Source organism: Streptomyces sp. NPDC056738 (assembly GCF_042790435.1).
Classification (GTDB): domain Bacteria; phylum Actinomycetota; class Actinomycetes; order Streptomycetales; family Streptomycetaceae; genus Streptomyces.
On the sequence record NZ_JBHTZF010000022.1, the window covers coordinates 56,571 to 112,212 of the forward strand.

The 55,642-nt window shown below is 72.1% G+C and carries 54 protein-coding genes (2 of these 54 only partly in view); 29 read left to right on the forward strand and 25 right to left on the reverse strand.

Annotated features, from left to right (window positions below; translation table 11 throughout):
• The 11 genes from ACFRIC_RS38025 to ACFRIC_RS38075 form a co-directional block, all read left to right on the forward strand.
• Positions 1–969, forward strand: the 3' portion of a protein-coding gene (locus ACFRIC_RS38025) for an NAD(P)/FAD-dependent oxidoreductase (RefSeq protein ID WP_382796101.1). 183 nt of this gene lie to the left of the window's left edge; 969 of the gene's 1,152 nt are visible here — the last part of the coding sequence; its start codon lies off the left edge, out of view; its stop codon occupies positions 967–969.
• Positions 966–1,265 (forward strand): (2Fe-2S)-binding protein, encoded by a 300-nt coding sequence (locus ACFRIC_RS38030; RefSeq protein ID WP_382796103.1) that lies wholly within the window; start codon positions 966–968, stop codon positions 1,263–1,265. The genes ACFRIC_RS38025 and ACFRIC_RS38030 overlap by 4 nt, the downstream gene beginning before the upstream one ends.
• On the forward strand, positions 1,258–2,700 hold the full coding sequence (locus ACFRIC_RS38035) for an FAD-dependent oxidoreductase (RefSeq protein WP_382796105.1): 1,443 nt from the start codon (positions 1,258–1,260) through the stop codon (positions 2,698–2,700). Before ACFRIC_RS38030 ends, ACFRIC_RS38035 begins: the two co-directional genes overlap by 8 nt.
• 44 nt (positions 2,701–2,744) lie before the next feature.
• Complete coding sequence (locus ACFRIC_RS38040) at positions 2,745–3,647, forward strand: dihydrodipicolinate synthase family protein (protein WP_382796106.1); 903 nt, start codon at positions 2,745–2,747, stop codon at positions 3,645–3,647.
• A 44-nt stretch (positions 3,648–3,691) separates the two neighbouring features.
• Positions 3,692–4,693, forward strand: a complete 1,002-nt coding sequence (locus ACFRIC_RS38045; protein ID WP_382796108.1) for a proline racemase family protein — start codon at positions 3,692–3,694, stop codon at positions 4,691–4,693.
• A gap of 104 nt (positions 4,694–4,797) precedes the next feature.
• Positions 4,798–5,487, forward strand: coding sequence for a GntR family transcriptional regulator (locus tag ACFRIC_RS38050; protein WP_382796110.1), 690 nt, complete (start codon positions 4,798–4,800; stop codon positions 5,485–5,487).
• Between the two features lie 259 nt (positions 5,488–5,746).
• Complete coding sequence (locus tag ACFRIC_RS38055; RefSeq protein WP_382796111.1) at positions 5,747–6,745, forward strand: LacI family DNA-binding transcriptional regulator; 999 nt, start codon at positions 5,747–5,749, stop codon at positions 6,743–6,745.
• A 274-nt stretch (positions 6,746–7,019) separates the two neighbouring features.
• Positions 7,020–8,372 (forward strand): ABC transporter substrate-binding protein, encoded by a 1,353-nt coding sequence (locus tag ACFRIC_RS38060; RefSeq protein ID WP_382796113.1) that lies wholly within the window; start codon positions 7,020–7,022, stop codon positions 8,370–8,372.
• 8 nt (positions 8,373–8,380) lie between these two features.
• Positions 8,381–9,352 (forward strand): carbohydrate ABC transporter permease, encoded by a 972-nt coding sequence (locus ACFRIC_RS38065; RefSeq protein ID WP_382796115.1) that lies wholly within the window; start codon positions 8,381–8,383, stop codon positions 9,350–9,352.
• Positions 9,349–10,224, forward strand: a complete 876-nt coding sequence (locus ACFRIC_RS38070; protein ID WP_382796116.1) for a carbohydrate ABC transporter permease — start codon at positions 9,349–9,351, stop codon at positions 10,222–10,224. The genes ACFRIC_RS38065 and ACFRIC_RS38070 overlap by 4 nt, the downstream gene beginning before the upstream one ends.
• A 39-nt stretch (positions 10,225–10,263) precedes the next feature.
• A complete protein-coding gene (locus ACFRIC_RS38075) occupies positions 10,264–11,865 on the forward strand; it encodes a glycoside hydrolase family 13 protein (RefSeq protein WP_382796117.1) in 1,602 nt (533 codons plus the stop codon).
• Positions 11,866–11,902: 37 nt separating this feature from the next.
• Here the strand turns inward: ACFRIC_RS38075 and ACFRIC_RS38080 are convergent, their stop codons facing one another.
• Genes ACFRIC_RS38080 through ACFRIC_RS38095 form a run of 4 tightly spaced genes read right to left on the reverse strand, consistent with a single transcriptional unit; the run spans position 11,903 to position 15,331 of the window.
• On the reverse strand, positions 11,903–12,715 hold the full coding sequence (locus tag ACFRIC_RS38080; RefSeq protein WP_382796119.1) for an ABC transporter ATP-binding protein: 813 nt from the start codon (positions 12,713–12,715) through the stop codon (positions 11,903–11,905).
• A gap of 23 nt (positions 12,716–12,738) precedes the next feature.
• Positions 12,739–13,557, reverse strand: coding sequence for an ABC transporter permease (locus ACFRIC_RS38085; protein ID WP_382796120.1), 819 nt, complete (start codon positions 13,555–13,557; stop codon positions 12,739–12,741).
• Positions 13,554–14,363: an ABC transporter permease gene (locus ACFRIC_RS38090; RefSeq protein ID WP_382796122.1), complete on the reverse strand. Its 810-nt coding sequence runs from the start codon at positions 14,361–14,363 to the stop codon at positions 13,554–13,556. Before ACFRIC_RS38090 ends, ACFRIC_RS38085 begins: the two co-directional genes overlap by 4 nt.
• Positions 14,360–15,331, reverse strand: a complete 972-nt coding sequence (locus ACFRIC_RS38095; protein ID WP_382796123.1) for an ABC transporter substrate-binding protein — start codon at positions 15,329–15,331, stop codon at positions 14,360–14,362. The genes ACFRIC_RS38090 and ACFRIC_RS38095 overlap by 4 nt, the downstream gene beginning before the upstream one ends.
• Positions 15,332–15,516: 185 nt before the next feature.
• Between ACFRIC_RS38095 and ACFRIC_RS38100 the strand changes: the two genes are divergently transcribed.
• The gene (locus ACFRIC_RS38100) at positions 15,517–16,332 is read left to right on the forward strand and encodes an IclR family transcriptional regulator C-terminal domain-containing protein (protein ID WP_382796124.1); all 816 of its coding nucleotides are present in this window, start codon (positions 15,517–15,519) and stop codon (positions 16,330–16,332) included.
• Here ACFRIC_RS38100 and ACFRIC_RS38105 read toward each other — a convergent pair.
• Both ACFRIC_RS38105 and ACFRIC_RS38110 read right to left on the reverse strand, forming a co-directional pair.
• A complete protein-coding gene (locus ACFRIC_RS38105) occupies positions 16,283–17,236 on the reverse strand; it encodes a PDR/VanB family oxidoreductase (protein WP_382796126.1) in 954 nt (317 codons plus the stop codon). The genes ACFRIC_RS38100 and ACFRIC_RS38105 overlap by 50 nt on opposite strands.
• Positions 17,233–18,297 (reverse strand): Rieske 2Fe-2S domain-containing protein, encoded by a 1,065-nt coding sequence (locus ACFRIC_RS38110; protein ID WP_382796127.1) that lies wholly within the window; start codon positions 18,295–18,297, stop codon positions 17,233–17,235. The genes ACFRIC_RS38105 and ACFRIC_RS38110 overlap by 4 nt, the downstream gene beginning before the upstream one ends.
• A 369-nt stretch (positions 18,298–18,666) precedes the next feature.
• Between ACFRIC_RS38110 and ACFRIC_RS38115 the strand changes: the two genes are divergently transcribed.
• Both ACFRIC_RS38115 and ACFRIC_RS38120 read left to right on the forward strand, forming a co-directional pair.
• On the forward strand, positions 18,667–20,718 hold the full coding sequence (locus tag ACFRIC_RS38115) for a phosphocholine-specific phospholipase C (RefSeq protein WP_382796129.1): 2,052 nt from the start codon (positions 18,667–18,669) through the stop codon (positions 20,716–20,718).
• Between the two features lie 52 nt (positions 20,719–20,770).
• The gene (locus tag ACFRIC_RS38120) at positions 20,771–21,610 is read left to right on the forward strand and encodes a phospholipid scramblase-related protein (protein WP_382796131.1); all 840 of its coding nucleotides are present in this window, start codon (positions 20,771–20,773) and stop codon (positions 21,608–21,610) included.
• A gap of 72 nt (positions 21,611–21,682) precedes the next feature.
• On the opposite strand, the gene ACFRIC_RS38125 is transcribed toward ACFRIC_RS38120, so the two are convergent.
• On the reverse strand, positions 21,683–22,660 hold the full coding sequence (locus ACFRIC_RS38125; RefSeq protein ID WP_382796133.1) for a DMT family transporter: 978 nt from the start codon (positions 22,658–22,660) through the stop codon (positions 21,683–21,685).
• Positions 22,657–23,613 carry a phosphatase PAP2 family protein gene (locus ACFRIC_RS38130; protein WP_382796135.1) on the reverse strand — a complete coding sequence of 319 codons (957 nt, stop codon included), beginning with the start codon at positions 23,611–23,613 and terminating at the stop codon, positions 22,657–22,659. Before ACFRIC_RS38130 ends, ACFRIC_RS38125 begins: the two co-directional genes overlap by 4 nt.
• Positions 23,614–23,863: 250 nt before the next feature.
• Between ACFRIC_RS38130 and ACFRIC_RS38135 the strand changes: the two genes are divergently transcribed.
• A complete protein-coding gene (locus ACFRIC_RS38135; RefSeq protein ID WP_382796137.1) occupies positions 23,864–24,481 on the forward strand; it encodes a TetR/AcrR family transcriptional regulator in 618 nt (205 codons plus the stop codon).
• Positions 24,482–24,773: 292 nt separating this feature from the next.
• Here ACFRIC_RS38135 and ACFRIC_RS38140 read toward each other — a convergent pair whose 3' ends face one another.
• The gene (locus tag ACFRIC_RS38140; protein WP_382796139.1) at positions 24,774–25,805 is read right to left on the reverse strand and encodes a DUF2510 domain-containing protein; all 1,032 of its coding nucleotides are present in this window, start codon (positions 25,803–25,805) and stop codon (positions 24,774–24,776) included.
• Between the two features lie 560 nt (positions 25,806–26,365).
• Here ACFRIC_RS38140 and ACFRIC_RS38145 point away from each other — a divergent pair.
• Entirely contained in the window at positions 26,366–29,032 is a 2,667-nt protein-coding gene (locus ACFRIC_RS38145; RefSeq protein WP_382796140.1) for an ATP-binding protein, read from the forward strand.
• 270 nt (positions 29,033–29,302) lie between these two features.
• Here the strand turns inward: ACFRIC_RS38145 and pcaD are convergent, their stop codons facing one another.
• Genes pcaD through ACFRIC_RS38180 form a run of 7 tightly spaced genes read right to left on the reverse strand, consistent with a single transcriptional unit; the run spans position 29,303 to position 35,772 of the window.
• Positions 29,303–30,457 carry a 3-oxoadipate enol-lactonase gene (pcaD, locus tag ACFRIC_RS38150; protein WP_382796142.1) on the reverse strand — a complete coding sequence of 385 codons (1,155 nt, stop codon included), beginning with the start codon at positions 30,455–30,457 and terminating at the stop codon, positions 29,303–29,305.
• Positions 30,454–31,803, reverse strand: a complete 1,350-nt coding sequence (gene pcaB / locus ACFRIC_RS38155; RefSeq protein ID WP_382796143.1) for a 3-carboxy-cis,cis-muconate cycloisomerase — start codon at positions 31,801–31,803, stop codon at positions 30,454–30,456. Before pcaB ends, pcaD begins: the two co-directional genes overlap by 4 nt.
• Positions 31,800–32,363 carry a protocatechuate 3,4-dioxygenase subunit alpha gene (pcaG, locus tag ACFRIC_RS38160; RefSeq protein ID WP_382796145.1) on the reverse strand — a complete coding sequence of 188 codons (564 nt, stop codon included), beginning with the start codon at positions 32,361–32,363 and terminating at the stop codon, positions 31,800–31,802. Before pcaG ends, pcaB begins: the two co-directional genes overlap by 4 nt.
• A gap of 2 nt (positions 32,364–32,365) precedes the next feature.
• Positions 32,366–33,133, reverse strand: a complete 768-nt coding sequence (pcaH, locus tag ACFRIC_RS38165) for a protocatechuate 3,4-dioxygenase subunit beta (protein WP_382796146.1) — start codon at positions 33,131–33,133, stop codon at positions 32,366–32,368.
• Between the two features lie 10 nt (positions 33,134–33,143).
• Complete coding sequence (locus ACFRIC_RS38170) at positions 33,144–34,346, reverse strand: thiolase family protein (protein ID WP_382796148.1); 1,203 nt, start codon at positions 34,344–34,346, stop codon at positions 33,144–33,146.
• Complete coding sequence (locus ACFRIC_RS38175) at positions 34,343–34,990, reverse strand: 3-oxoacid CoA-transferase subunit B (RefSeq protein WP_382796149.1); 648 nt, start codon at positions 34,988–34,990, stop codon at positions 34,343–34,345. Before ACFRIC_RS38175 ends, ACFRIC_RS38170 begins: the two co-directional genes overlap by 4 nt.
• Positions 34,990–35,772 carry a CoA transferase subunit A gene (locus tag ACFRIC_RS38180; protein ID WP_382796151.1) on the reverse strand — a complete coding sequence of 261 codons (783 nt, stop codon included), beginning with the start codon at positions 35,770–35,772 and terminating at the stop codon, positions 34,990–34,992. Before ACFRIC_RS38180 ends, ACFRIC_RS38175 begins: the two co-directional genes overlap by 1 nt.
• A gap of 232 nt (positions 35,773–36,004) precedes the next feature.
• On the opposite strand from ACFRIC_RS38180, the gene ACFRIC_RS38185 reads away from it, so the two are divergent.
• Positions 36,005–36,469, forward strand: a complete 465-nt coding sequence (locus ACFRIC_RS38185) for a MarR family winged helix-turn-helix transcriptional regulator (protein ID WP_382796153.1) — start codon at positions 36,005–36,007, stop codon at positions 36,467–36,469.
• 8 nt (positions 36,470–36,477) lie between these two features.
• On the opposite strand, the gene ACFRIC_RS38190 is transcribed toward ACFRIC_RS38185, so the two are convergent.
• Positions 36,478–37,461 carry a DUF3048 domain-containing protein gene (locus tag ACFRIC_RS38190; RefSeq protein WP_382796196.1) on the reverse strand — a complete coding sequence of 328 codons (984 nt, stop codon included), beginning with the start codon at positions 37,459–37,461 and terminating at the stop codon, positions 36,478–36,480.
• Between the two features lie 210 nt (positions 37,462–37,671).
• Entirely contained in the window at positions 37,672–38,742 is a 1,071-nt protein-coding gene (locus ACFRIC_RS38195; RefSeq protein WP_382796154.1) for an ATP-dependent DNA ligase, read from the reverse strand.
• Between the two features lie 271 nt (positions 38,743–39,013).
• Here ACFRIC_RS38195 and ACFRIC_RS38200 point away from each other — a divergent pair, with 271 nt between their 5' ends.
• The 4 genes from ACFRIC_RS38200 (at position 39,014) to ACFRIC_RS38215 (ending at position 42,242) form a co-directional block, all read left to right on the forward strand.
• The gene (locus tag ACFRIC_RS38200) at positions 39,014–39,295 is read left to right on the forward strand and encodes a hypothetical protein (RefSeq protein ID WP_382796156.1); all 282 of its coding nucleotides are present in this window, start codon (positions 39,014–39,016) and stop codon (positions 39,293–39,295) included.
• Between the two features lie 170 nt (positions 39,296–39,465).
• The gene (locus ACFRIC_RS38205) at positions 39,466–39,897 is read left to right on the forward strand and encodes a hypothetical protein (protein ID WP_382796158.1); all 432 of its coding nucleotides are present in this window, start codon (positions 39,466–39,468) and stop codon (positions 39,895–39,897) included.
• Positions 39,898–40,050: 153 nt separating this feature from the next.
• Positions 40,051–41,067, forward strand: a complete 1,017-nt coding sequence (gene ligD / locus ACFRIC_RS38210; protein WP_382796160.1) for a non-homologous end-joining DNA ligase — start codon at positions 40,051–40,053, stop codon at positions 41,065–41,067.
• Between the two features lie 137 nt (positions 41,068–41,204).
• Entirely contained in the window at positions 41,205–42,242 is a 1,038-nt protein-coding gene (locus ACFRIC_RS38215; RefSeq protein WP_382796161.1) for a LacI family DNA-binding transcriptional regulator, read from the forward strand.
• A 135-nt stretch (positions 42,243–42,377) separates the two neighbouring features.
• Here the strand turns inward: ACFRIC_RS38215 and ACFRIC_RS38220 are convergent, their stop codons facing one another.
• A complete protein-coding gene (locus tag ACFRIC_RS38220) occupies positions 42,378–43,169 on the reverse strand; it encodes a VOC family protein (protein WP_382796163.1) in 792 nt (263 codons plus the stop codon).
• Between the two features lie 280 nt (positions 43,170–43,449).
• Here ACFRIC_RS38220 and ACFRIC_RS38225 point away from each other — a divergent pair, with 280 nt between their 5' ends.
• Both ACFRIC_RS38225 and ACFRIC_RS38230 read left to right on the forward strand, forming a co-directional pair.
• The gene (locus ACFRIC_RS38225; RefSeq protein WP_355768218.1) at positions 43,450–43,695 is read left to right on the forward strand and encodes a WhiB family transcriptional regulator; all 246 of its coding nucleotides are present in this window, start codon (positions 43,450–43,452) and stop codon (positions 43,693–43,695) included.
• Positions 43,696–43,828: 133 nt separating this feature from the next.
• Entirely contained in the window at positions 43,829–45,046 is a 1,218-nt protein-coding gene (locus ACFRIC_RS38230) for an esterase/lipase family protein (RefSeq protein WP_382796165.1), read from the forward strand.
• Between the two features lie 180 nt (positions 45,047–45,226).
• Here ACFRIC_RS38230 and ACFRIC_RS38235 read toward each other — a convergent pair whose 3' ends face one another.
• The 3 genes from ACFRIC_RS38235 to ACFRIC_RS38245 form a co-directional block, all read right to left on the reverse strand.
• Positions 45,227–46,204 carry an acyl-ACP desaturase gene (locus ACFRIC_RS38235; protein ID WP_382796167.1) on the reverse strand — a complete coding sequence of 326 codons (978 nt, stop codon included), beginning with the start codon at positions 46,202–46,204 and terminating at the stop codon, positions 45,227–45,229.
• Between the two features lie 212 nt (positions 46,205–46,416).
• Complete coding sequence (ddaH, locus tag ACFRIC_RS38240) at positions 46,417–47,193, reverse strand: dimethylargininase (RefSeq protein ID WP_382796169.1); 777 nt, start codon at positions 47,191–47,193, stop codon at positions 46,417–46,419.
• A 129-nt stretch (positions 47,194–47,322) separates the two neighbouring features.
• Positions 47,323–48,957: an ABC-F family ATP-binding cassette domain-containing protein gene (locus ACFRIC_RS38245; RefSeq protein ID WP_382796170.1), complete on the reverse strand. Its 1,635-nt coding sequence runs from the start codon at positions 48,955–48,957 to the stop codon at positions 47,323–47,325.
• Positions 48,958–49,260: 303 nt separating this feature from the next.
• On the opposite strand from ACFRIC_RS38245, the gene ACFRIC_RS38250 reads away from it, so the two are divergent.
• On the forward strand, positions 49,261–49,947 hold the full coding sequence (locus ACFRIC_RS38250) for a GPP34 family phosphoprotein (protein WP_382796172.1): 687 nt from the start codon (positions 49,261–49,263) through the stop codon (positions 49,945–49,947).
• 67 nt (positions 49,948–50,014) lie between these two features.
• Entirely contained in the window at positions 50,015–50,851 is an 837-nt protein-coding gene (locus ACFRIC_RS38255; protein WP_382796174.1) for an isocitrate lyase/phosphoenolpyruvate mutase family protein, read from the forward strand.
• A 16-nt stretch (positions 50,852–50,867) separates the two neighbouring features.
• On the opposite strand, the gene ACFRIC_RS38260 is transcribed toward ACFRIC_RS38255, so the two are convergent.
• Positions 50,868–51,284, reverse strand: a complete 417-nt coding sequence (locus ACFRIC_RS38260) for an SsgA family sporulation/cell division regulator (protein ID WP_382796176.1) — start codon at positions 51,282–51,284, stop codon at positions 50,868–50,870.
• A gap of 291 nt (positions 51,285–51,575) precedes the next feature.
• On the opposite strand from ACFRIC_RS38260, the gene ACFRIC_RS38265 reads away from it, so the two are divergent.
• Positions 51,576–52,682, forward strand: coding sequence for a WD40/YVTN/BNR-like repeat-containing protein (locus ACFRIC_RS38265; protein ID WP_382796177.1), 1,107 nt, complete (start codon positions 51,576–51,578; stop codon positions 52,680–52,682).
• A gap of 28 nt (positions 52,683–52,710) precedes the next feature.
• Here the strand turns inward: ACFRIC_RS38265 and ACFRIC_RS38270 are convergent, their stop codons facing one another.
• Positions 52,711–53,007, reverse strand: a complete 297-nt coding sequence (locus ACFRIC_RS38270) for a YciI family protein (RefSeq protein ID WP_382796179.1) — start codon at positions 53,005–53,007, stop codon at positions 52,711–52,713.
• A 76-nt stretch (positions 53,008–53,083) separates the two neighbouring features.
• On the opposite strand from ACFRIC_RS38270, the gene ACFRIC_RS38275 reads away from it, so the two are divergent.
• Positions 53,084–53,773: an endonuclease V gene (locus ACFRIC_RS38275; protein WP_382796181.1), complete on the forward strand. Its 690-nt coding sequence runs from the start codon at positions 53,084–53,086 to the stop codon at positions 53,771–53,773.
• A 95-nt stretch (positions 53,774–53,868) separates the two neighbouring features.
• The gene (gene mmpA, locus ACFRIC_RS38280; RefSeq protein WP_382796182.1) at positions 53,869–54,015 is read left to right on the forward strand and encodes a morphogenic membrane protein MmpA; all 147 of its coding nucleotides are present in this window, start codon (positions 53,869–53,871) and stop codon (positions 54,013–54,015) included.
• 129 nt (positions 54,016–54,144) lie between these two features.
• Here the strand turns inward: mmpA and ACFRIC_RS38285 are convergent, their stop codons facing one another.
• Positions 54,145–55,317 carry a saccharopine dehydrogenase family protein gene (locus ACFRIC_RS38285; protein ID WP_382796184.1) on the reverse strand — a complete coding sequence of 391 codons (1,173 nt, stop codon included), beginning with the start codon at positions 55,315–55,317 and terminating at the stop codon, positions 54,145–54,147.
• Between the two features lie 143 nt (positions 55,318–55,460).
• Here ACFRIC_RS38285 and ACFRIC_RS38290 point away from each other — a divergent pair, with 143 nt between their 5' ends.
• Positions 55,461–55,642: the 5' end (the start) of an MmcQ/YjbR family DNA-binding protein gene (locus ACFRIC_RS38290; RefSeq protein WP_382796185.1), read on the forward strand. Its footprint extends 199 nt past the window's final position; 182 of the gene's 381 nt are visible here — the first part of the coding sequence; the start codon lies at positions 55,461–55,463; its stop codon lies beyond the right edge, outside the window.

The following is a 55,642-nucleotide window of genomic DNA, read 5'->3' on the forward strand; positions in this document are numbered from 1 at the left end:
GAACTCGACCTCGCCCTGCTCTCCGGACGCCTGTGGGCCGACCTCGCCGAGGAGCACGGGAAGGCGATCGAGTACGAGGCCAAGGGCGGCGTCGTCGTGGCGTCCACCCCCGAGGGCCTGGCCGCGCTGGAGACGTTCGCGGCGGGCCAGCGGACCGCCGGTGTGCTGGCCGAACAGGTCGACGCCGACCAACTGCACGATCTGGAGCCGTACTTGGCCCCGGGGCTCGCGGGCGGCGTCCGCTACCCCCAGGACACCCAGGTGATGCCCGCCCTCGCGGCCGCCCGTCTTCTCCGGGCCTCGGGGGCGCGGCTGCTGACCGGGCACACCGTGACCGGGATACTGCGCGCGAGGGACGGCTCGGTCCGCGGAGTGCGCACCGACCGGGGCGACCTGCACGCGCCCGCCGTCGTCAACGCGGCCGGCACCTGGGGCGCCGACGTGGCCTCGCTCGCGGGCGTCAGGCTCCCCGTCCTGCCCCGCCGGGGATTCGTCCTCGTCACCGAGCCCCTGCCGCGCCGGGTCCGCCACAAGGTGTACGCGGCGGACTACGTCGCCGACGTCGCCAGCGACTCGGCCGCCCTCCAGACGTCACCGGTGGTGGAGGGGACCGCGGCCGGTCCGATCCTGATCGGCGCGAGCCGGGAACGGGTCGGCTTCGACCGCTCGTTCTCGCTGCCCGTCGTACGGGAACTGGCCGCGGGCGCCACACGGCTCTTCCCGTTCCTCGCGCAGGTGCGCGCCCTGCGGACGTACCTCGGATTCCGCCCCTACCTGCCCGATCATCTCCCCGCCATCGGCCCCGACCCCCGGGCGCCCGGTCTGCTGCACGCCTGCGGGCACGAGGGAGCCGGCATCGGACTGTCCACCGGCACCGGACAGGTGATCGCGCAGGTCCTCGCCGGCCGGGCACCCGGCCTCGACCTCGCGCCGTTCCGGCCCGACCGCTTCCCCGAGGAGGCCGCGTGAACCCCCTGGACCTCGTACGGGCCGCACCCGGCCCCGCCTTCACCGTCACCCTCGACGGCCGGCCCGTCGAGGTGCTGCCCGGCCGGACCGTGGCCGCCGCGCTGTGGGCCGAGGGCATCACCTCGTGGCGCAGCACCCGTGACGGGGGCCGGCCCCGCGGGGTCTTCTGCGGCATCGGCGTCTGCTTCGACTGCCTCGTCACCGTCAACGACCGCCCCAACCAACGGGCTTGTCTGGTCACGCCGGCACCCGGCGACAGGATCCGCACACAGGAGGGCACCGGCCACGATGACTGACGGACCCCACCGCCTCGCGGTGATCGGCGCCGGCCCGGCCGGTCTCGCCGCCACCCTGGCCGCGGCGGCACGCGGCATCCACGTGACGCTGATCGACTCGGCCGCGGCGGCGGGCGGACAGATCCACCGCCGTCCCGCGAGCGGACTCGGCGCCCGCCGGCCCGGCGCGCTGCACCACGGCCGGCGCACCTGGGAGCGGCTGGAGCGGGGGCTCGCCGGGCACCTGGAGGCGGGCACGGTACGACATTTGACGGATCATCATGTCTGGCTGGCCGAACGGACCGGGGCGACGGGCGCACGGAACGGATTCACCGTCCACGCCCTCCTCGGCCCACTCCAGGAGGAGTCCGTCGCCGTGCGCGCCGACGCCGTGCTCCTCGCCACCGGCGGATACGAGAAGGTGCTGCCCTTCCCCGGCTGGACCCTTCCCGGAGTCGTGACCGCGGGCGGGGCCCAGGCCCTGCTGAAGGGTGGCCTCGTCGTGCCCGGCCGCAGAGCCGTCGTCGCGGGGAGCGGGCCGCTGCTGCTGCCCGTGGCCACCGCGCTGGCCGCCGCCGGGGTCGACGTCGCCGCCCTCGTGGAGTCCCTCGACCCGAGGCGCCTGCCACGCGCCGGCGGGGCGCTGGCGGCCGAACCGGGCAAGATCGCCGAGGGGGCCTCGTACGCGGCCCGGCTCCTGCGCCACCGCGTCCCGTTCGTCCCGCGGCACACCGTCGTGGAAGCCCACGGCGAGGGCCGGGTGGAAGCCGTCACCGTCGCCGCGCTCGGCCCCGACGGGCGGGTCCGGCCCGGGACCGGGCGCCGTATCGCGTGCGACGCGCTCGCCGTCGGGCACGGGATGGTCCCGCACACCGATCTCGCCGAGGCGCTCGGCTGCCACGTCGTCGAGGGGGCGGGGGTCGACGTGGACGACGAGCAGCGCACCGGCGTGCCCGGCGTCTGGGCCGCCGGTGAGGTCACGGGGATCGGTGGCGCAGCGCTCTCCCTGGCCGAAGGGCATCTCGCAGGCCGGTCGGTGGCGGCCCGGCTGCGCGGCACCGAACCCGATCCGCGGTCGGCCGCCCGAGCCGTCAGGGCCCGCGCGCGAGCGCGCGCGTTCGCCTCCGCGCTGGAAGCCGTGTACCGGCCGCCCGCCCACTGGACGGACCAGGTCACCGACGACACCGTCGTGTGCCGCTGCGAGGAGGTCACGGCCGGCCGCGTCCGCGAGGCCGTCACCGACCTCGGCGCGGGCGACGTCAGGACGGTCAAGCTGCTCACGCGCGCCGGAATGGGATGGTGCCAGGGCCGGATCTGCGAACCCGCCGTCGCCGGACTCGCCGGTTGCGAACAGACGGCCGTACGAAGGCTGTTGGCGCGCCCCGTACCGCTCGGCGTCCTCGCCCGCGCCGGTTCGGACGAGGACCGGGCCCCGGGGGCGGACACGACGTCTTGACCGACAGTGCAATGTCACACTCCATGGAGAGGGAGGAACGCCCGATGACCGTCACCCCCGAGAGCCGGCGCCCCTGGCGCGGAGTCCTCGTCGCCACCGCGCTCCCGCTGAACCGCAACCTGTCCGTCGACCACGGCCGGTACGCCGAACACTGCTCCTGGCTCGTCGAGAACGGCTGCGACGGCGTCGTGCCCAACGGCTCGCTCGGCGAGTACCAGGTGCTCACGCCCGAGGAGCGCGCGAAGGTCGTGGAGACCGCCGTCGCCGCGGTCGGCGGGTCCCGCGTGATGCCGGGCGTCGCCGCGTACGGCTCCGCCGAGGCCCGCCGCTGGGCCGAGCAGGCCAAGGACGCGGGCTGCGGCTCCGTGATGCTGCTCCCGCCCAACGCCTATCGCGCGGACGAGCGTTCGGTCCTCGCCCACTACGAGGAGGTCTCCAGGGCAGGAGTCCCGGTCGTCGCGTACAACAACCCGATCGACACCAAGGTCGACCTGGTGCCCGAACTCCTGGCGAAGCTGCACGCCGCCGGTCTCGTCCAGGCGGTCAAGGAGTTCTCCGGTGATGTGCGCCGCGCCTACCGCATCGCCGAACTCGCCCCGGAGCTCGACCTGCTGATCGGCGCCGACGACGTCCTCCTCGAACTCGCCGTGGCCGGTGCCAAGGGCTGGGTCGCCGGATACCCGAACGCGCTGCCCCGGGCGGGCGTCGAGCTCTACCGCGCGGCCGTCGCCGGCGACCTCGACACGGCGGGCAAGCTCTACCGGCTGCTGCACCCGCTGCTGCGCTGGGACTCCCAGGTCGAGTTCGTCCAGGCCATCAAGCTGTCCATGGACATCGTCGGCCGCCACGGCGGTCCGGTCCGCCCGCCGCGCGTCCCGCTGCTGCCCGGACAGGAGGCGGCCGTGCGCCTGGCCACGGAACGGGCCGTGGCCGCCGGCCTCGCCTGAGCCCCGACGGCCCCCGCCGTCCGCCGACACCACCGAGGAGTCCCATGCGCAGCAAACTCGTCCTGCACGCCGTCGACTCGCACACGGAGGGCATGCCGACCCGGGTGATCACCGGCGGGATCGGCACCGTCCCGGGCGCGACCATGAACGAGCGGCGGCTCCACTTCCGCGAGCACCGCGACGACATCAAGCAGCTCCTGATGAACGAGCCGCGCGGACACGCGGCGATGAGCGGGGCCGTCCTCCAGCCGCCCACCCGCCCCGACTGCGACTACGGCGTGATCTACATCGAGGTGTCCGGCTATCTGCCGATGTGCGGACACGGCACGATCGGGGTCGCGACCGTGCTGGTGGAGACCGGCATGGTCGAGGTCGTCGAGCCGGTCACGACGATCCGGCTCGACACCCCCGCGGGTCTCGTCGTCGCCGAGGTCGCCGTGCGGGACGGCGCGGCCGAGGAGGTCACGCTCAGGAACGTGCCGTCGTTCGCCGTCGGCCTCGACCGCAAGGCCACGCTCGCCGACGGGCGCACGGTGACGTACGACCTGGCCTACGGCGGCAACTTCTACGCGATCCTGCCGCTGGAGCAGTTCGGCCTGCCCTTCGACCGCTCCCGCAAGGACGACATCCTCGCGGCGGGACTCGCGCTCATGGACGCGATCGACGCCGAGGGCGAGCCCGTGCACCCCGAGGACCCCTCGATCCGCGGCTGCCACCACGTCCACCTGTACGCGCCCGGGTCGAGCGCCCGTTCCTCGCGGCACGCGATGGTGATCCACCCCGGCTGGTTCGACCGTTCGCCCTGCGGTACGGGCACCAGCGCGCGCATGGCCCAGCTCCACGCCCGGGGTGAACTCCCGCTGGACACCGAGTTCGTGAACGAGTCCTTCATCGGGACGCGGTTCACCGGACGGCTGCTCGGCACGACCGAGGTCGCCGGGATGCCCGCCGTGCTGCCCAGCTTCACGGGCCGCGCCTGGATCACCGGGACCGCCCAGTACCTGCTCGACCCCTCGGACCCGTTCCCGGCCGGGTTCGTCCTGTGAGCGGCTCCGCGCAGGGGCGTGGATACTGGTGGGCCAGTACGACGTGACATGGCACAGGGCCGTACCGCGCGACGACGCGCACCGGCCCGTACGAGGAGACCTTGATGGCCGCCCGGCGCAGCAGCGAACCCCCAGCAGCTCCCGACCTGCCCACGCTGGGCGGCAGGCGGAGCAGCTACCGCGAGCGCGTGGCCGACGCGCTGCGCGCCGCGCTGATCGCGGGCGAGCTGCGGCCCGGCGAGGTCTACTCGGCGCCGACGCTGGCGGCCCGTTTCGGCGTCTCGGCGACGCCGGTCCGTGAGGCCATGCTCGACCTGGCCAAGGAGGGTCTGGTCGACACGGTCCCCAACAAGGGATTCCGGGTCACGGAGGTCTCCGAGAAGCAGCTCGACGAGTACACCCACATCCGCTCGCTCATCGAGATCCCCACCGTCGTACGGCTGGCCACCACGGCCGATCCCGTCTCGCTGGAGGCGCTGCGTCCGGCCGCCCGGGAGATCGTGACGGCGGCGGCCGCCGGCGACCTCATCGCGTACGTGGAGGCGGACATCCGCTTCCACCTCGGCCTGCTGGCCCTGGCCGGCAACTCCCATCTGGTCGAGGTCGTCGGCGACCTGCGCAAGCGGTCACGGCTGTACGGGCTCGACGCCCTGGTCCGGGCCGGCCGGCTGGAGGCCTCGGCCCGGGAGCACCTGGAACTCCTGGATGCCCTCCTGGACCGCGACGAGCGCGCCGTGCACGCGGTGATGACGCGCCACCTGGGCCATGTCCGCGGTCTGTGGGCGGCGCCCTGAGGGTCCGCCGGTACGGGCGGGGGACCGCCGGGCCACAGGACCCGGAACCGCCGGGCCCACAGGACCCGGAACCGCCGGTTCGCTCGACCTGAAACCGCCGGTCCGCCGGACCCGGAAGCGCCGGTCCGCCGGACCTGGGACCGCCGTCCACCGGGCCTGGGACCGTCGGTCCACCGCCCCCCGGACCCCGGCCGAGCGGTCAGGAACCGGCCGAAGTTCTACGCAAGCGATTTACATTTCTTGCGCTATTCTTGCGCTCATGACGCGACGACTTGCTCAGGTGGCGAAGAAGGTCGGGGTCAGCGAGGCCACGGTCAGCCGGGTGCTCAACGGCAAGCCGGGTGTCTCCGACTCCACTCGGCAGGCGGTCCTGTCCGCCCTGGACGTCCTCGGCTACGAACGGCCGACCCAGCTCCGCGGTGAACGCGCCCGGCTCGTCGGTCTCGTGCTGCCCGAGCTGCAGAACCCGATCTTCCCGGCGTTCGCGGAGGTGATCGGCGGAGCGCTCGCCCAGCTCGGGCTCACCCCGGTGCTGTGCACCCAGACCAAGGGCGGCGTCTCCGAGGCCGACTACGTGGAGCTCCTGCTCCAGCAGCAGGTCTCCGGGGTGGTGTTCGCCGGCGGTCTGTACGCGCAGGCGGACGCGCCCCACGACCACTACCGCGAACTCGCCGACCGCAACATCCCGGTGGTGCTGGTCAACGCGGCCATCGAGCACCTCGGCTTCCCCTGCGTCTCCTGCGACGACGCCGTCGCGGTCGAGCAGGCGTGGCGCCATCTCGACTCGCTCGGCCACGAGCGGATCGGACTCGTCCTCGGCCCCGGCGACCACATGCCCTCCGGGCGCAAGCTCGCGGCCGCGCGCGCCCTGGCCCCGGACCTGCCGGACGCGCACGTGGCACGGGCGATGTTCTCGCTGGAGGGCGGGCAGGCCGCGGCCACCAGGCTGCTCGACCAGGGGGTCACCGGCATCATCTGCGCCAGCGACCCGCTCGCGCTCGGCGCCGTACGGGCCGCCCGCCGCAAGGGGCTCAGCGTCCCCGGCGAGATCTCCGTCGTCGGCTACGACGACTCGGCGTTCATGAACTGCACCGAACCCCCGCTGACGACGGTCCGCCAGCCCATCGAGGCCATGGGGCGCGCCGCCGTGGAACTGCTCAACGCGCAGATCGGCGGCAGCAGCGTGACCCCCGAGGAGCTGCTGTTCGAACCGGAGCTGGTGGTGCGCGGGTCGACCGCGCAGGCGCCCCGCGGCTGACCTGCGGGGCGGGGCCCGGCCGGTGCCGGTGACCGGCCGTCGAGGCGCGCGGTGACCCGGACGCCGTGGCGGGCTCCGGCCGCGTCGCCGTAGCGGGGTCGATGACTCCGGTACGCAACCACCTGCCACGTGGACCCCCAACCTCTGTCAAATAATTACAGATTCTGCGCGACATCTTGCGGACGGATGTCGTCGGTGCTTGAGTGTGCGGCGCCAGAACACGGCGGCACGCCCGCCGTGGGCCTTCCTCGCTCCAGCCCGAAGGGGTCCACCAATGAGAAGTACCGGGTTCCGCCGTAGTCTCGTCATGCTCATGGCGTCCTCCGTCGCGCTCACCGCCGCCGCGTGCGGCTCGAGCGGCGACGACGATGCGGCCAACGGAAAGACCCGCATCACCGTCAACTGCGAGCCGCCGAAGAGCGCCAAGGTCGACCGCTCGTTCTTCGACGCCGACACCAAGGCGTTCGAGAAGGCCAACCCGGGCATCGACGTCGTCATGCACGACGCGTTCCCGTGTCAGGACCCCAAGACCTTCGACGCCAAGCTGGCCGGCGGCCAGATGGAGGACGTGTTCTACACGTACTTCACCGACGCCAAGCACGTCGTCGACGTCAACCAGGCCGCCGACATCACGGACTACGTCAAGGACCTCAAGAGCTACAGCACCATCCAGCAGCAACTGCGCGACATCTACACCGTCGACGGCAAGATCTACGGCATCCCGCGCACCGGCTACTCGATGGGCCTCATCTACAACAAGGCCCTCTTCAAGAAGGCCGGTCTCGACCCCGACAAGCCCCCGGCCACCTGGGAGGAGCTGCGCGCGGACGCCAAGAAGATCGCCGCGCTCGGCAACGGCACGGTCGGCTACGCCGACTACAGCGCCCAGAACCAGGGCGGCTGGCACTTCACCGCCGAGCTCTACTCGCAGGGCGGGAACGTCGTCTCCGAGGACGGCAAGCAGGCGACCGTCGACACAGCCGAGGGCAAGGCGGTCCTGCAGAACCTGAAGGACATGCGCTGGAGCGACAACTCCATGGGCAGCAAGCAGCTCCTCGTCATCAACGACGTGCAGCAGATGATGGGCTCCGGCAAGCTCGGCATGTACCTCTCCGCGCCCGACAACATCCCGATCCTCGTCAAGGAGAAGGGCGGCAACTACAACGACCTCGGTCTGGCGCCCATGCCCGGCGGCAAGGGAACGCTCATCGGCGGCGACGGCTACATGTTCAACAAGAAGGACACCCCGGCCCAGATCAAGGCCGGCCTCAAGTGGCTCGACTCCATGTTCCTGACGCCCGGCGACGGCTTCCTCGGTGACTACGCCCGCGCCAAGCAGAACAACGCGCCCGTCGGCCTGCCCGAGCCGCGCCTGTTCACCGGTGCCGCCGACGACAAGGACCAGCAGGTCAAGAAGGCCAACGCCAACGTGCCCGTGGAGAACTACCAGGCCTTCCTCGACGGCAACCAGAGCCTGCAGATGAAGATCGAGCCCCCGCAGGCCCAGCAGATCTACTCCGTCCTCGACGCCGCCGTGTCCGCGGTCCTCACCAAGAAGGACGCCGACATCGACCAGCTCCTCAAGGACGCCTCCGGCAAGATCGACTCCATCCTGGCCCGAGGCTGACACCGTTCATGAAGACCGCATCGAAGCCCCCCGCAGTGCTCCCTCCGGCCGCCGTCGGCGCGCCGGAGGCGCCGCGGTCGGCCGGGCGCCGGACCGGGGAACCCTGGCGCCGGCGCCTGGTCGACCAGCTCCGCGCCTACGCCTTCCTGGCGGGCGGCCTGCTCTGCTTCGCCCTGTTCTCCTGGTACCCGGCGATCCGCGCCGTCGTGATCGCCTTCCAGAAGTACACACCGGGCAGCGGCGGCGAGTGGGTCGGCACCGCCAACTTCACCCGGGTCTTCCACGACCCGGAGTTCACGGCCGCCTGGCGCAACACGCTCACCTTCACCCTTCTCGCCCTGCTCATCGGCTTCGCCGTCCCCTTCGTGATGGCGCTCGTCCTCAATGAACTGCGGCACGCGAAGGCGTTCTTCCGGGTCGTGGTCTACCTGCCGGTGATGATCCCGCCGGTGGTCAGCGCCCTGCTGTGGAAGTGGTTCTACGATCCCGGAGCCGGCCTCGCCAACGAGACGCTGCGCGTGCTGCACCTGCCGACCTCGAACTGGTCCAACGGCGCCGACACCGCGCTCGTCTCCCTGGTCATCGTCGCCACCTGGGCCAACCTCGGCGGCACCGTCCTCATCTACCTCGCCGCCCTGCAGAGCATCCCCGGCGAGCTGTACGAGGCGGCCGAGCTGGACGGCGCGAGTCTGCTCCAGCGCATCCGCCACGTGACGATCCCTCAGACACGCTTCATCATCCTGATGCTGATGCTGCTTCAGATCATCGCCACCATGCAGGTGTTCACCGAACCCTTCGTGATCACCGGCGGCGGCCCCGAGGACAAGACCGTCACGGTGCTCTACCTGATCTACAAGTACGCCTTCCTCTACAACGACTTCGGCGGAGCCTGCGCCCTGAGCGTCATGCTGCTCGTCCTGCTCGGCGCCTTCTCCGCCCTCTATCTGCGGCTGACCCGCTCCGAAGGGGAGGACGCGTGAGCACCCGCACCCTCGTCTCTCCGCTCGCCCTGGCCCGCCCCCGCGGCAGAGCCGTCTACTGGACCGTGTTCGGCGGGGTCGTCCTGCTCTTCGCGCTGGCCTTCCTCTTCCCCGTCTACTGGATGGTGACCGGCGCGATGAAGTCGCCGGACGAGGTCACGCGCACGCCGCCCACCCTGCTGCCGGAACACTGGCACGTGAGCGGCTACACCGACGCGTGGGACCTGATGGACCTGCCCACCCATCTGTGGAACACCGTCGTCCAGGCCGCGGGCGCCTGGCTGCTCCAGCTCGTCTTCTGCACGGCCGCCGCCTACGCCCTGTCCAAACTGAAGCCGGCCTTCGGCAAGGTGATCCTCGGCGGCATCCTCGCCACCCTCATGGTCCCCGTGCAGGCCCTGGTGGTCCCCAAGTACCTGACGGTCGCCGACCTGCCCGTCCTGCACACCAGCCTGCTCAACTCTCCGCTCGGCATCTGGCTGCCCGCCGTCGCCAACGCCTTCAACCTCTATCTCCTCAAGCGCTTCTTCGACCAGATACCGCGCGACGTCCTGGAGGCCGCCGAGATCGACGGCGCCGGGAAGCTGCGCACGCTGTGGTCGATCGTGCTGCCGATGTCCCGGCCCGTCCTCGGAGTCGTGTCGATCTTCGCCCTGGTCGCCGTCTGGCAGGACTTCCTCTGGCCGCTGATGGTCTTCTCGGACACCGACAAGCAGCCGATCAGCGTGGCGCTCGTGCAGCTCTCGCAGAACATCCAGCTCACCGTGCTCATCGCCGCGATGGTGATCGCCAGCATCCCCATGGTCGTGATGTTCCTGGTGTTCCAGCGCCACATCATCGCCGGGATCAGCGCGGGCAGCACCAAGGGCTGACGCCCGCACCCGACCCCCTCGAACGAAAGGCAACGCACCGTGGGACAGCCCCGCCCTGCCCGAAATCAGTCCGCGTGGTGGCGTTCCGCCGTCATCTACCAGGTGTACGTCCGCAGCTTCGCGGACGGCGACGGCGACGGCACCGGCGACCTCGCGGGCGTCCGCGCCAGACTCCCGTACCTCGCCGAACTCGGCGTGGACGCCCTGTGGTTCAACCCCTGGTACTTGTCACCGCTGGCCGACGGCGGCTACGACGTCGCCGACTACCGCACCATCGACCCCGCCTTCGGCACACTCGCCGAAGCCGAGAAACTCATCGCCGAGGCCCGCGAACTGGGCATCCGCACCCTGGTCGACATCGTGCCCAACCACGTCTCCGACCAGCACCCCTGGTTCCGCGCGGCGCTGGCCGGCGGCCCGGAGCGCGAGCTCTTCCACTTCCGCCCCGGACGCGGCGAACACGGCGAACTCCCGCCCAACGACTGGCCCTCCCAGTTCGCGGGCTCCACCGAACCGGTGTGGACGCGGCTGCCCGACGGCGATTGGTACCTCCACCTCTTCACCCCCCAGCAGCCCGACCTCAACTGGGCGCACCCGGCCGTCCGCCGGGAGCACGAGGAGATCCTGCGCTTCTGGTTCGAGCGCGGGGTCGCGGGCGTCCGCATCGACTCGGCCGCGCTGCTGGCCAAGGACCCGGAACTGCCCGACTACGTCGAGGGCCGCGACCCGAACCCGTACGTCGACCGCGACGAGCTCCATGACATCTACCGCTCCTGGCGGACCGTCGCCGACGCCTACGACGGCATCTTCGTCGGCGAGGTGTGGCTCCCCGACTCCGAGCGCTTCGCCCGCTATCTGCGCCCCGACGAACTGCACACCGCCTTCAACTTCTCCTTCCTGTCCTGCCCCTGGGACGCCGGACGGCTGCGGACCTCCATCGACGAGACCCTCGCCGAACACGCCCCCGTCGGCGCGCCCGCCACCTGGGTGCTGTGCAACCACGACGTGACCCGCACGGTCACCCGCTACGGCCGCGCCGAGACCGGCTTCGACTTCGCGGCCAAGGCCTTCGGCACTCCCACCGACCTGGCGCTCGGCACCCGCCGGGCCCGGGCGGCGGCCCTGCTCTCGCTCGCCCTGCCCGGCTCCGTCTACCTCTACCAGGGAGAGGAACTCGCCCTGCCCGAGGTGGAGTTGCCGCTCGACAGCATCCAGGACCCGATGCACTCGCGCTCCGGCGGCACGGACCCGGGCCGCGACGGCTGCCGGGTCCCGCTGCCCTGGACCGCCGAGGAGCCGTACGCGGGATTCGGCGGCGAACCCTGGCTCCCGCAGCCCGAGGGATGGCCCGCGTACGCCGCCGACCGCCAGGCGGACGATCCCGCGTCCATGCTGAGCCTCTACCGTGCGGCGCTGCGCGTCCGCCGCACCGAACCCGGCTTCGGGGACGGCGCGTTCACGTGGCTGCCCGCACCGGAGGGTGTCCTCGCCTTCACCCGCACGGACGGACTGCTCTGCGTGGTCAACCTGGCCGACGGCCCGGTCGAACTCCCGGAGCACTCCCGGCTCCTCCTCCACAGCGGCCCGCTGGACGCCGACGGGTTCCTCCCGCCGGACACGGCCGCCTGGCTGCGCGCCTGACCGGGCCCGCACCGCACGGCACCGCTCCCGCGGGTTCTCACCGATCGGACGGAGGCGCGTCCTCGACGACCGGCTCCCCGCGTTTCGCCGCCTGGATCTGCTCGTACACATGGGTCCGCAGCTCGGCGAACCGCGGGGCGACCCGGGTGCGCAACTGGTCCCGCTCCTCCGGGAGATCGACCTTCAGTTGCTCCTGCACGACGGTGGAAGAGGCCGAGAGGACCAGAACCCGCTCACCGAGATAGACGGCCTCGTCGATGTCATGGGTCACGAACAGGATGGTGATGCCGCGCTGCCGCCACAGCCGGCGCACCAGATCCTCCAGATCGGCGCGGGTCTGCGCGTCGACCGCCGCGAACGGCTCGTCCATGAGCAGCACTTCGGGCTCGTACGCCAGCGCCCGCGCGATGGCGACCCGCTGCTGCATGCCGCCCGAGAGCTGCCACGGATAGGCTCGCGCGGCGTCTGCCAGGCCCACGGACTCCAGCGCGTCGTCGACCAGGGCCCGGCGCTGCCACTTGCTCAGACTCTTCTGCCGCAAGGGGAGTTCGACGTTCTCGCCGACCCTCATCCAGGGGAACAGGCTGCGCCCGTACTCCTGGAACACGAACGCCATGCCCGGTGGCGGGCCCGTCACCCGCCGGCCCCCGAGCAGGACCGTGCCGGACGTCGGCGCCAGCAGACCGCCGACGCACTTCAGCAGGGTGGTCTTGCCGCAGCCCGACGGGCCGACCAGACAGACGAGTTCACCCGCGTCGACCGTGAAGGTGAGATCGCGGACCGCCTCCACCCGGCGCCCCGACCCCTCGTAGACCTTCCGCAGGCCGGATACGACCAAAGACGCGTGCATGGACCGCCCTTTCGGATGCGCCGTCACGGGGACCGCCTGGAGGAGTCGCGCAGACCGTGGTACCAGCCGAGGACCCGGCGCTCGACCACCTGGAAGACGACCGAGAGGAGGAAGCCGAGCAGACCGAGGACGAGGATCCCGGTCCACATGTCGGGGATCGCGAAGCCGCGCTGGAACTGCACGATGGTGAAGCCGAGTCCGTTGCTCGCCGCGAACATCTCGCTGATGACCATCAGGATGATGCCGATGGACAGCGCCTGGCGCAGGCCCGCGAAGATCCGCGGGCTCGCGGACGGCAGGACGACGGACCGGATCCGCGCGGGGCCCGTGATGCCGTACGAGCGGGCCGTCTCGGACATCACGGGATCCACGGCGCGCACGCCCTCGATCGTGTTGAGCAGGATCGGCCACACACAGCCGCTCGCGATCACGACGATCTTCATCGTGTCCCCGATGCCGGCGAACAGCATGATGACCGGGACGAGGACGGGCGGCGGCACCGCCCGCAGGAACTCCAGCACCGGTTCGCACACGGCCCGCACCGCGCGGTACGAGCCGATGAGCGCCCCGAGGCCGATGCCCACGACGGCGGCCGAGGCGTAGCCCGCGAGCAGCCGCAGCAGGCTGGGCACCAGATCGGCGCGGAGCCGCGCGCGGGTCCAGACGTCGGGGAAGGTCCTGAGGATCGTGCGCAGCGGGGGCCAGTAGACGTCGGTGCTGCCGTCCGAGGCGAGCCACCAGAGACCCACCAGGAGTGCCGGGAGCGCGACGACGAACAGCGCCCGCAGCAGGAGCCCGCCCCACGGGCCCGGCCTGATCGGTCCGGGCCGGACGCCGGTCATACCGCCACCTCCCCGCGCACCGACTGGTGCCAGGCCAGCGCGTACCGCTCCACCGACCGGGCCCCCACGTTGATCAGCAGCCCGAGCAGACCGGTGACCACGATCAGCGCGTACATCTCGGGCACCGCCTGCGAGGTCTGGGCGACCGCGATGCGGGCGCCCAGCCCCGGGGCGCCGATGACGAGTTCGGCGGTCACCGTGAGGATGAGCGCGACGGCGGCGGCGAGCCGGACCCCGGTCATGACGTACGGGAGCGCGGTCGGCCACAGGACGTGACGGACCCGGGCCCAGGTGCCGAGCCCGTACGAGCGCGCCGTCTCCTCCGCCACCGGGTCCACGTCCCGTACGCCGTACATGACCTGGACCAGGACCTGCCAGAAGGAGGCGTACACGACCAGCAGGAGCACCGACCGCAGTTCGGTGCCGTAGAGGAGGACGGCGAGCGGGATCAGGGCCACGGAGGGGATGGGGCGCAGGAACTCGATCGTCGAGGCGGTCGCCTCGCGCAGATACGGCACGACCGAGACGACGACCCCGACCAGGATGCCCGCGCCGACCGCGATCGCCAGCCCCAGCGACCAGCCCGTGAGCGTGTCGCCGAGGTCCCGCCAGAAGCCGGCGTCGTCGATCTCGTCACCGAGCGCCCCCATGATCCGGCTGGTCGGCGGGAAGTACCGCTCCTTGACGATGCCGAGCCGCGGCACCGCCTCGCCGAGGGCGAGGAAGGCCGCGAGTCCGGCGGCGCCCAGCCCGGCGTTCGCGAACCGTCCGGTGGTGCCGTCGCCACGCGCTCGCGTCCGTGTCACGGCAGCAGCTTGTCCAGATCGGGTGCCGTCTTGAACAGCCCGTCCCGCTCGCCCAGCTTCTCCAGTGCCTCGATCGAGGCCCGGTTCTTCTCGGCCGGCCACTTGGGCAGGGTCACCTTGGCCAGTACGTCCGCCGGGATCTTCGTGTACGTCGTGACGATCTGCCGGACCTCGTCCGGGTGCGCGTCGGCGTAGGCCAGGGACTCCGCGGTGGCCTCCTGGAAGTCCTTGACCACGTCGGGGTGTTGCTGCGCGTACTGGTTCGAGGTGAAGTACATGGCGACGGTGAGGTCCTTCGCCACGTCGACCAGGGAGGAGGCGATCTCGGTCGCGCCCTGGTTCTTGACGGTGGCGAGCGCGGGCTCGACCACCATCGCGGCGTCGATCTGACCGCTGTCGAGGGCCGCGGGCATCTGGTCGAAGGCGAGCTCGACGAACTTCACCTTGGAGGGATCGCCGCCGGCCTTGCGCACCGACTCGCGTACGGCCGTCTCGTTGATGTTCTTCAGCGTGTTGACGGCGACCTTCTTGCCCTCCAGGTCCTTCGCCGACGCGATGGAGCTGCCCTTCTTGACCGTGATGGCGCCGAAGTCCGCGCCCGCGACGCCGGTCGAGGCGACGCCGTTCGCGATGGCCTTCACAGGAACGTTGTTGGACTGCGCGATCATCAGCGAGGTCATGTTGGAGAACCCGAACTGGAACTGGCCCGACACGACACCCGGGACGATCGCCGCGCCGCCCTGCGCGGTCGTCATCGACAGGGTCAGGCCGTGCTTCTTGTAGAAGCCCTTCTTCTGGCCCAGATAGACCGGGGCGACATCGACGATGGGGATGACCCCCAGCTTGACCGTGGTGGTGCCGCCGGACGAAGCGTTCTTGTCCGAGGCGCCACCGCCGTCGGACGAGCCGCAGGCCGACGCGGCGGCCAGCAGGGTTGCGGCCGCGATCCCGGCGAGCAGACGACGCATGGCTCCTCCTGTGCAGACGAGAGTGTTCCGACAGGGCGTGCGCACACCGCACAATGGTGCTCAGCGCGAAGGTAGAACCCCGTCCGTGCCGGGTCAATGGCCTTGGCTGACAATATTGTTGACAGTTATCGAAGTGTGCTCCCGTCCCGGACGAGAGCACTCCGTGTGTCCCCCTGGAGGCGACGATGCCTGCAGCAGACCGAGCGCCGCATTTCGTCCGGTCCTTCGAACGCGGACTCGCCGTCATCCGCGTCTTCGGCGCCGACCGGCCGGAACTGACACTCAGTGAGGTCGCACGCGGCTGCGACCTGACCCGCGCGGCGGCCCGCCGCTTCCTGCTCACCCTGGTCGACCTCGGATACGTGCACACGGACGGCCGCGTCTTCCGGCTCACCCCGCGTGTGCTCGAACTCGGCTACGCCTATCTCTCCGGCTTCACCCTCCCGGAGATCGCCGAACCCCATCTGAAGCAACTCGCCGAACAGGTCGGGGAGTCGAGCTCGCTCTGCGTCCTCGACGGCGACGACATCGTCTACGTGGCGCGGGTCCCCACCCGGCGCATCATGACCGCGGCGATCACCGTCGGAACCCGCTTCCCGGCCCACGCCACCTCCGTGGGCCGGGTGATCCTCGCTCACCTCACGGACGACGAGATCGGCACCCGGCTGGAGCGGGCCGATCTGCGCCCCCTGACCGGGCGGACGATCGTCGCGCCGGACCTGCTGAGGGCGGAACTGGCCCGCGTGCGGCGCCAGGGATACGCCATCGTCGACCAAGAGCTGGAGGAGGGACTGCGCTCGGTCGCCGCCCCGGTGCGCGACCGGGACGGCGCCGTCGTGGCGGCCGCGAACATCCCCGTGCACGCCAGCCGCAACAGCCTCGAATCCGTGCGCCGCGACCTGCTGCCGCCGCTGCTGGAGACGGTCGCGCGGATCGAGCGGGACCTGGCGGTCACAGATCCAGGACGAGCCGTCCCCCCAGGCAGCGGGACACGCAGATGAGCATGGTCCCGCCGGCCTCCCGCTCCTCGTCCGTGAGCACCGAGTCCCGGTGGTCCGGGGTTCCTTCGAGCACCTCCGTCTCGCACGTCCCGCACGTGCCCTCGGCGCAGGAGTAGAGGACCTCGACACCGGCGGCGCGCACGGTGTCGAGGACGGAGACATCAGGGGCGACGGTGACCGTTCGCCCCGACCGCTCCAGGACGACCTCGAACTCCGCACCTCCACCGGGCTGCTGGTCCTTCGGCCGGAACCGTTCGACGCGCAGGGAGGCCTCCGGGCAGCGCTCCTCCATCGCGTCGAGCAGCGGTCCGGGGCCGCAGCAGTAGACGAGGGTGTCCGCGCGGAGCCCGGCGAGCGCGGAGGGCAGGTCGAGCATGCCGGTCTCGTCCTGGGGAGCGAGGGTGACCCGGTCCCCGTACCGCCGCAACTCCCCGGTGAACGCCATCGAGCCGCGGGTCCGTCCGCCGTACAGCAGGGTCCACTCGGCGCCCGCCGCCTCGGCCGCGGCGAGCATCGGCAGGATCGGGGTGATGCCGACGCCGCCCGCGACGAAGCGGTAGCGCGGGGCGGGCACGAGCGGGAAGTGATTGCGCGGGCCCCGGACCCGGACCGTGTCGCCCTCGCCCAGCCGTTCGTGCACGTGGGCCGATCCGCCGCGCCCGTCCGGCTCGCGCAGCACCGCGATCCGCCAGGTCCCGCGGTCCGCCGGATCACCGCACAGCGAGTACTGCCGCTCGAGTCCCGGCCCGAGCAGGACGTCGATGTGGGCGCCCGGTTCCCAGGGCGGGAGGTCGGCACCGAGCGGATGCCGCAGGCTCAGGGCGACCACGCCGTCGGCGGCGAACTCCCTTCGCCCGACGATCAGTTCGGCCTCGTACGTCTCCTCGCCGGCCGAGCCGGTCACCGCACCCTCTCCACCGGCTTGTCGCCCTCCTCGACCATCCGGGCCAGGATGCGCCGGGCCGCGAGGCCTCCGGCGTCGATGCCGATGCTCAGCTCCTGGTAGCCGGCGGGCTCGGCGGCGAGGGTCCGCTGGAGGATGCCGAGCGCGTCGACGTCCTGCATGACGACGGTGTGGTTCAGGTCCCGCATGAAGGCGCTGACGTCGTCGTCCGAGCGGGCGAAGTCGCGCGAGACGGCCCAGAAGTCGTACACCCGGCCGGCGCGGGAGGGGGTGATGGCGTACGTGATCTCGGTGTGGAAGGCGTCCGGGTCGCTGCCGTCCGCCTCGGGCAGGACACCGACCGGGGCGATCCTGCTGTGCAGCAGATAGAGGCACGGCGCGTGGTACTCGATGTCCTGCCAGCGGGTGATGCGGCCCTCGACGCCGGTCGAGCGCGCGTAGAAGGGCGGACACGCGGCGTCGTCCATGCGCCGGGAGACGCGCACGATCCCGGCGTCCTCGTCCACCTCGGTGACGATCGGCGTCTCGGCCACCTCGGGCGTGCCGATGTACCCGCCGTGCAGATAGGTCTCGTGCGAGAGGTCGAGGAGGTTGTCGACGAGGAGCCCGTAGTCCGCGTCGACGGGTTCCATGCCGCTGACCGTCGTCCAGCGGGGCGAGTCCATGTGCGGGGCGCGCGGGACGGAGTCCGGGTCGGCGAGCGCGGGGTCGCCGATCCAGACCCAGACGAACAGGTCCTGCTCGACGACCGGGTAGGAGGCGACGCGGGCGGTGCGCGGTATCCGCTTCTGCCCCGGCACGTACACGCACGCGCCGGTCGGGTCGTAGGTGAACCCGTGGTAGCCGCAGACGACTCGGTCGCCGTCGAGGCGGCTCTCCGAGAGCGGGAAACGCCGGTGCACGCACCGGTCGGACAACGCGACGGCCCTCCCGCCCCCCTCGGTCCGGTAGAGCACGAGCGGCTCACCGAGGACGGTCCGCCCGACGAGCTCACGCCCGATCTCGTAGGTGAAGGCGACGACGTACCACTGATTCCTGGCGAAGGCGGTGATGTGCGGCATGGCGTTCCCGTCCCTGAGAGCGGGGCACCGTCGCCCCGCGTGCCGTGGTGGGACCCAGCGTCGTGAGGTCCGCGGCGGGCGGGCAAGGCGGCTTCCGCCTGGCGGAAGCCGCGCCGGGACGTGTTCGCCGCCGGGGGCCTGAGCGGCACGGGCCGAGCGGGTCCGCTCGGCTGTCCGGACCGGCCGGCTCTCCGGATCGGCCGTCCCGATCGGTCCGTTGGCCGGATCGGTTCGTTTGGCGTACCGCCGAGCTTCACACAGGGGACAGAGGGCCCTTTCCTGACGTTCGGTGCGCTTGGAAAACTCCTTTCGCGCACGTTCCATCAACCTCCGGCCAACGGGCCCGTCAGGACAAGAGGTCACCCAGTCATGCCTCAAGTGAATCGGCGCCGTTTCTTCCAGATCGCGGGCGGGACGGCGGCGTTGACCGCGCTGGCCGGCAGCGTCCAGCGTGCCGCGGCCGTGCCGGCGCATCGCCGGTCGGGCTCGATCCAGGATGTGGAGCACATCGTCGTCCTGATGCAGGAAAACCGTTCGTTCGACCACTACTTCGGCTCGATGCGAGGCGTCCGCGGCTTCGGCGACCCCCGTCCGGCGTCGCCCGCCGGCACCAAGCCGGTCTGGTACCAGTCGGACGGCACCAAGGACGTGCTCCCCTTCCGTCCGGAGATGGACGACCTCGGGCTCGCGTTCATCAAGGACCTCCCGCACGGCTGGAGCGACGGGCACGCCGCGTTCAACAAGGGCAGGTACGACAAGTGGGTTCCCGCCAAGTCGGCGACGACGATGGCGTATCTGACGCGGGACGACATCCCGTTCCACTACGCGCTGGCCGACGCCTTCACCGTCTGCGACGCCTACCACTGCTCGTTCATCGGCTCGACGGACCCCAACCGCTACTACATGTGGACGGGTTACACCGGCAACGACGGCAAGGGCGGCGGCCCGGTCCTCGGCAACGACGAGGCCGGGTACGGCTGGACGACGTACCCGGAGCGGCTGGAGGCGGCCGGGATCTCCTGGAAGGTGTACCAGGACGTCGGCGACGGACTGGACGCGAACGGCTCCTGGGGCTGGATAGCCGACGCCTACCGGGGCAACTACGGCGACAACTCGCTGCTGTACTTCAACCAGTACCGCAACGCCCAGCCGGGCGACCCGCTGTACGAGAAGGCCCGTACCGGCACGGACGCCCGCAAGGGCGAGGGCTTCTTCGACCGGCTCCGGGCCGACGTGCAGGGCGGCACGCTGCCGCAGGTCTCCTGGATCGCGGCCCCCGAGGCGTTCACCGAACACCCCAACTGGCCCGCGAACTACGGCGCCTGGTACATCTCCCAGGTGCTGGACGCGCTCACCTCCGACCCCGAGGTGTGGAGCAGGACGGCGCTGTTCGTCACGTACGACGAGAACGACGGCTTCTTCGACCACCTGGTACCGCCCTTCCCGCCGCAGTCCGCGGCCCAGGGCAAGTCCACGGTCGACGTCGGCCCGGACCTGTACGCGGGCGACGTGAGCCACGCGGCCGGACCCTACGGACTGGGCCAGCGGGTGCCGATGCTGGTCGTCTCGCCCTGGAGCAAGGGCGGCTACGTCTGCTCCGAGACGCTCGACCACACCTCGATCATCCGGTTCATGGAAGCCCGGTTCGGGGTGCGCGAGCCCAACATCTCGCCGTGGCGGCGCGCGGTCTGCGGTGACCTGACGGCCGCCTTCGACTTCACCCACGAGGACACCGCCCCGGTCACCCTGCCCTCCACCGACGGCTACCGGCCGCCGGACGGCGACCGCCACCCCGACTACGTGCCGACCCCGCCCGCGAACCCCGCGCTGCCCCGGCAGGAGCGCGGCTCACGCCCGACCCGGCCGCTCAAGTACGCGCTGCTCGTGGACGGTTCGGCCGACACCGCGGCCGGAAAGTTCACGCTGACCTTCGGGGCCGGCGCCAAGGCCGGCGCGGCCTTCCTCGTCACCTCCGGCAACCGCACGGACGGCCCCTGGACCTACACCGCCGCCGCGGGCAAGACCGTCTCGGACACCTGGAACTCGGCCTACTCGGGCGGCTCGTACGACCTCACCGTGCACGGTCCGAACGGATTCCTGCGCACCTTCAAGGGGGCCAACAGGACCGCGGGGCCCGAGATCACGGCCCGGCACACGGGCTGCGACGTGGAGCTCACCTTCGTCAACAAGGGCTCCGCCACGGCGACGCTCAGGCTCACGAACGGCTACGGCGGAGCGGCGCGGGTCTTCCGGGTCGGGGCGGGCGCGACCGTCAAGCACACGGTGGATCTGGCAGCGAGCAAGTGCTGGTACGACCTCAGCGTCGTCGTCGACGGGCAGACGGGCTTCCTGAGGCGATTCGCCGGACATGTCGAGAATGGCCGTCCCGGCGTGAGCGACCCCGCTCTCATCACGGTCTGATGGGTCCACAACCGACCGTTGTCTTCCGGCCATGTCACGGTAGGGTGCCCCGGTGACGACGCATTCGAACACTCCTGCAGGCTGGTACCCGGACCCGAACGGGAAGCCCCAGACACAGCGTTACTGGGACGGCTCGCAGTGGACCGACCAGGAGGCCCCGGCCGGAACGCAGGTGCCGCACCAGGGCACCCCGCCCCAGCAGGCCTTCCCCCAGCAGGCCACCTCCGCCGATCCGCGGGTCCAGCGCCAGGTGCAGCAGCAGGCCGGCGTGGCCCCGAGCGGTGTCGGCGGCGGCACGCTGTTCACCGAGCCGGTCCTGGTGGTGAACCAGAAGGCCAAGCTGATCGAGCTGACCAACGAGTACAAGGTCATGGACCAGCAGGGCAACGCCCTCGGTTCGGTCACCGAGGTCGGCCAGGGCATCTTCCGGAAGATCCTGCGGTTCGTCTCCAGCCTCGACCAGTTCCTCACCCACCGGCTGGAGATCCGCGACGCCCACGGTCAGCCGCAGTTGCTGCTGACCCGCCCGGCGAAGATATTCAAGTCCCGCGTGATCGTGACCCGTCCGGACGGCTCGGCCGTGGGCGAGATCGTCCAGAAGAACATGATCGGCAAGATCAACTTCGCGATGAACGTGGACGGCCGGCAGGTCGGCGCGATCAAGGCGGAGAACTGGCGCGCCTGGAACTTCTCGATCGTCGACGAGTCGGAGAACGAGGTGGCCCGGATCACGAAGACCTGGGAAGGCCTCGCCAAGACGATGTTCACGACCGCGGACAACTACGTCCTGCAGATCCACTTCCAGCTCCCGGAGCCGCTGCTGAGCCTCGTCGTCGCGACGGCGCTGACCGTCGACACGGCGCTCAAGCAGGACTCCCGCGGACTGGGCTGACGGGCACGGAACGACGGAAGGGCGGCCGCGGATCTCTCCGCGGCCGCCCTTCCGGCATGTGCCGTCCGTCTCCTACAGGGACGTGAGATGACCCCGACCGGTCTGCCGGGGCATCAACGAGGGTTCGTACGCCGCCCCGTTCGGCCCCAGCGCCAGCACCGCGGCGACCGGGTGCTCGTCGTCCGCCATGCCCTCCAGGTGGGTGGGCGCCGCCGGTGCCGCCGCGGGCTCGGGCGTCGAACGGGACAGTGTCACCACGCCCCACGCGGCGACCGACGCTCCCACGAGCGCGAGCAACAGGCCCGCCGCGCCGCCCTGGAGGCGTTCGCCGAGCAGGGACAGTCCGATCGCCGCCGCGGCCAGCGGGTTGGCGAGCGTCACGACGGCCAGCGGCGCGCCGAGCCCGCCCTGATAGGCGGTCTGCGACAACAGCAGCCCGCCCGCCGCGAAGGCCGCCACGAGCAGGGCCACCACGACGACCTGCGCGCTGAACGGCGAGTCCGAACGGTCCGTCGCGGCGACCGTCACGGTCTGGGTGAGGGCCGAGGCCACGCCCGAGGCGAATCCGGAGGCCGTCGCGTGCCGCAGTCCCGGCCGGGCACCGCGCGCCAGGACGCCGATCACCGCGGCGGTCGTGCCCGCGACGGCGAGCGCCTGCGGCAGGCTCAGCACCTCGTCCGGGGCGGTCCCGGACGCCGTGACGAGCAGCGCGGCCAGTCCGGTCAGCGTGAGCGCCGTACCGCGCCACTCGACCGCGCTCACCCGCCGCCCGGCGAGCCGTGCCCCCAGCGGCACGGCGGCCACGAGGGTGAGCGCCCCGAGCGGCTGGACCAGGGTGAGGGTGCCGTACTTGAGGGCGGCCACGTGCAGCAGGGCGGCCGAGGCGTTCAGTGTCACCGACCACCACCAGGCACCCTGGGCCAGCAGGCGCAGCGTGCCCGTGTCCGAGCCGGCCGACCGGGCGGCGAGCCGCTCCTGGGCGACGGCCGCGGAGGCGTAGGCGACGGAGGAGAACAGGGAAAGGACCACCGCGGCGAGCGTCGGGTTCATCGCCCCGCTCCCACGAGTTCGGGCAGATCGCGTACGGGCGTCCCGGCGGCCCCGTCGACCGCGTGCCGCCCCGCGGTCGTCGTCGTCCGGCGCGGCGGGGGGACCACGGCGAGGGCGACGCAGACCAGGGCGGTCGCGACGATCGCGTCCAGCCAGTAGTGGTTGGCGGTGCCGACGATCACCAGCAGGGTGAGCAGGGGGTGCAGCAGCCACAGCCCGCGCAGCCGCGACCGGGTCGCGGTGATCAGGCCGATCGCGACCATCAGCGCCCAGCCGAAGTGCAGCGACGGCATCGCGGCGAACTGGTTCGCCAGGGCGTCGGCGGCCGGGTGGGCGCCGTACACGGTGGGCCCGTACACCTGGCCGGTGTCGACGAGGCCGGTCCCGGCGAGCAGGCGCGGCGGTGCGAGCGGGAACACCAGGTGCCCGACCAGGGCGGCGGCGGTGACCAGGGCGAGGATCCTGCGGGCCCACACGTAGTGCGCGGGGCGCCGCAGGTACATCCAGACCAGGAAGGCGACCGTGGCCGGAAAGTGGACGGTGGCGTAGTAGGTGTTCGCGAGGTGCACGAGCGAGTCGCTGTGCAGCAGGGCGCCCTGCACGGCGCCCTCGCCCGGCAGGTGCAGGGTCCGCTCCCAGCCCCAGACGCGGTGCGCGTCGGCGAAGGCCTCGTCCGTGCGTCCGGTGGCCAGCAGGCGGCCGGCCTTGTAGACGACGAAGAGCCCGACGACGAGCAGCAGTTCCCGCAGCAGCGGCGGGCGCGCCGCGGTGTCGTCCGGGCGTACGGCGGTGGCGTCCGGGCGCGCGGCGTCGGCGCGCGTGGCCGAGTGCGGGCGCGGACGCGCGGAGGCGGCCGCGTCGTGCGACGCGGCCGCGGGCGGTGCCGCGTCGGGCGGCTCCGTTCGTGAAGCGGATCCGGATGCCGGATCCGCAGGCTCGGTTCGGGAAAACATCCCCCGGCCCCCTTGCTGACGGTCTGAAGTCGTGCGTGCGCGGTGAGCCCAGGACAGGATCCACTCGGGCTTCCCGGTGGGGGAGAGGAGTGGATCCTGTCCGAGGCTCATCGATACGGCAGTGTACCGATACGACACGGTACCGATACGCGAGTGTACCGATACGGATGCGTACCGGTACCCTCGCGTATCGATTACACTGAACGCAAGACCGCACCGGTCTATGCCGGATCGAGCGAGGAGAAGCGCCATGACGTCGCAGGCCGCGGACGGACCGGAGACGGTCGTCGCCTCGCGCCGCTCCAAGATCACGCCCGAGCGTGAGCAGGAGTTCTTCGACGCCGTGCTCGAACAGATCCGGGAGTGCGGGTACGAGGCGCTCACGATGGAGGGCGTCGCCGCCAGCACCCGGTGCAGCAAGTCCACGCTCTACCGGCAGTGGAAGACGAAGCCCCAGTTCGTGGCCGCCGCGCTGCGCAACAACCGCTGCCCGCGGTTCACGGGGATCGACACCGGCTCGCTCGCCGGCGACCTGCGCGCGGCGGCCGCGGCCGCGGGCGAATGGTCGGCCCGGGACAGCACGCAGCTCCTGCAGGGCCTCGGCAACGCCGTCATGCAGGACAAGGAGCTTCAGCAGGCGCTGCGCGACGCGCTCGTCGAACCCGAGGTGGCCGAGCTGCGGCAGATGATCAACCGCGGTGTCGAACGGGGCGAGGTCGACGCCGGGCACCCGGCGCTGGAGTTCATCCCGGCCCAGATGCTCGGGGTCCTGAGGGTGCGCCCCCTGCTGGACGGGCAGTACGCGGACGCGGCGTATCTCACACAATTCGTGGAGGCGGTCGTCCTGCCGACGCTCGGTCTCACCTGAGTCTCAGGCCGCTGTCCGTGGGATGACCGGACGTCGGCCTGTTCCGCGCCGCACCGTGGGGACGGGGGCGGCGCGCACCCCCCGGCCGGGTGGGGTTCCCCTTGAGCGGAGGGGCGCTCCACCCGGCCGATCCACGTCCACGGCGACACCCGGCCGGTCCGTGCCCACGGCGACACCCGGCCGGTCCGTGTCCACGGCGACACCCGGCCGGTCCGTGTCCACGGCGACACCCGGCCGATCCGTGCCCACGGTGTCCCGGCGACGGGACCGAGGCGGGCCGTTATGGGTGGAATCAGACGTTCTGGCCGTTCCCGCCGGTTCCGGCCGCCACCTTGATGCCCTTGGTGATCGTGTCGATGATCGACTGCTGCGGCGCCTTGGAGCTGATGTCGACACCGAAGCGGACGACGACCAGCGAGCCGGGGTCGGCCGGGGACGGGAACACGAGCGACTCGACGTACCCGTCGTCGCCCTTGCTCGTCACGACCTTCCAGCGCACCAGATAGCCCTTCTCGCCGGCCACCGTGACGGCCTTCGAGGCGAGCTCCGTGTGCGAGGTGATCGAGCCGTAGCCCTTGCCGTACGACTCGGTGGCGTTCTTGGAGATGTCCTCCTTGGCCGCCGCCTCCGCCGTCCTGGACTTCAGCTTCTGCGCCGTCGCCGGGGCCGAGTAGGCGCCACCGCGCTGGCAGTTCTGCGAGGTGTCGCCCGGGCACTTGTAGGTGTCCTTGGTGGAGACCGCGGCCGTGCCCGCACCGCTCTGGCCGGTCCAGCCGTCCGGCACCGGGATGCTGATGCCGTTGTAGACGTCCGTGGCGAAGCCGGGGTCGCTCTGCGGTCCGCCCGACCCGCCGGGCGCCGGGGTCTGCCCGCCGGAACCGCCCGAGCCGCCGGGGTCACCGGGGCCCCCTCGGCCGTCCGAGCCGCCGGAGCCACCGGGCGCCCCGCTCGGACCGCCCTCCTGGCCTCCGCCCGGTCCCCACGGCCCGCCCTGGCCGTTCTGTCCGCCCGAGCCGGGCGAGGCGGCGCTGCCGCCGCGTCCGTCGCTGGTCAGCGCGTACACACCGCCGCCGATACCGGCGAGGACGGCGACCGCCGCCGCGACGGCTATGCCCGTGCGCAGCCGGCGCCGCGGGCCGTCGGGGGCGTACGACGGATACGGCGCGGCCCCCGCCGGGTACGCCGGGGGACCCCATGCCGCCGCCGACCCGACGGGGCGGACCTGGTCCGTCCATGCCTTACCGTCCCACCAGCGCTCGGTGGCGGGAGCGTCATCTGTCTGCCCGGGGTCGGGATACCAGCCGGGGGGAGTCACCTGCGTCATGGGCCCACCGTATGAGTCCAGGGTGAAAGGCGGATGAGAGGGTTCCCCGAAGCCCCTCGGGAGCTGACGCGGCCATGCCGAAAGATCCTTCGGACGGATGAAGAACGCCTGTACCAGGAGCGCGCCCGGCCGGCACCGCGCCCGGGCCGGGCGCCGCCCTCGGGGGCGCGGGGCGCGAGAGCCCGGGGCGCCGGACGCGAAGGGCTCGGCCGGACGTCCGGGCGCACCCGCGGGCACGGCTCCGCGAGGCCGCGGAAGGGGAGGGCGTGCAGGTCACGGTCGCGCGCGGGGGCGCCTGTGCCGGTCCCTCCGCGAGGGCGCGGCGTCCTTCGGAACGCGCCCCCGCCGTGGTGCGCCGAGGAGGAAAATTACCTTCATTTTCCCGTTGATTGACTGTCCGTCACTTCCCTTCAGGACTAGGGCGGGTGCGGCGGCGTCGCCTCCGTGAGTCCACCGTCACCCGTCTCGGCAACTGGTGCCGGGTCCCGCCTCCGTCACGGCTTCCAGGAGGCTAGGCTCGTTGCAGTTACGTCGTTTGGGCGACCTGGGGAGGTAGCGGGATGACGGAGGTACGGCCCGGAGCGGTCGCCTCGGCTTCCCTGTGGGAGCGCGAAGAGGAGGTCGCCACTCTCGAAGCGGCGATCACCGCGCTGCGGACGGAATCCGCGACCTCGGGCGCGCTGCTGGTGCTCAGCGGAGAGGCGGGTCTCGGCAAGACCGCCCTCCTCGCCGAGGTGCGCAGGATCGCGGAGAGCAGCGGCTGTGCCGTGTGGTCGGCGCGCGGCGGGGAGACCGTCACGTCCGTCCCCTTCAATGTCGTACGGCAGTTGCTCCAGCCGGCGCTCGTCTCGCTGCTCCCCGAGGAGGCACGCGAATACCTCGGGGACTGGTACGACATCGCGGGACCCGCCCTCGGCATAGCCGAACCGGGAGACCGGCAGCCGGACCCGCAGGGCGTCTGCGACGGTCTGGTGGCCGCGGTCCGGCGTCTCGCGAAGCGGGACTGGCCGCTCGTCCTGCTCATCGACGACGCGCACTGGGCCGACCAGGAGACCCTGCGCTGGCTCGCCGCGTTCGCCGAGCGCCTGGACGACCTGTCCGTCCTCGTCGTGGTGGCCCGCAGGCCCGGCGGGGTCAGCGGCGAGAGCGCCCGGCTGCTCGACGCGGTGGCCGCCGCGGGCCGTCCGCTCGCCACCCTGACCGCGCTGACCCCGGCCGCCACCGAGGGGCTGACCCGCGCGACCCTCGGCGAGCACGCCGACGCGCCCTTCTGCCGCGAGGTGTGGGCGGTCACCGGCGGCAACCCGTACGAGACCGTCGAACTCCTCGCCAAGGTCCAGGACAGCGAACTGGAGCCGGCCGAGGGCTCGGCCGCCGAACTGCGCGACCTGAACCGCTCCGCCCGCGGCCGCGGGCTCGTCGCCCGCCTCGAAGGACTGGGGATCGACGCCACCCGGTTCGCCTGGGCGGCCGCCATCCTCGGCACCGGCATCTCCCTCGACCTCGCCGCCCAACTCGCCGGAATGCCGGACGAGGAGGCCTCCCGCTGCGCCGAACTGCTGGGCGCGGCCCGCATCCTGACGTCCGTGGGGCCCACGAACGGCCACCGGCCGGACGGCGAGCTGGAGTTCGTGCACCCGCTCATCGCCACGGCGGTCTACCGCTCGATCCCGGACGCCCTGCGCACCGCGATGCACGGCCAGGCGGCCTGGGCGGTCACCGAGTCCGGCCGCGGCGCGGCCGCGGCCTCCCGCCACCTCCTCGAAGTGCATCCGGACGACGATCCCGAACTCGTCGAGCAGATGCGCGAAGCCGCCCGCGAACACCTCGCCGTCGGCGCGCCGGACGCGGCCCGGCGCTGCCTGGAACGGGCGCTGAAGGAACCGCCGCTGCCCGAGGTGCACGCACGGGTGCTCTACGAACTGGGCTGCGCCACGCTCCTGACCGCGCCGGCCACGACCATCGGCCATCTGCGGGCCGCGCTCGAACGGCCCGGACTCGAGGACACCATGCGGGTCGACGCCGTCTTCCGGCTCTCCCAGGCGCTGCTCCACAACAACCAGTTGGACGAAGCCGTCCGCACGGTCGACGCCGAGGTCGAACGGCTGGAGCCGGGACCCGCCCGGATGCGGCTCCAGGCCGTCCACTACATGTGGGAGGGCATCCACGCGGGCGAGGAGCGCGCCGGACACTCCAGCGGTCTCGCCGAACTCGTCACGACCTGCACGGGACGCGACAACTCCGAGCGCGCGCTGCTCATACTGCGCGGCTTCGACGCGATGACCCGCGGCGAGAACGCCGAGGAGGTCGTGGAACTGTGCGACCGGGCCCTCGTCAACGGCCGCCTCGCACCCGGACTCGCCTGGACCGACACCGAGTGGGGCGTCGAACTGCTGCTCATGCTGGGCAGCGCGTACGCCTACACGGACCGGCTGGACCGGGCCGAGAGCCTGTTCAGCGAGGCCCTGCACGCCTACGTGAAGGCGGGCTGGAGCGGCGGTCACCTCTCCCTGGCCAACGCCTACCTCGGACTCGCCCACCGCAGGCGGGGCCGCCTCGTCGACGCCGAGCACTACCAGCGTGAATCGCTGCGCCTCGCGGAGCGGGTCGGACGCGGACTGCCCCTCTACTGGTCGGCGACCTGCGGCCTCATCGACACCCTGCTGGCCCGCGGACACGTCCAGGAGGCGGCGGAGATCGCCGAGCGCTACGGCTTCGCGCCTCCGTACCCCTCCACGATCGTCCTCCCCGACACCCGCTCGGTGCGCGGCCGTCTGCTGCTCGCCGTCGGCCGCACCAAGGAGGGCATCAACGAACTGGAGGCGGCGGAGAAGGCCGCCGCGGCCCGGGGCCACCACAACACGGTGCTCGCGCCGTGGGCCGTCGACCTCGCGAGGGCACTCGCCAACGAGGACCCCGCACGCGCCGCCTCGCTGGCCGGTGACGCCCGCCGCCAGGCCGAGCGGTTCGGTACCGACACGGCCATCGGCGAGGCCCTGCGGTGCGCCGCGGCCCTCGAAACCGGTCAGCGCGCGGTCCGGCTGGCGGCCCAGGCGGTCACCTATCTGGAGGCCTCTCCCTGCCAGTACGAACACGCGGCGGCCCGCATCGAGTACGGCATCGCCTCCCGCTCGGTGATGGAACTGAACAAGGGCCTGACCCTGGCCCGCGCGTGCGGAGCGGACGGCCTCGCGGCCAAGGCGGAAGCGGCACTGACGGGCCTGTAGCGAGCCCCGGCCACCATCTGGCCACGCCGTGTACCGCCGACGTGGCCAGGGCCGGCGCGCCGGCACCCGCCGTCAGAGCCGGCAGCCCGCCCGCGCCCAGCCCGAGCCAGCAGCCCGTGGGTTTGCCGGCCCGGCGACGGCTGACGCTTGCGTCCGGCCAAGGCGGCGGCCGGCCGGCGTGGCAGCTCGGCAGCCCGCGACATTCCCTGGCCAGGGTTGCGGCCTCCCGGGGCCCCGCCCGGAGGCCGGCCCCCGGCGCCCGGGGCGGGGTCAGTCCGAGGAGCCCGTCGAGCGGCCGCTCTCCCCGGCGTCGCCCTCCGCCAGTACCCGCTGGGCCACCGCGAAGGCCGCGTTGGCCGCCGGGACACCGCAGTAGACCGCCGTCTGCAGCAGCAGCGCGCCGATCTCCTCGGGCGTGAGTCCGTTGCGCCGGGCCGCGCGGACGTGCATCGCCAGCTCGTCGTGGTGGCCGTGGGCCACCAGCGCGGTCAGCGTGATCATGCTGCGCTCGCGGCGGCTCAGTGTCGTGTCGGTCCAGATCTCACCCCAGGCGTAGCGCGAGATGAAGTCCTGGAACCGGGCCGTGAACGGGGTCTGGCGGGCCTGTGCACGGTCCACATGCTCGTCGCCGAGGACCTGACGGCGTACCTCCATGCCGCGCCGGGCACCCCCCGCCGAGAAGTGCGCGCGCAGCGCCGTCAGCACGGCCTCCGGGCACTGGGCGGGCGCCAGATGGGAGGCGCCCGGGATCTCCACGAGCGCCGCGCCCCGTACCGCGTCCGCGATCTCCCGCAGATGCGCGGGCGGCGTCGCCGGGTCCTCGCGCCCCGCGATCAGCAGCGTCGGTACGGTGATCGACGCCAGCTCCTCGCGGATGTCGAACGCGGCGAGGGCGTCGCAACAGGCGGCGTACGCCTCGGGGTCGGCGTCGCGGTGGTCCTGGACCAGTTCCGGGACCGTGAAGCCCGCGGTGAACCAGCGGGCGTCGGCGGTCGCCGCGACGGGTCCGAGGCCCTCACGGCGCACCAGCTCGGCCCGTTCCTCCCACGGCTTCGATCCGTTGAAGTGGGCCGAGGAACAGATGACGGCGAGCGACGAGAGCCGGTCGGGGTGGTGGACCGCCAGGTGCAGGCCCACCGCTCCGCCCAGCGACACACCGGCGTACGCGAAACGCCCGATGCCCAGGGAGTCGGCCAGCTCCAGCACGAGCCCGGCCAGGTCGGCGACCGTGGCACCCGGGCCGATCGGACCGGAGGGCGCGCCGCCGTGTCCGGGCAGGTTCCAGCGCACCACCCGGTGGGCCGAGGACAGTTCGGGCGCGACCGCGTCCCACAGGGCGTACGACGTCCCGAGCGAGGGCCCGAGGATCAGCGGGGGAGCGGCGGGGGAGCCCTCGGTGCGATGGGTGAGCAGGTTCGCGGTCAACGTCGCTCCAGAGCACGGTCGGTGAGGACTCCGGCGGAGCCCGTGTAGCGGGTCGGGTCGGTCAGGTCGGCGAGGTCGACACCCGGGAGGTCCTTCAGGGCGGGCTCCTCGCCGAGCACGTCCGCGAGGGGCCGCCGCTCACCGGCGGCCCGCTCGGCGGCGCGGGTCAGCAGGTCCTTGGCGCGCGCCCGGCCGAGAACCGGGGCGAGTTCGGCGGCCAGCCGCTCGGAGACGATCAACCCGTGCGTCAGGTCGAGGTGTTCACGCATGGCCTCGGTGTCGACCTGCAGGTTCTCGGTCAGTTCGGCCGTGTCGCGGGCCGCTCCTCCGGTCAGCCGGAGCAGATCGCGCAGGGGTTCCCACTCGGAGTGCCAGGCCCCGGCCGGCCGTTCGTCCTCGGCCGCCAGCGCGCCGTACAGGGTGGCCGCGAGCAGCGGGGCACGCCGGGCGGCGGAGGCCACCAGGGTGGCCCGCACCGGGTTCCGCTTGTGCGGCATCGCGGACGAGCCGCCGCCGGAGCCCTCGGCCAGCTCGGCGATCTCCGTGCGCGAGAGGGTGAGCACGTCGACGGCCGTCCTGCCGAGCGCGCCGGCCGTGAACGCCAGGGCTCCGGCCAGGTCGGCGACGGGTGTGCGCAGGGTGTGCCAGGGCAACACGGGCTCGGCGAGGCCGAGTTCGCGCGCGTACGCGGCGGTCAGGGCGCGGGTGTCGTCCGCGCCGAAGGCGGTGAAGGCGGCCAGGGTGCCCGCCGCGCCGCCCAGTTGGGCGGGCAGTGAGGCCCGTACGGCGCGCAGCCGGTCCCGGGCGTCGAGCACCAGGGACCGCCAGCCGGCCGCCTTCAGCCCGAACGTCGTCGGCACCGCGTGCTGGGTCAGCGTGCGACCGGGCAGGACGGTGTCCCGGTGCCGTGCCGCGAGCCGGGCGAGGTGGTGCCCGGTCCGTTCCAGGTCGTCCAGGACCACGTCGAGGGTGCGGGCCGCGACGAGCATGGTGGCCGAGTCCAGGATGTCCTGGCTCGTCGCGCCCCGGTGGACGTACGGGCCGAACTCGGCGGCGACGGCGGCCGTCAGGTCCGTGACCAGCGGGATCACCGGGTTGCCGCCGCCCCGGGCGCGCAGCGCGATCGAGGCGAGGTCGAAGTCCGCGGTGGCGGCCGCCCGGGTCACCGCCGTCGCGGCCTCGGCGGGGGCCAGTCCGAGGGACGCCTGCGCCCGGGTCAGCGCGGCCTCCGCGTCGAGCAGGGCCCGCAGATAGGCGCTGTCGCTCGTCGCGGCCGACGCCGGGGAACCCACCCGGCCCGGAGCGAGGAGGCCGATGTCGGACGCGAGGGGGTCGGCGGCCGTCACCGGAACTCCAGGAAGACCGTCTCGCCCTCGCCCTGAAGGCGGATGTCGAAGCGGTACGTCCGCGTCGCGCCCTCGGCCGCGATCAGTGTGGCGCGCCGCTCGTCCGGCAGCCCGTCGAGCAGCGGATCCGTGCCGTCGGCCAGATAGGCGCGGGTGAACAGGTGGTGGGTCAGACCGCGCGCGAAGACGCACACGCCGATGTACGGCAGTCCGGTGTTCCCGGGTGGCAGCGTGCGCAGCGCGTAGCGGCCGTCGGCGTCGGTGGCGACCCGGCCGAAGCCGGTGAAGTCGAGGCCGTTGCGGCCGAGGAACCCGCCCGTGGACGGGTCGCGGCGCAGGGAGCCGGGGGCGCCGGTGAGTGAACCGTCGGGCGCGGCCTGCCAGAAGTCGAGCAGGGCGTCGGGGACCGGCGCGCCCGCGCCGTCGAGCACGTGGCCGTGCAGGGTGATGGTGTCGGGGTGGCCCGGGGGCGCGATGTCGCCGCCGCCCGGGAACGGCAGCGCGTGGCCGTAGAAGGGCCCGATGGTGTGGGCGGGGGTGGGGAGCGGTCGTCCGGCCATGCTCATCGGCCTTCCTCGATCCAGGTGGCGGAGGGACCGTCGAGGACGATGTCCCACTGGTAGCCCATGGAGAACTCGGGCCGCGAGAGATCGTGGTCGTACGCGGCGATCAGCCGTTCGCGGGCCGCCCGGTCCGTCACGGACCGCAGGATCGGGTCGTACGGGAAGAGCGGGTCGCCCGGGAAGTACATCTGTGTCACCAGCCGCTGGGTGAACGCGGTGCCGAAGACGGAGAAGTGGATGTGCGCGGGCCGCCAGGCGTTGGTGTGATTGCCCCAGGGGTAGGGTCCCGGCTTGATCGTGGTGAACGAGTACCGTCCCTGATCGTCCGTCAGGGTCCGCCCCACGCCGGTGAAGTTGGGGTCGAGCGGGGCGGGGTGCTGCTCGCGCAGATGGGCGTAGCGTCCGGCGGCGTTGGCCTGCCAGACCTCGATGAGCTGACCGCGCACCGGCCGCCCCTCGCGGTCGAGCAGCCGGCCCGCGACGGTGATCCGCTCGCCGATCGGTTCGCCCCGGTGCTGAAGGGTGAGGTCGTTGTCGATCCCGGTGATGTCGGTGACGCCGAAGACCGGGCCCGACAGCTCGACGGTCTCCGGGTCGCCGCTCACCGCGACCAGCGGCTGCTTCGGGTGGCGGAGCCGTGAGCTGCGGTACGGGGGATAGTCGCGCGCTGGGTGGTGCCGCACGGGCGCTCCGCCGGCCACCGCCTTGTCGTAGCCGTCCTGGAGATCCTTGATCTCGACGTCGATGTCCGACTGGGTGAGAGCCATGGTCGAGTTCCTAGCGTTCGAGGACGAGGGCGAGGCCCTGGCCCACGCCGATACAGAGGGTGGCGACTCCGACTCCGCTTCCCTCGCGGGCGAGTTGGTGGGCGACGGTTCCGGCGAGCCGGGCACCGGAGGCACCCAGGGGGTGGCCGAGGGCGATGGCGCCGCCACGCGGGTTGAGGATCGCGGGGTCGAACTCGGGCCATTCGGCGAGGCAGCCGAGCACCTGGGCGGCGAAGGCCTCGTTCAGCTCCAGTGTCGACAGGTCGTCAAATCCCTTTCCCGCCTTGGCCAGAGCGCGGTTCACGGCCTCGACGGGGGCGAGTCCGAAGTACTGGGGGTCGATCGCGGACACGCCGGTCGCGGAGACCCGGGCGAGGGGTTCGCGTCCGGTGGCCCGCAGCCCCTCGGCGTCGGTCAGCAGCAGGGCGGCGGCGCCGTCGTTGAGCGGCGAGGCGTTGCCCGCGGTGACCGTGCCCCCCTCGGGGCGGAAGGACGGCTTCAGCCGGGCCATGGCGTCGAGGGAGGCGTCGGCGCGTACGCATTCGTCGGCGGCGAACACCACCGGGTCGCCCTTGCGCCGGGGCAGGGTCAGCGGGACGGTCTCGGCGGCGAACAGGCCCTCCGCCTGGGCCCGGGCCGCCTTTCGGTGGCTGCCGAGGGCGAACTCGTCCTGCTGCTCACGGGTGATCGCATGCTTGTCGGCGATGACTTCGGCGGACTCGCCGAGCGGGATGGTCCACTGCGGGTCCATCCGCGGATTGACCAGGCGCCAGCCGAGCGTCGTGGAGTACAGCTCGGTGTGCCCGGCGGGGAAGGGCTTCTCGCTCTTGGGCAGGACGTAGGGCGCGCGCGTCATCGACTCGACACCGCCGGCCAGGACGATCGAGGCGTCGCCGAGCGCGATGGCGCGGGCCGCCTGGATGACGGCTTCGAGGCCGGAGGCGCACAGCCGGTTGACGGTCACGCCCGGCACCGAGGTGGGCAGCCCGGCCAGGAGGGCGGCCATCCGGCCCACGTTGCGGTTCTCCTCGCCCGCGCCGTTGGCGTTGCCGAGGTACACGTCCTCGATCAGCGCCGGGTCCAGGTCCGGGGTGCGGGCGAGGAGTTCGCGGATGGCGTGGGCGGCGAGATCGTCCGGGCGGACGGCGGCCAGCGAACCGCCGTACCTGCCGATCGGCGTCCGGACGGCATCGACGACGTAGACGTCCTTCACGGCCGGATCCCTTCCACGACACGGACCTCGGCCGCGGTCCTCGCCGCGACCTCCGCGGCCGTGACGCCCGGCGCGGTCTCCACCAGGAGCAGGCCCTCGTCGGTGACGTCGAGGACGCCCAGGTCGGTGATGATCCGGTTCACACAGGCCTTCCCGGTGAGCGGCAGTTCGCACTCCCGCAGGATCTTGGGTGAGCCGTCCTTCGCGGTGTGCGTCATCACCACGATGACCGTCCGGGCTCCGTGGACGAGGTCCATCGCCCCGCCGATGCCGGTGATCATCTTGCCGGGGACGGCCCAGTTGGCGAGATCGCCGCCGGCCGACACCTGCATCGCGCCCAGGACCGCGACGTCGATGTGCCCGCCGCGGATCATCCCGAAGGACAGTGCGGAGTCGAAGTAGGAGGCACCCGGCAGGACCGTGACGGTCTCCTTGCCGGCGTTGATGAGATCGGGGTCGACCTCGTCCTCGGCCGGGTACGGGCCGGTGCCGAGAATGCCGTTCTCCGACTCCAGGATCACCTCGACGCCCGGGGGGAGGTGATTGGGGATCAGGGTCGGCAGGCCGATGCCGAGGTTCACGTACTGGCCGTCCGTCAGCTCACGCGCGGCGCGCGCGGCCATCTCCTGCCTGTTCCAGGCCATCACTCGCCCACCGTTCCGTCTGCCGCGGGGGCCGAGACCGTCCGCTTCTCGATCATCTTGGCGCTCGCCTGCTCGGGGGTCAGGGCCACGACGCGCTGGACGAAGATGCCGGGCAGATGCACGGCGTCCGGGTCGATGCCGCCCGGTTCCACGAGCTCCTCCACCTCGGCGATCGTCACCCGGCCGGCCATCGCGGCGAGCGGGTTGAAGTTCCGGGAGGACTTGTTGAAGACGAGGTTGCCGTGCCGGTCGCCCTTCGCGGCCCGTACCAGCGCGAAGTCGGTGCGGATGCCGTGCTCCAGCACGTATGCGGTGCCGTCGAACTCGCGCACCTCCTTCGGCGGGGAGGCCAGCGTGACGCCGCCGTGGCCGTCGTACCGCCACGGCAGCCCGCCCTCGGCGACCTGGGTGCCGACCCCGGCGGGTGTGTAGAACGCGGGGATCCCGGCACCGCCCGCGCGCAGCCGTTCGGCCAGGGTGCCCTGCGGGATCATCTCGACCTCCAGCTCACCGGCGAGGTACTGCCGGGCGAACTCCTTGTTCGCGCCGATGTACGAGCCGGTGACGCGGGCGACGCGTCCGGCGGCGAGCAGGGTCGCGAGCCCGGAGTCCATGGCCCCGCAGTTGTTGGAGACGATGCCGAGTTCCTGGACGCCGCGCTCGTGGAGCGCCGCGATCAGCACGTTCGGTACGCCACTGAGGCCGAATCCGCCGACCGCCAGGGTCGCGCCGTCCGGTACATCGGCCACCGCCTCCAGTGCCGTGGCGACCACCTTGTCCATCCGTGAAGCCTCATCTCTGCCGACTGTCCTGCCGCTCAAATTAATCAGGGCACTGATTAATTCGCCGAGGTGCTCAGCACGCTGCCACCCGGACTTCGGTCCGTCAAGACCCCAATGTGTCGAGGGCCTGCGAAGGAGCGACCCGGTCGACGGAGGTGGGACAGTCGTCGAAGAGGGCAGGTATTGTTCAGTGCACCAACGAATTCGGGCATCGACGACGTCAGGAGCGCACATGGCCGCGGTGGACCTCTCCACCCATCCGGGGCACCTGGCCCGGCGACTCCAGCAGGCGCACTACCTGCTGTGGAACACGATGGTCTCCGAGGAGATCACCTCGCCCCAGTTCGCAGTCCTGAACGCGCTCGTCGCCGAGCCCGGCCTCGACCAGCGCACGGTGGGGGAGCGGGTGGGGCTCGACCGGTCCACGATCGCCGAGGTCATCAGCCGGCTCGGGCGCCGCGCGCTGCTGGACAAGGTGCGCGATCCCGCGGACGGTCGGCGGTTCCTGCTCCGCCTCACGGACGAGGGGGTCCGCGTCCACCGCAAGCTGACCGTGCGCACCGCGCGGATGAACCAGGTGTTCCTGGCCCCGCTCTCCGCCGAGGAGCAGGGCCTCTTCTTCGACCTCATCCAGCGCGTCGCGGACGCGGCCGAGGGGCTCCGCAACCCCCCGGAGCCCCTTCCCGCGCGGCACTGAGCGGCCTCTCACGCCTTGGCCAGGACCACCCACACCTGGCCGGGCGCGAAGTTCATCGGCGCGCCGTCCGGGGTGGTGAACCGCGTGCCGTCGGTCGCCTCGGGGCGCGTCCAGTTCGCGTCGTAGGCACGGCCGTCGCGCAGCACCTGGGCTTTGCCCGAGCCCACCGACTCCGTGAACGGCGTGTTGTTGCCGAGGAAGTCGTGGTACTTCGACGTACGCACCTTCACGTACTGGATGACCACCGTCGCCGGAGCCACCGTCTTGCCGTCCGTCGTCACCGTCGGGGTGCCGTCCATCGCCACCAGCCAGCGCCCCCGCTCGGCGGACCAGGTGAAGGTGAAGCGGGCCGAGGGGAAGCGGACCGTGCGCGAGGCCTGCGGGGTGCCGCCCGAGGGTGCCGCGCCGAAGTGGAAGCCCGTGGTCAGCGCCGCGTCGCCGGGTGCGGAGTCCATCAGCCGCCGCGGACGCAGATACAGGTTGTGCGGGGCGGCCTTGCCCGAGCCCCGGTACCAGGCGCCGGGCACCTTCCCGGCCGGCTCGGGATCCAGCGGGGCGTCGTCGATCAGCGGCAGCAGCTTGTGCTGGGCCCCGGAGAAGGCGAGCGTCGGCTCGTGGAACTGTCTCAGCAGTTCCAGATCCGACTCGCGGGCGCTGCGTACGGGCCCGACGGCGTCGGGCAGCGTGCTCGCGAAGACCGCCATGAGCCGGCTCAGACCGCCCTCGACCTGCTCCGCGTAGACCACGTCCGCCGCGTCGAGCCCCGTCTGGGGGCGGGCGTCGGGCGCGTTGTCGATCTTCACCGCGAGCACCGGTCCCGCGTTCACCGTGCCGGTCCCGCTCTCGCTCGGGCTCTGGCTCTGCGTCGGCGACCGGCCGTCGTCGGTGGCTCCGCCCCCCGAAGTGCAGCCCGACATCAGGGAACCCGTCACCGTGACGGCCAGCAGTGCCGCCGTCCACGCGCCCCGCCGCGTCCGCACCATCTCTCGCATGCCCACCGTGCCACCTGTCCCGTGCCATCGATTAATGCGTTCATCAGTTCATCGGTGGCCGAACCCGATCGTTTCTGATTGCGCGCGGCGACTGAGCTGATCGGCTCAGCGGGACGATCCGTGCAGGGTCGAAGGGGGTCGCGGAGGCGACGGTTCCGTGCCGGTGTGCCGGTGTTCCGGCGCCGCCCGGTGTCTGTCTGCCCCGGTGTCTCAGCTCCGCGGCCCCAGGATCTCCGCCAGGTCGTAGCCGACCGGCTCCTCCAGTTGTCCGTACGTGCAGCTCTCGGCCGTGCGGTCGGGACGCCATCGGCGGAAGCGGGCCGTGTGGCGGAACCGTACGCCGTTCTCCATGTGGTCGTACGCCACCTCGGCCACCCGCTCGGGCCGGACCGGAATCCACGACAGGTCCTTCTTAGCCGACCATCTGCTGGGCGCCCCCGGCAGCCGGGCGCTCTCGTGCGCCGACTCCTGGGCCCAGGCCGCCCACGGATGCCCGGCCGCGTCCTCGAGCCGCAAGGGCTCCAGTTCCTCCACCAGTTCCGCCCGCCGCTTCATCGTGAACGCGGCGCTCACGCCCACGTGCTGGAGCGTCCCCCCGGTGTCGTACAGCCCCAGCAGCAGCGACCCGACGACCGGCCCGCTCTTGTGGAAGCGGTAGCCGGCCACCACGACATCGGCCGTCCGCTCGTGCTTGATCTTGAACATGGCCCGCTCGTCCCGCAGATACGGCAGAGCGAGGGGCTTCGCGACGACCCCGTCGAGTCCGGCCCCCTCGTACTGTTCGAACCACCGCTGCGCCACCTCCCGGTCCGTGGTCGCGGGCGCCAGGTGCACCGGAGCCGTCACCTCGGACAGCGCCTTCACCAGCAGCGCGCGCCGGTCCGTCAGCGGTACGTCGAGCAGCGAGGCGTCGGCCAGGGCCAGCAGGTCGAAGGCCACGAAGGAGGCGGGCGTCTTCTCCGCCAGCATCCGCACCCGGGAGTCCGCCGGGTGGATCCGCTCCGTGAGCGCGTCGAAGTCGAGCCGCCCGTCCCTGGCGATCACGATCTCCCCGTCCATCACACAGCGCTCCGGCAACCGCTCCCGCAACGCCTCGACAAGCTCCGGAAAATACCTGGTCAGCGGCTTCCCGGTGCGACTGCCGATCTCGATCTCGTCCCCGTCACGGAACACGATGGCCCGGAAACCGTCCCACTTCGCCTCGTAGTGCATGTCCGGCGGGATCTTCGCCACGGCCTTGGCGAGCATCGGCTTGACGGGGGGCATCACCGGCAGATCCATACTTCGACTCTAAGAGCCGTCCATGGTGCGCGCCTGTTGCGTGTTCGGCCGCGAGGGTCGTGCTGCGCCGGGGTTCTACCGCTGATCCGGCACTCGGATCGGTCGGAGTGCTGTGTGCCGCTCCGTCGCCGCGACGGACGGCTCCGCCGTCACCGTCGCCGCCCCGGGCCTCGGGGCAGGGCCCTTCCGGGTCACAGGATCGCCACAGACCCACCACGTCATCCTCGGTGACGCCATGATGCCCTTCGGTGACCAGAACCACGGGGGGATCATGAACACTCGCACAGCCGCGTGCGGCGCGCTACTCGTACTCGCGGCAGCCCTGACCGCGTGCGGCGGCAGCGGCGCCGCCGACGCCGATCCGACGGCCTGCAAGGCCGCGCTGACCGCGGAGTTCAAGAAGGGCGCGGCCGCCGGAGACCAGGCCACCCCGGCCGACCGGCCGACCGCCTGCGACGGACTCGACGACAAGACGGTCCAGCGCCTCGCCACCGAGGTCCTCAACGAACAGATCAGCGACACGCTGAAGAACCTGCAGACACCCCAGCAGTAGCCGGGCGGCGCCCACGGCCCACACCGGCCGCGGGCGCCCCTCCGCACCCGTCCCACCCAGCCGTCGCGGACTCCTTCCCCGGCCCCATGTCACAACACGGATACCGCGGACACGCGCCCCGCCCACCTCTGCGCATGATGACCGTTCAGAACGGAAGTCCTGGGGGGACCATGCGCACCCGCACCACCGTCGTCGCCATCGCCATCGCGCTCGCCGCCGCCGTCACCGGCTGTAGCAGCGGCGACGACACCGACACCGACGCCAAGGCCACGCCCAAGCCCACGTCCACGCGCGCCCCGGGCAGCGAGCCCAGTGCCGACGTGAGCGCCGCCGAGAAGGCGGCCGGCATCCCGCCCGTGCCCACCGGGGTCAAGCGCGCCCAACTGCTCCGCGCCCTCGGCGCCGCCAACCCGGGCATCGTGAAGTACGAGGACAAGGCGATCGACGCCGCACGCAACCAGTGCATGGCGATCAACGGCGGTGGCCGCAAGCTCGACCGGACGGCCTCCCAGCGCTTCACCTACAAGGACGTCACCACCACCGAGACCCAGGGCAAGCAGATCAACGACGCGCTCAAGGGCCTCGGCTTCTGCAAGGCCTGACACCGTTTCCTGCGCCCGGAGTTCCTGCTCTCTTGTCCGTGGGGGCAGGTGTCCGTACCCGGGCGGATCCACCGGGCAGGGGTGGGGCCGGCGCAGTGCCGTCGGTGTCCGCCCGGTGTGCGGGGGCCGCGGGCTGCGCCTACCGTGGCTCGCATGGGCGATGCGGTGGAACTCGAAGCGGCCGGCAGGAGCGTGCGTCTGTCCAGCCCGGGCAAGATCTTCTTCCCTGAGCGCGGATTCACGAAGCTGGACCTCGCCCAGTACTACCTCGCCGTCGGCGACGGCATCCTGCGTGCCCTGCGCAACCGCCCCACCACCCTGGAGCGCTACCCGGACGGGGTCACGGGCGAGTCCTTCTTCCAGAAGCGGGCGCCCAAGAACATGCCCGACTGGATCCCGACCGCCCACATCACCTTCCCCAGCGGCCGCAGCGCCGACGAGATGTGCCCCACCGAGCCCGCCGCCGTGCTGTGGGCCGCGCAGTTCGGCACGCTCACCTTCCATCCCTGGCCGGTCCGCCGCGACGACGTCGACAGCCCCGACGAACTGCGCATCGACCTCGACCCGCAGCCCGGCACGGACTACACCGACGCGGTGCGCGCCGCCCACGAACTGCGCGAGGTCCTCCACGAGTACGGCGGTCTGCGGGGCTGGCCCAAGACCTCCGGGGGCCGCGGGCTGCACGTCTTCGTGCCCATCCAGCCGCGCTGGACCTTCACCCAGGTGCGCCGGGCCGCCATCGCCGTCGGGCGCGAGCTCGAACGCCGTATGCCCGACCAGGTCACCACCGCCTGGTGGAAGGAGGAGCGGGGCGAGAAGATCTTCGTGGACTACAACCAGACGGCCCGGGACCGCACCATCGCCTCGGCCTATTCCGTACGTCCCCGCCCGCACGCCCCGGTCTCCGCTCCGCTGCGCTGGGACGAGGTGCAGGAGGCCCGGCCCCGGGACTTCGACCTGGCGACCATGCCGAAGCGCTTCGCCGAACTCGGCGACGTGCACGCCGACATGGACGAGCACGCCTTCTCGCTGGAGGCCCTGCTGGAACTCGCCAGCCGCGACGAGCACGACCACGGCCTCGGCGACCTCCCGTACCCGCCCGAGTACCCGAAGATGCCGGGCGAGCCCAAGCGGGTCCAGCCCAGCCGCGCGAAGCACGAGGACGCCTAGGAAGGCCTGCCGGCCTTTCGCCAAGTCACCCCGTGGCGGGACTGGTTCGAGCCGTTCTCGAAGATCGGGGAGCACCCCCGCGGAGCGAGCGGTCGCGCGGCTATCCTGATCGGCATCCGCCGAGGAGGTGCCCTGAGGTGACCGAGACAGCGTCGCGCCCCACGCTGGAGGCCGTGGCCGCGCGGGCCGGGGTCTCCCGGGCCACCGTGTCACGGGTCGTGAACGGTGGGGACGGAGTCCGTGAACCGCTCGTCGAGCGGGTACGCCGGGCCGTCGAGGAACTGGGCTACGTTCCGAACCAGGCCGCCCGCAGCCTCGTCACCCGGCGCCACGACGCGGTCGCCGTCGTGATCGCCGAACCGGAGACCAGGGTCTTCGCCGACCCGTTCTTCGCCCTCCAGCTCCGGGGCATCAGCAAGGAACTGACGGCCAACGACTCACAACTGGTCCTGCTGCTCACGGAGGGCCGCGACGACCACGCGCGCGTCGCCCGCTATCTCGCCGGCGGCCATGTCGACGGCGCGCTCGTCTTCTCCCTGCACCTCGACGACCCGCTGCCGGGCCTCATCCACGGCGCGGGGGTGCCGACCGTGTTCGGCGGTCGGCCCGGCTGGGGCGACGGCGTCCGCGAAGCGGTGTACGTCGACTGCGACAACCGCGGCGGGGCGCGTCAGGCCGTCCGTCATCTCCTCGGTCTCGGGCGGACGCGCATCGCCCACATCACCGGTGCCCTCGACCAGACGTCCGCGGTCGACCGGCTCGACGGCTTCCGGGACGTCATGGCCGACGCCGGTCCGGAGCTCGTCGCGCAGGGGGACTTCACCCCCGCCGGCGGCGAACGCGCCATGCGGGAACTGCTGGAGCGCCGCCCCGACGTCGACGCGGTGTTCGTGGGGAACGACCTGTCGGCCCTCGGCGTGCTGCGCGTGCTGCGTGAGCACGGGCGACGGGTCCCCGACGACGTGGCCGTGATCGGCTTCGACGACATGCTGCCGATCGCCGAACAGACCGATCCTCCGCTCACGACAGTGCGTCAGGAGATAGAGGAGATGGGCCGGCTGATGGCCCGGATGCTGATCCGCGGACTCGAAGGCGGCCCGGCGGCACAGGTCCCGGCCCCCGATCCCGCCGGAGTGGTCCTGCCGACGACGATCGTCCGACGGGCTTCGGCGTAGGGCTGAAGGGCTGAAGGGCTGAAGGGCTGAAGGGCTGAAGGGCTGAAGGGTTCAAGGGGCCTGGGCACATGGCCGACGCTCGGCGCGGGGCCCATGAGCCTTGCCCCGCGCCGAGAGGGGGCGACCGAGGGAGCGTCAGCTCTGCTGCGGGGCGCTCTTGATCACCGCGAAGCGTGCCCCGTACGGATCGGCGAGTTTGGCCATGCGGCCGACGCCCTCCATGTCCGTGGCGGGCATACGGACCGCACCACCGAGTTCCTCGGCCTTGGCCACCACGGCGTCCGTGTCGGGGACCTCGATGTACGGCAGCCAGTACGCGCCGGTCTTCGCCTCGACCGGGTCGTCCGCGAGCGGCACCAGACCGCCGAACATGGCCTCCTCCTCCGTGTCCGCCGGGTTGACGCAGGTGTAGGTCCCGCCCGGGAACTGGGCCGCCGTCGTCTGCCACCCGAAGACGGAGTTGTAGAACCCGGCGGCCGCCGCGACGTCCGGTGTGCAGAGCTCGACCCAGCACAGGGAGCCCGGGTCGCCGGCCATGCCCAGGCCCTTGGTCCGGCCGGGCTGCCACACGCCGAAGACCACGCCCGCCTGATCGGCGAGCATCGCCATGTGTCCCTCGCCCATCACGTCCATGGGCGGCATGAGCACCGTGCCCTTGTGCTGTTCGACCACCTTCGCCGTGGCCTCGGCGTCGGCGGTCTGGAAGTAGACGTTCCAGGACGGCGGGCCCTGCTCGGCGGTGATCTGCATACCCCCGGCCACGGTCTTGCCGTCCACCTGGAAGAAGCCGTAGCCACCCGCCTCCGGCCCCGCCGACTGGAACCGCCAGCCGAAGAGGCCTCCGTAGAAGGCGATGGCGCCCTCGATGTCGGCCGTGCCGACATCCAGCCAGTTCGGGGAGCCGTTGACGAACCTGGTGGTGAGCATGATTGCCCTCCTTTGAGGGGTCCCGTTGCCTTTGGTGCCGAGTCTTCCACCGCCCACTGACAATCGCCCCGGAGACGCGCAAACCGCCCGCGACGGCGGCACCCGTCACTCCGAGTGGCCGCCGGGATTCGTATCGTCGCCGGTTCGTCGCCGGTTTCTCCGCGCGCCGCCGTGCCCGCGGCCCGCCCCCGGGGCCATCATCGAGGCCGCCGGAAGCCTTGGTACGCCGCGTTGATCCCGCGTTGATCGAACGTTTTTCGCCGCCGGGCACGCTCTGAGCATGTACTCGGTAACCATCACCCCGTCCGACCTCGCCTGGCAGGAGCAGGCGCTGTGCGCGCAGACGGGGGCGGACTTCTTCTTTCCCGAGCCGGGCAGCTCGGTGCGCGAGGCCAAGCGCATCTGCGGGATGTGCGCGATGCGTCCCGCGTGCCTCGAATACGCGCTGAGCAACGACGAACGCTTCGGCGTGTGGGGCGGACTCTCCGAGAAGGAGCGTCTGGGCCTGCGGCGCGCCCTGGAGTGACACGCACCCCCTCACCTCCGTCCGGCTGCCGTCGTGGTTCATCGGAGTGAGCTGTCTGGCATATGCGCTTGGACATTGCCAAATCTGCGTATGACGTCCTCTGATCGTTGTCACCGACACCGAAAGGGACGTCATGGCCGACAGCAAGGCCGACAAAGCCAGGAAAGCCGCGGGATCGATCGGGCTCGTCGCCCCGATGGGGAAGGCCGCACTCGCGCAGGCTCCCCGGGCCGACGAGGAATGGCAGCTACCGGGCGGCAGTGCCCGGGTGTACTACGGGGAGGGCCGCCAGGGAGTGGTCCGGCCCGTCGTCCTGGCCGACGGCTTCAACCTCGGGCCGACCGACTTCGACTGGCTGTGGGACGGGCTGGAGAACGGCAGGTTCCCGTTCATCGGCGAACTGCGACGGCGGGGACGCACGCTGATCCTCGTCGGGTTCGACGAGCGGAGCGAGTCGATCCTGCGCAACGCCGAGACGATGACCGCCGCGATCATGCGGACCATCGCCGAACAGCTCGACGACACCCGGCTGCTCGTCGGCGGGTTCAGCATGGGCGGCATCGTCGCCCGCTACGCGCTGGCCAAGATGGAGACGCAGCGCATGGACCACCGGGTCGGGGTCTACGCGTCGTTCGACAGCCCGCACCGGGGAGCGTGGGTGCCGATCGGACTCCAGGCGTTCGCGCACTACCTCGCCGCCGCTGGCGACGACACCTACCTGCGGCAGATCGGCAGCCCGGCCTCGCAGCAGATGCTCTGGCGCCACCTGGACGCCCTGGACGGTACGCCGAGGGAGAGTCCGCTGCGCCGCGCGTTCAAGGAGCAGTTGGAGCGGGTGGGCGGCTGGCCGCGCATCCCGCGCCTGATCGGGGTGTCCAGCGGGCGCGGCGACGGCGTGGGCAACGGCGTGCGCGCCGGGGCGAAGGCGCTGACCTGCGCCGGACCGCTCTTCGACGGTACGTACTTCCTCGCCCAGCCCAAGGGTGAGGACGTGGAGGTGGCCGTGCTCGACGGCGTCCTCGGCGGACCGCACACGGTCACCACGAGCGGGTTCCCCGAGCTCGACGGCGCGCCCGGCGGGACGCTGGAGTCGTTCGGCCTCGTCGGGGACACGCTCAGGGCGTTCGGCGAGAACGTCGACATGGTCCACCGGTCGGTGTGCTTCGTCCCGTCCGTCAGCGCGGTCGCCATCCGTGACCTGGACCGGCAGGAGAACCTGTACGCCGTCATCGACGAGCTGCCGCCGGAGGAGTCGGATCTCGACGACTTCCTGCTCTCGGCGGACAACGACCCGCACGCCGTCATGACGCAGGAGATCGGGGAGTGGGTCCTGGACCGGCTTCCCGACTAGACCCCGGCCCGGGACCAGACCCCGGCCCGAGGCCGGATCGTTCGGGGACCGTTCGGCCCGGGAACCGGGTGCGGGCCCGCAGGGCCCCGGCATGCGCGGGCGCCCCGGCAGGACCTGAACCCTGCCGGGGCGCCCGGGCGCTCGTCGGTCCACCCGCTCCCGCGTACGCGGGAGGGGGTGTCACGCGGTGGCGCGGGCCGCCATCCGGGCCTTGCGGGCGGCGAGCTTCTCGTCGAACTTCGAGGCCTCGGAGTCCAGGCCGCCCATGAAGTAGCCGAGCTCCTCCTGGGCCTTGAGGCCCTCGGGGCCGAGACCGTCGATCTCCAGGACCCTGAGGTGCCGCAGCACCGGCTGGAGCACGTCGTCGTGGTGGATGCGCAGGTTGTAGACCTCGCCGATGGCCATCTGCGCGGCCATGCGCTCGAAGCCGGGCATGCCGTGACCGGGCATCCGGAAGTTGACGACGACGTCACGGACGGCCTGCATGGTCAGGTCGGGAGCCAGCTCGAACGCGGCCTTCAGGAGGTTGCGGTAGAACACCATGTGCAGGTTCTCGTCGGTCGCGATGCGCGCCAGCATGCGGTCGCAGACCGGGTCGCCCGACTGGTGCCCGGTGTTGCGGTGCGAGATGCGGGTGGCGAGCTCCTGGAACGCGACGTACGCGACCGAGTGCAGCATCGAGTGGCGGTTGTCCGACTCGAATCCCTCGCTCATGTGCTGCATGCGGAACGCCTCGAGCTTGTCCGGGTCCACCGCGCGCGAGGCGAGCAGGTAGTCGCGCATCACGATGCCGTGCCGGCCCTCCTCCGCCGTCCAGCGGTGCACCCAGGTGCCCCAGGCGCCGTCGCGGCCGAACAGGGACGCGATCTCGTGGTGGTAGCTCGGCAGGTTGTCCTCGGTGAGCAGGTTGACGACCAGCGCGATCCGGCCGATCTCGGTGACCTTGGACTGCTCCTTCTCCCAGGCCTCGCCGTCCTCGAAGAGCCCCGGGAAGTTGCGGGCGTCGCTGAAGGGCACGTACTCGTGCGGCATCCAGTCCTTCGCCACCTTCAGGTGGCGATTGAGCTCCGTCTCGACGACTTCCTCCAGCGCGTACAGCAGGCGAGCGTCGGTCCAGGAGGTTGCCGGGCTGCCGAGGTCGGGGGAAGTGATCGTCACTGGTGCTCCAGGGGGGACGGGACAACGAGCGGAACTTCTAACCTACGGCATCGTAGGCTACGTCTCCGTAGGTTACGTCTCCGTAGGTTAAGAACCCCGTAAAGACCGCTGATCAGCGGTGTTACGGGCGCGGGCAGACCGCCTCCCGGCCCACGCCGACGAGACCCGGGGCGTCGAGACGCCTGGGCCGTACGGGTGGCTCGCTCACTCGTTCAGACGTACAGCTCCCGCATCCTCACCGAGAGGCACGTGACACAGCCCTCCAGCTTCTCGAACTCGCCGATGTCCACCACGACCGGTTCGTGCCCGAGGTCGGCGAGCAGTTCCGCGGTCTTCGGGGCGGACGCGGCCATCAGCAGCTTCCCGCCGCCCAGGAGCACCACGTGCGCCCCGGACTCCTCCGGGACGGCCAGGAAGCGCGGGAACAGCGAGGGCGTGTCCACGAGCGGCTCGTACCCGATCACGGTTCCGTCGGGCAGAGCGGTGACCGCCGACTTCAGGTGCAGCACCTTGCTGACGGGAACCGCGACGACCCGGGCCCCGAGCGGTTCGAAGACGGCGCGCACCTGCTGGACCCCGGCCGCGTTCGTCCGGCCGCCGCGGCCCACGTAGATCGTGTCGCCCACCTTCAGGATGTCGCCGCCGTCGAGGGTGCCCGGATCCCAGATCCAGTTCACCGAGCAGCCGAGGCGTGCCACGGCCTCCTCGACCCCCGGCGTCTCGGCCCGCCGCGACTCCGCGCCGGGCCGGGCGATGAGCGCGACATTGCGGAAGACGACGACGGCGTCCTCGACGAACACCGCGTCCGGGCAGTCCTCGGCCGGGTCCACCTCGATCGTCTCCCAGCCGTGCGTCCGCAGTGCCTCGGTGTACGCCTCCCACTGCTCGACCGCCAGATCGACGTCCACCTCCGTGCGTTCCACATGGGTCACCAGCCCCTCGGCGAGGCGGGGGCCGGGCCTGCGGACGAGCGCTTTCTGACTGGGCACGGGCGGTCTCCGAATCGGACGGGGGCATCGAACGCACCATCATGCAGTGCGGTCCGCGCACGCAGAAGACCCTCGGCCCGACGCCGGGCACCGCCCACCCCCGACGCTAGGCCGCCCGTGCTCCCCGCACTATGAGGAATACCCGACAGTTTCCGGAGCGATTTCTTTCAGTTCTCCTCCTTCCAGCAGCAGCCGTCGCGTGATGCCGATCGACTCCAGGAACGGCATGTCGTGGCTCGCGACGATCAGCGCCCCTTCGTACGACTCCAGTGCCGAGGTGAGCTGCCGGACGCTCGCCATGTCGAGGTTGTTCGTCGGCTCGTCGAGCATCAGGAGCTGCGGGGCGGGCTCGGCCAGCATCAGGGCAGCGAGCGCCGCGCGGAAGCGTTCGCCACCGGAGAGCGTCGCCGCCCGCTGGTCGGCCCTCGCCCCCTTGAACAGGAAGCGGGCGAGCCGGGCCCGGATCCGGTTGCGGGTGGCGGCGGGGGCGTACCGGGCCACGTTCTCGGCGACCGTCAGTTCCTCGTCGAGGACGTCGAGCCGCTGCGGCAGGAAGCGCAGGGGCACATGGGCGAGTGCCTCGCCGGACACGGCGTCCAGCTCCCCGGCGATCGTGCGCAGGAGTGTCGTCTTGCCCGATCCGTTGCGCCCGACGATCGCGACGCGTTCGGGGCCGCGAAGATCGAACACGCCGTTCACCCGTGCGCCGTGCTGGAGCTCCAGCCGGTCCAGGGTGAGGACGTCGCGACCCGGCGGCACCGCCGTGTACGGCAGGTCGATCCGGATCACGTCCTCGTCCCGTACGGCCTCCACCGCCTCGTCGAGACGCTCCTTCGCCTCGCTCAGCCTGCCCTCGTGCAGGAGCCGGTGCTTGCCGGCGGACTCCTGGGCCGACCGTTTGCGCGCCCCCATGACGATCTTCGGTTCGCGCTTCTGCTCGTTCATCTTCTGCCCGTACCGTCTGCGCCGCGCCAACTTGACCTGGGCGTCCACCAGTTCGCGCTTCTGCTTCTTCAGGTCGGACTCGGCGACCCGCACCATGCGCTCGGCCGCCTCCTGTTCGGCGGCGAGCGCCTCCTCGTACGCGGAGAAGTTCCCGCCGTACCAGGTGACCTCGCCGGAGTGCAGATCGGCGATCTGGTCGGCCAGGTCGAGGAGTTCACGGTCGTGACTGACCACGATCATGACCCCGGACCAGGCCTCCACGGCCGCGTACAGCCGCTGCCGCGCGTACAGGTCGAGGTTGTTGGTCGGTTCGTCGAGCAGCAGGACGTCCGGCCGGCGCAGCAGGAGCGCGGCCAGCCGCAGCAGCACCGACTCGCCGCCGGACACCTCGCCGATCGTGCGGTCCAGGTCGATGTGCCCGAGACCGAGTTCGCCGAGGGTGGCGCGGGCCCGTTCCTCGACGTCCCAGTCGTCGCCGACGACGTCGAAGTGCTCCTCGGACGCGTCGCCCGCCTCGATCGCGTGCAGGGCGGCGCGCACCGCGCGGATGCCGAGCGCCTCGTCGACCCGCAGCGCGGTGTCGAGGGTGACGTTCTGCGGCAGACGGCCGACCTCGCCCGCGACCCGGACGGTGCCGTCGGCCGGGGTGAGCTCTCCGGCGACCAGCTTCAACAGGGTCGACTTGCCGGAGCCGTTGACGCCGACGAGTCCGGTGACGCCGGGTCCGAAGGCTGCCTGGAGACCGTCGAAGACCTCGGTGCCGTCCGGCCAGGCGAAGGACAGGGAGGTACAGGTGACGGAGGTGGGGAACGTTGACATGAGGGCCTCGCGGTTGCTGGATGCGGTCGGGGGTACGCGTACGGGACACCGCGAGGCGACGACGATCCGGTTCGGAGGAGAGCGGGAAGAACGGGCTCCGCACCCTGGGACGGCTCGAACGCCGAGGTCGCACGCTGCGCACACGCGGGTCCGACGGGACCGGCTGTGTGACGCGGTGTCTCCGACCTCAGACGAGCAACGTCCTTCTCCATTCGACGGCAACAGAAGCGCTTCACACCGTAGAGACGGTCCCGAGGGCTGTCAAAGGATTAACGCGGCCCACCGACGAACCGAGGAGAACCTGTGCCGAACGGCCCACTCTCGTTGCCCGCCCGGCTCTACCTCCTGGCGTGGGACACCACCAAGGGGAAGATCACCGGGTCCACCCACCTCCACCACCTGGTGCGCGCCGGCGCCCTCACCGAGCTCGCCCAGCGCGGGCTGCTCGTCGACGACGACGGCATCGTCACCCCGGTCGACGCCGACACCCGGACCGGGGACGTCGTTCTCGACGGGCTCCTCGAACTCGTGGCGGAGTCCCGGCCCCGGCGGTGGAAGCCGTGGGTCACCTCACGGGCCCGGGTCACCCTGGACGCGGTCCGCGCCCAGCTCGCGGCCGAGGGGTACCTGCGGGCGGAGCGCAAGCGGGTCTTCGGGATCTTCCCGTCCGTCGAGTACGAGCTGGACCGGATCCCCGTGGTGGAGGCCCTGCGCCAGGACGCGCGGGAGGTGCTGGAGGGCCCGGTGCCCGTCGCCGACGTCGGTGACCGCGACGCGGCCCTCGTCGCCCTGGCCACCGCCGCCGAGCTGCGCACCTTCGCGTCGCCCAAGGAACGCAGGCTCCACCGCGACCGCATCGACCGGCTCACCGAGCGCGGGGGCGCGGCGGCTCCCGCCCTGAGGAAGGTCATCCAGGACGTCCGCACGGCGGTGGTCGTGGCGGCCACGACGGCCTCCTCCACGACCGCGGCCACCACGACCTCGAGCTGACGCTCCGGCCACGTCCACGTCGGATTCCTGCCAGCTCCCCTCGCGCCGGCCGTGCTTGGCTTGCCCCATGACCGACACCGAGAGCCTCCGCGACTCCGCCCTCGCCCTCCGCGCCCTGCACGTGCCCGGCCGGCCCCTCGTCCTGGCGAACGCCTGGGACGCGGTGAGCGCCCGGATCGTCGAGGACGCGGGCGGCGCGGCGGTGGCGACGACCAGCGCGGGCCTCGCCTGGTCGCTGGGCGTGGCGGACGGGGACCGGCTGGACAGGGACGTCGCGCTCGCGGCCGTGGCGCGGATCACCGCCGTGGTCCGGGTGCCGGTCAGCGCGGACATCGAGAGCGGGTACGCGTCCGGCGCCGAGGGCGTGGGGGACACGGTCCGGGCGGTGCTCGCGGCGGGCGCGGTGGGCGTGAACATCGAGGACGCCCTGTACGAGGAGGGGGCCGGGCCGCTGCGTCCCGTGGCGGAGCAGGCGGAGCGCATCGCCGCGGTCCGCGCCGCCGCGGACGCCGCGGGGGTTCCCCTGTTCGTCAACGCCCGCATCGACACGTTCCTGCGCGGCGCGGGCGGGGTGGAGGAGACCCTGGAGCGGGCCGCGGCCTTCCTGGCCGCGGGAGCCGACGGCGTCTTCGTCCCCGGAACCGTCGATCCGGCGATCGTGAAGGCGCTCGTCGAGGGCATCGACGGCCCGCTGAACATCCTGGTGGGCCCGGGGGCGCCGTCCGTGGACGAGCTCGCCGCACTCGGGGTGGCCCGGATCAGCGCGGGGTCGAGCATCGCGACGGCGGCGCACGCCCTGGTCCGGCGTGCCGCGCGGGAGCTGCTGGGCACGGGGACCTGCGAGAGCCTGACCGGCGGGTTCGACTACGCCGGCCTCAACGCCCTGATGGGGCGCGCCGGTTGACGGTACCCGCGAGGGTTCAGCAGGTGCCCCGCATGAGTTCCTCCAGATCGTGGTCCAGGTCCACCTGGAGGTGTTCGAGGCCGACCGGCACCAGCTCGGTGGTCTGCTGGAGGAAGGTTCTCACCTCGCCCGAACGCACATGGATCACCGCGGTGCCCTCGGGGGCGTGGAACTCCAGGACGGTGCGGTCGAACCCGTACGGCCGTACCCGTACGTCGCCGTACCCCACCGCGTCCTCCAGACCCGACACGAGCAGGTCCCGGGCGAAGGTCCAGCAGACCTCGACGCCTTCGAGCGTGGCCGGGGCAGGGAAGGTCATGCGGACGGCGAACGGGTCGGTCCGGTCGTAGTGCAGCGTGGCCGGAATGCTCGGCATCCGCGGCGCGGCGGCGACGAGTCGGGCCTCTACGGGCTGCTCGATTGCGGTGGACAACGCCTTGCTCCCTTGTGACGGCTGGACGAACTCCGGGCGGATGAAGCCGGTCAATTGAAGAGACGGAAGAATGACCCGGCGCGTGCACCTCTGACCCGAGTGACCTCTGTCACCGAGGCCATGCGCCGGGAGATCCACTTTCCCCGATCGTGATGATCCTTGTCGGAGATCGTGGTGATCCCTTTCCCTTCCGCGCTCACCCGACACCGAAGAGGACACCCGGGCGGCCCCCGAGGTTCCCTCCGGAGGCCATCTGGACGCGATCGGGGGAGTGGACTAGCTTCGCCCGCCATGAGGGGCTTGGGGAAGACGAGACGCACGGGCCGTACGGTCGGCGTGGGTTCGGCGGCCGCCGCACTCGCCGCCGCGCTGGTCGTGGCGGTACCCGGGGTGGCGGCGCCCGCGCGGGCGCACGACACGGCGCGGACCCCGCACTGGGCGCTCAAGGACACCGGCACGGACGCGCGTTTTCGCGGACTGTCGGCCGTCGGCAGGGACACCGCGTGGGTGGCCGGCTCGAAGGGGACCGTGCTGCGCACCACCGACGGCGGCGCGGTCTGGCGGAACGTGTCGCCGCCCGGCGCCGCGGACCTGGAGTTCCGCGACATCGAGGCGTTCGACGCCCGGCGTGCCGTGGTCCTGGCCATCGGCGAGGGCGAGGCGTCCCGCGTCTACCGGACCGAGGACGGCGGCGCCACCTGGACCGAGTCCTTCCGCAACACCGACGCGCACGCCTTCTACGACTGCCTCACGTTTCTCGACCGGCGGCACGGCCTGGCGATGAGCGACCCGGTGGACGGCAGGTTCCGCATCCTGTCGACCGGCGACGGCGGCCGTACCTGGAAGGTGCTGCCCGGCGACGGCATGCCGGCCGCCGAGGACGGCGAGGCGGGCTTCGCCGCGAGCGGTCAGTGCCTGGTCGGCTCGGGGCCCCGCGACGTGTGGCTGGCCACGGGCGGCGGGGCGCACGCGCGCGTGCTGCACTCCGCGGACCGCGGACTGACCTGGACCGCCACCGACACCCCGGTCCCCGCGGGCGACCCGGCGCGCGGCGTCTTCGCCCTCGCCTTCCGCGACCGCGTCCACGGCATCGCGGTGGGCGGCGACTACCGCGCCGACCAGCCCTCACCCCGGGCCGCGGCGATCACCCCCGACGGCGGCCGCACCTGGACCACCGCGGACCGGCCCCCGCCCGCCTACCGCTCCGGCGTCACCTGGCTGCCGCACAGCCGCACCGCCGCCCTCGCGGTCGGCCCCACCGGCACCGACCTGACAACCGACGGCGGCCGCACCTGGCGCACCCTCGACACCGGTTCGTACGACACCGTGGACTGCACCCCGGACCTCGGCTGCTGGGCTTCGGGCGAGAAGGGACGCGTCGCCCGGCTGGAGCGTTGAGACGAGGGGAGGGCGCCCGGGGCGGTCCTCAGCCGAGGGTCTCCCGGTAGCGCTCCAGGCCCGGTGCGGTCTTCGTCGCCACGAACTCGGTGACGCGGTACGCGCACACGCCCGCGGTGACGAACGGGTCGCCCGCGGCGATCTCCTCGATCCGCGCCCGGTCCTCCGCGACGGCGAGGATCACCCCGCCGTCGCGGGGGTTCTTGCGCCCCGAGGCGAGGAAGGTCCCGGCCGCGTACTGCTCGTCGAGCCAGGCGACATGCGCCTCCAGAACGGCATCGACGGCGTCGAGCGGCGCGGTGTAGGACAACTCCAGTACGAACATGATCGCGACCCTACGCCCACCGTCCGCCCGCCCCGGCCCACCCTCACGAGGACCGGCCCGTAGGCTCGTTCGCATCATGACGATCGTGAGCATTCCCGCGGGCTGGCCCGTCACCGAGGAACAAGCCCGTGCCGTACAGGACGAGTTGCGCGAGCGGGTGGTGCTCGACGAGCCGGGCCCGCCGCCCGGCACCGGCCACGTGACCGGCGTCGACGTCGCCTACGACGACGAGCGGGACGTCGTGGTCGCGGCCGCCGTCGTCCTCGACGCGGCCACCCGCGAGGTCGTGGCGGAGGCCACCGCCGTCGGCAGGGTCTCCTTCCCGTACGTCCCCGGGCTGCTCGCCTTCCGCGAGATCCCGACCGTCATGGCCGCCCTGGACGCCCTGCCCTGCCCGCCCGGCCTCGTCGTCTGCGACGGCTACGGCCTCGCCCACCCGCGCCGCTTCGGCCTCGCCAGCCATCTGGGCGTCCTCACCGGCCTTCCCACGATCGGGGTCGCCAAGAACCCGTTCACCTTCTCCTACGAGGAGCCGGGCACCCGGCGCGGCAGCGCCTCACCGCTGCTCGCGGGCACCGACGAGGTGGGCCGCGCGCTGCGCACCCGGGACGGGGTCAAGCCGGTGTTCGTGTCCGTCGGCCACCGCGTGGACCTCGACAACGCCTGCGCCCACACCCTCGCGCTGACCCCGAAGTACCGTCTGCCGGAATCCACCCGCCGCGCGGACTCCCTGTGCCGCCTGGCGCTCCGGCAGGCGACGTCCTGACAGCGAGGCGTCCTCGGCCCGGCCCGCACGGGTGAGTACGCCTCCTGAGTACCCGTACGGATGTACGGCCGGGCCGCGACCGGCAGGCTGACGGCATGACGACGAACCGGGCATCGAACCCCTCCGCCGAACCCGCGTGGCCCGACGGGCGCGCGGTGACGGCCGCGCTGGTCCTCGCCGTCCCGGCCGGCCTCGCCTGGATCGGCGGGATGATCTACACGGTGATCGCCTGGACATCGTGAGCACCGCCCGGCCCGCACCGTCACGCGAGGCCCCGCGGACAGGCCCCGGAGCGTGTCCGCGAAGTCCCGCCCGCCCGGCGAGAGCGCGTGCAGGGCGTCGCCGGGCAGAGGGCAGTCGCCGGACAGGCTCTAGCGCACCGCCGCCACACGGAAGGTGATCCCCGCCGCGCTCAGCCGTTCCAGGAGCGCGTCGCCCATCGCCACCACCGGGGTGACCTGCCCGGACGTCTTCGGCAGGTCGTCCAGGGCCAGCGACAGGGCCGACTCCGCGAGCATCTTCGCGGTCTCGCCGTAGCCGGGGTCGCCGCCCGAGACCTCGGTGAACACGCGACGGCCGCCGCCCTCGCCCACGAAACGCACCGAGAACCAGCTCTTCGCGCGTCGTTCGGCGCTGGGCCCCTCACCCGGCTTGATCCGGTCGGAGAGCCAGCGGCGGGCGGGCGGGACCTGGGCGGCGGCGAAGAGCGCGCTCACCCCGGCGACGCCGCCCAGGGCGATGGGCAGCCGCTCGACGGCCGCGTAGTGGCGGTAGCGGAAGTCCGGCCCGTAGCGGGCCAGGGCGCGCGCCGAGCGCTGCACCACCTGGGCGTCGATGGTGGGCAGCGGCAGCGCCCACGCCCCGACCTCCTTGGCGAACCGCGGTGCCCCCAGCGGGGCCTCGACCCGCCGCCCCATCAGGCGCGGTTCGTGGTGCCTGCGTTCCCGCGCCGCGGCCAGCATGTGCCGGCCCCGCGCGAACTGGTTGAGGGCGGAGGCGAACGTGCCGCCCGAGAACATCGCCTGCGAGCGGACGAACCCCTCCACCCTCAGCGGCACGTCCTCGGGGAGCTGCCGAACGGTGAACCAGGCGCCCAGGTCGTGCGGGATCGAGTCGAAGCCGCAGGCGTGCACGAGCCGAGCGCCCGTCTCCCGCGCGCGTGCGTCGTGCCGCACGTACATCAGGTCCACGAACTCGGGCTCGCCGGTCAGGTCCAGATAGTCGGTGCCGGCGTCCGCGCAGGCGGCCACCAGCTCCTCCCCGTAGGTGATGTACGGCCCCACGGTCGAGGCCACCACGCGCGCCTGCCGGGCGAGTTCGCCCAGCGAGTCCGGGTCGGTCACGTCGGCGCGCAGCACACCGGGGGCGCCGCCGAGCCGTTCCCGCAGCCGTTCCAGCTTCTCGGTGCTGCGTCCGGCGATCGCCCACCGCAGTCCCTCGGGCGCGTGGGCGGCCAGATACTCCGCGGTGAGCTCCCCGACGAAACCCGTGGCTCCGAAGAGCACGATGTCGTACGCGCGGTCCGGCTCGTTCACCCTGCTCATGACACCCTCCACCACACTGTGGGCTGCGCTCGAACGCGCGACCCGCGCCACGTCGTGCGCGAAGCGCCGTTGTCGGTGGCTGAGGCTAGCGTGAGGTACGAACAGCCGGACGACGAGGTGGTACGAACAGGCCGGAGGCAGCCGTGGCCGTGTCGGAAAACGCGCTGAAAAAGTGGCAGAAAGTGCGTGCGTTCGCGCTCGGCCTGCCCGGCGCCGCGGAGGAGTTCCCCTGGGGCGAGACCGTCGTGAAGGTCAACAAGAAGGTCTTCGTCTTTCTCGGTCTCGACGACGGCAGTCACCCGCTCGGCGTCACGGTGAAGCTCAA

Bases quoted from the DNA above. Each gene is read 5' to 3' on its own strand.
- ACFRIC_RS38035 (WP_382796105.1), top strand. From the start codon at position 1,258: ATGACTGACGGACCCCACCGCCTCGCGGTGATCGGCGCCGGCCCGGCC.
- ACFRIC_RS38040 (WP_382796106.1), top strand. From the start codon at position 2,745: ATGACCGTCACCCCCGAGAGCCGGCGCCCCTGGCGCGGAGTCCTCGTC.
- ACFRIC_RS38045 (WP_382796108.1), top strand. From the start codon at position 3,692: ATGCGCAGCAAACTCGTCCTGCACGCCGTCGACTCGCACACGGAGGGC.
- ACFRIC_RS38050 (WP_382796110.1), top strand. From the start codon at position 4,798: ATGGCCGCCCGGCGCAGCAGCGAACCCCCAGCAGCTCCCGACCTGCCC.
- ACFRIC_RS38055 (WP_382796111.1), top strand. From the start codon at position 5,747: ATGACGCGACGACTTGCTCAGGTGGCGAAGAAGGTCGGGGTCAGCGAG.
- ACFRIC_RS38060 (WP_382796113.1), top strand. From the start codon at position 7,020: ATGAGAAGTACCGGGTTCCGCCGTAGTCTCGTCATGCTCATGGCGTCC.
- ACFRIC_RS38065 (WP_382796115.1), top strand. From the start codon at position 8,381: ATGAAGACCGCATCGAAGCCCCCCGCAGTGCTCCCTCCGGCCGCCGTC.
- ACFRIC_RS38080 (WP_382796119.1), bottom strand. From the start codon at position 12,715: ATGCACGCGTCTTTGGTCGTATCCGGCCTGCGGAAGGTCTACGAGGGG.
- ACFRIC_RS38085 (WP_382796120.1), bottom strand. From the start codon at position 13,557: ATGACCGGCGTCCGGCCCGGACCGATCAGGCCGGGCCCGTGGGGCGGG.
- ACFRIC_RS38095 (WP_382796123.1), bottom strand. From the start codon at position 15,331: ATGCGTCGTCTGCTCGCCGGGATCGCGGCCGCAACCCTGCTGGCCGCC.
- ACFRIC_RS38100 (WP_382796124.1), top strand. From the start codon at position 15,517: ATGCCTGCAGCAGACCGAGCGCCGCATTTCGTCCGGTCCTTCGAACGC.
- ACFRIC_RS38110 (WP_382796127.1), bottom strand. From the start codon at position 18,297: ATGCCGCACATCACCGCCTTCGCCAGGAATCAGTGGTACGTCGTCGCC.
- ACFRIC_RS38115 (WP_382796129.1), top strand. From the start codon at position 18,667: ATGCCTCAAGTGAATCGGCGCCGTTTCTTCCAGATCGCGGGCGGGACG.
- ACFRIC_RS38125 (WP_382796133.1), bottom strand. From the start codon at position 22,660: ATGAACCCGACGCTCGCCGCGGTGGTCCTTTCCCTGTTCTCCTCCGTC.
- ACFRIC_RS38130 (WP_382796135.1), bottom strand. From the start codon at position 23,613: ATGTTTTCCCGAACCGAGCCTGCGGATCCGGCATCCGGATCCGCTTCA.
- ACFRIC_RS38135 (WP_382796137.1), top strand. From the start codon at position 23,864: ATGACGTCGCAGGCCGCGGACGGACCGGAGACGGTCGTCGCCTCGCGC.
- ACFRIC_RS38140 (WP_382796139.1), bottom strand. From the start codon at position 25,805: ATGACGCAGGTGACTCCCCCCGGCTGGTATCCCGACCCCGGGCAGACA.
- ACFRIC_RS38145 (WP_382796140.1), top strand. From the start codon at position 26,366: ATGACGGAGGTACGGCCCGGAGCGGTCGCCTCGGCTTCCCTGTGGGAG.
- pcaG (WP_382796145.1), bottom strand. From the start codon at position 32,363: ATGGCCGGACGACCGCTCCCCACCCCCGCCCACACCATCGGGCCCTTC.
- pcaH (WP_382796146.1), bottom strand. From the start codon at position 33,133: ATGGCTCTCACCCAGTCGGACATCGACGTCGAGATCAAGGATCTCCAG.
- ACFRIC_RS38175 (WP_382796149.1), bottom strand. From the start codon at position 34,990: ATGGCCTGGAACAGGCAGGAGATGGCCGCGCGCGCCGCGCGTGAGCTG.
- ACFRIC_RS38180 (WP_382796151.1), bottom strand. From the start codon at position 35,772: ATGGACAAGGTGGTCGCCACGGCACTGGAGGCGGTGGCCGATGTACCG.
- ACFRIC_RS38185 (WP_382796153.1), top strand. From the start codon at position 36,005: ATGGCCGCGGTGGACCTCTCCACCCATCCGGGGCACCTGGCCCGGCGA.
- ACFRIC_RS38190 (WP_382796196.1), bottom strand. From the start codon at position 37,461: ATGCGAGAGATGGTGCGGACGCGGCGGGGCGCGTGGACGGCGGCACTG.
- ACFRIC_RS38195 (WP_382796154.1), bottom strand. From the start codon at position 38,742: ATGGATCTGCCGGTGATGCCCCCCGTCAAGCCGATGCTCGCCAAGGCC.
- ACFRIC_RS38200 (WP_382796156.1), top strand. From the start codon at position 39,014: ATGAACACTCGCACAGCCGCGTGCGGCGCGCTACTCGTACTCGCGGCA.
- ACFRIC_RS38205 (WP_382796158.1), top strand. From the start codon at position 39,466: ATGCGCACCCGCACCACCGTCGTCGCCATCGCCATCGCGCTCGCCGCC.
- ligD (WP_382796160.1), top strand. From the start codon at position 40,051: ATGGGCGATGCGGTGGAACTCGAAGCGGCCGGCAGGAGCGTGCGTCTG.
- ACFRIC_RS38220 (WP_382796163.1), bottom strand. From the start codon at position 43,169: ATGCTCACCACCAGGTTCGTCAACGGCTCCCCGAACTGGCTGGATGTC.
- ACFRIC_RS38225 (WP_355768218.1), top strand. From the start codon at position 43,450: ATGTACTCGGTAACCATCACCCCGTCCGACCTCGCCTGGCAGGAGCAG.
- ACFRIC_RS38230 (WP_382796165.1), top strand. From the start codon at position 43,829: ATGGCCGACAGCAAGGCCGACAAAGCCAGGAAAGCCGCGGGATCGATC.
- ACFRIC_RS38245 (WP_382796170.1), bottom strand. From the start codon at position 48,957: ATGTCAACGTTCCCCACCTCCGTCACCTGTACCTCCCTGTCCTTCGCC.
- ACFRIC_RS38255 (WP_382796174.1), top strand. From the start codon at position 50,015: ATGACCGACACCGAGAGCCTCCGCGACTCCGCCCTCGCCCTCCGCGCC.
- ACFRIC_RS38265 (WP_382796177.1), top strand. From the start codon at position 51,576: ATGAGGGGCTTGGGGAAGACGAGACGCACGGGCCGTACGGTCGGCGTG.
- ACFRIC_RS38270 (WP_382796179.1), bottom strand. From the start codon at position 53,007: ATGTTCGTACTGGAGTTGTCCTACACCGCGCCGCTCGACGCCGTCGAT.
- ACFRIC_RS38275 (WP_382796181.1), top strand. From the start codon at position 53,084: ATGACGATCGTGAGCATTCCCGCGGGCTGGCCCGTCACCGAGGAACAA.
- mmpA (WP_382796182.1), top strand. From the start codon at position 53,869: ATGACGACGAACCGGGCATCGAACCCCTCCGCCGAACCCGCGTGGCCC.
- ACFRIC_RS38285 (WP_382796184.1), bottom strand. From the start codon at position 55,317: ATGAGCAGGGTGAACGAGCCGGACCGCGCGTACGACATCGTGCTCTTC.